At 71.3% G+C, this 54,958-nt stretch carries 52 protein-coding genes, 2 tRNA genes and 4 pseudogenes (1 of these 58 cut by a window edge); 31 read left to right on the forward strand and 27 right to left on the reverse strand.

Features of this window, described 5'->3' with window-relative positions:
• Positions 1-63 precede the first annotated feature (63 nt).
• Positions 64-687, forward strand: coding sequence for a hypothetical protein (locus tag IE107_RS21360; protein ID WP_308434247.1), 624 nt, complete (start codon positions 64-66; stop codon positions 685-687).
• Between the two features lie 42 nt (positions 688-729).
• Here the strand turns inward: IE107_RS21360 and IE107_RS21365 are convergent, their stop codons facing one another.
• A complete protein-coding gene (locus tag IE107_RS21365) occupies positions 730-1,560 on the reverse strand; it encodes a YhjD/YihY/BrkB family envelope integrity protein (protein WP_189545444.1) in 831 nt (276 codons plus the stop codon).
• A gap of 252 nt (positions 1,561-1,812) precedes the next feature.
• On the reverse strand, positions 1,813-3,312 hold the full coding sequence (locus IE107_RS21370) for an immunity 49 family protein (RefSeq protein WP_189545445.1): 1,500 nt from the start codon (positions 3,310-3,312) through the stop codon (positions 1,813-1,815).
• Between the two features lie 404 nt (positions 3,313-3,716).
• Between IE107_RS21370 and IE107_RS35180 the strand changes: the two are divergent.
• Positions 3,717-3,990, forward strand: a pseudogene (locus tag IE107_RS35180) (site-specific integrase); the annotation flags it as partial.
• Positions 3,991-4,057: 67 nt separating this feature from the next.
• Here IE107_RS35180 and IE107_RS21375 read toward each other — a convergent pair.
• Together IE107_RS21375 and IE107_RS21380 are read right to left on the reverse strand one after the other, a co-directional pair.
• Positions 4,058-4,133, reverse strand: a tRNA-Arg gene (locus IE107_RS21375).
• A 199-nt stretch (positions 4,134-4,332) separates the two neighbouring features.
• Positions 4,333-4,848: an SRPBCC family protein gene (locus tag IE107_RS21380; RefSeq protein ID WP_189545446.1), complete on the reverse strand. Its 516-nt coding sequence runs from the start codon at positions 4,846-4,848 to the stop codon at positions 4,333-4,335.
• Positions 4,849-5,525: 677 nt separating this feature from the next.
• On the opposite strand from IE107_RS21380, the gene IE107_RS21385 reads away from it, so the two are divergent.
• Positions 5,526-6,113 carry a TlpA family protein disulfide reductase gene (locus tag IE107_RS21385; RefSeq protein ID WP_189545447.1) on the forward strand — a complete coding sequence of 196 codons (588 nt, stop codon included), beginning with the start codon at positions 5,526-5,528 and terminating at the stop codon, positions 6,111-6,113.
• Between the two features lie 77 nt (positions 6,114-6,190).
• On the forward strand, positions 6,191-7,948 hold the full coding sequence (locus IE107_RS21390; protein ID WP_189545448.1) for a class I adenylate-forming enzyme family protein: 1,758 nt from the start codon (positions 6,191-6,193) through the stop codon (positions 7,946-7,948).
• 34 nt (positions 7,949-7,982) lie between these two features.
• Here IE107_RS21390 and IE107_RS21395 read toward each other — a convergent pair whose 3' ends face one another.
• The gene (locus IE107_RS21395) at positions 7,983-9,260 is read right to left on the reverse strand and encodes a M6 family metalloprotease domain-containing protein (RefSeq protein ID WP_189545449.1); all 1,278 of its coding nucleotides are present in this window, start codon (positions 9,258-9,260) and stop codon (positions 7,983-7,985) included.
• A 294-nt stretch (positions 9,261-9,554) separates the two neighbouring features.
• On the opposite strand from IE107_RS21395, the gene IE107_RS21400 reads away from it, so the two are divergent.
• Together IE107_RS21400 and IE107_RS21405 are read left to right on the forward strand one after the other, a co-directional pair.
• The gene (locus IE107_RS21400; RefSeq protein WP_189545450.1) at positions 9,555-10,217 is read left to right on the forward strand and encodes a TetR/AcrR family transcriptional regulator; all 663 of its coding nucleotides are present in this window, start codon (positions 9,555-9,557) and stop codon (positions 10,215-10,217) included.
• A gap of 167 nt (positions 10,218-10,384) precedes the next feature.
• On the forward strand, positions 10,385-11,917 hold the full coding sequence (locus IE107_RS21405; RefSeq protein ID WP_189545451.1) for an MFS transporter: 1,533 nt from the start codon (positions 10,385-10,387) through the stop codon (positions 11,915-11,917).
• Positions 11,918-12,020: 103 nt separating this feature from the next.
• Here IE107_RS21405 and IE107_RS21410 read toward each other — a convergent pair whose 3' ends face one another.
• Positions 12,021-12,533 carry a MarR family winged helix-turn-helix transcriptional regulator gene (locus tag IE107_RS21410; RefSeq protein WP_189545452.1) on the reverse strand — a complete coding sequence of 171 codons (513 nt, stop codon included), beginning with the start codon at positions 12,531-12,533 and terminating at the stop codon, positions 12,021-12,023.
• A gap of 138 nt (positions 12,534-12,671) precedes the next feature.
• Between IE107_RS21410 and IE107_RS21415 the strand changes: the two genes are divergently transcribed.
• Positions 12,672-13,451: a dioxygenase family protein gene (locus tag IE107_RS21415; RefSeq protein WP_189545453.1), complete on the forward strand. Its 780-nt coding sequence runs from the start codon at positions 12,672-12,674 to the stop codon at positions 13,449-13,451.
• A 30-nt stretch (positions 13,452-13,481) separates the two neighbouring features.
• Here the strand turns inward: IE107_RS21415 and IE107_RS21420 are convergent, their stop codons facing one another.
• Both IE107_RS21420 and IE107_RS21425 read right to left on the reverse strand, forming a co-directional pair.
• A complete protein-coding gene (locus IE107_RS21420) occupies positions 13,482-14,516 on the reverse strand; it encodes a questin oxidase family protein (RefSeq protein ID WP_189545454.1) in 1,035 nt (344 codons plus the stop codon).
• A 72-nt stretch (positions 14,517-14,588) separates the two neighbouring features.
• Positions 14,589-14,992 (reverse strand): annotated as a pseudogene (locus tag IE107_RS21425) (GNAT family N-acetyltransferase).
• A 136-nt stretch (positions 14,993-15,128) separates the two neighbouring features.
• On the opposite strand from IE107_RS21425, the gene IE107_RS21430 reads away from it, so the two are divergent.
• A complete protein-coding gene (locus IE107_RS21430; RefSeq protein WP_189545455.1) occupies positions 15,129-16,127 on the forward strand; it encodes a sigma-70 family RNA polymerase sigma factor in 999 nt (332 codons plus the stop codon).
• 145 nt (positions 16,128-16,272) lie between these two features.
• Here IE107_RS21430 and IE107_RS21435 read toward each other — a convergent pair whose 3' ends face one another.
• Positions 16,273-17,235 carry a helix-turn-helix transcriptional regulator gene (locus IE107_RS21435; protein ID WP_189545456.1) on the reverse strand — a complete coding sequence of 321 codons (963 nt, stop codon included), beginning with the start codon at positions 17,233-17,235 and terminating at the stop codon, positions 16,273-16,275.
• Positions 17,236-17,326: 91 nt separating this feature from the next.
• Here IE107_RS21435 and IE107_RS21440 point away from each other — a divergent pair, with 91 nt between their 5' ends.
• The gene (locus IE107_RS21440; protein ID WP_189545457.1) at positions 17,327-18,901 is read left to right on the forward strand and encodes an MFS transporter; all 1,575 of its coding nucleotides are present in this window, start codon (positions 17,327-17,329) and stop codon (positions 18,899-18,901) included.
• Between the two features lie 117 nt (positions 18,902-19,018).
• On the opposite strand, the gene IE107_RS21445 is transcribed toward IE107_RS21440, so the two are convergent.
• The 3 genes from IE107_RS21445 to IE107_RS21455 all read right to left on the reverse strand — a co-directional run bounded on the left by IE107_RS21445 (position 19,019) and on the right by IE107_RS21455 (position 22,279).
• Positions 19,019-19,789 (reverse strand): DUF6227 family protein, encoded by a 771-nt coding sequence (locus tag IE107_RS21445; RefSeq protein WP_189545458.1) that lies wholly within the window; start codon positions 19,787-19,789, stop codon positions 19,019-19,021.
• 134 nt (positions 19,790-19,923) lie between these two features.
• Positions 19,924-21,075 (reverse strand): P1 family peptidase, encoded by a 1,152-nt coding sequence (locus IE107_RS21450; protein ID WP_189545459.1) that lies wholly within the window; start codon positions 21,073-21,075, stop codon positions 19,924-19,926.
• Between the two features lie 46 nt (positions 21,076-21,121).
• Positions 21,122-22,279 carry a low temperature requirement protein A gene (locus IE107_RS21455; protein WP_189545460.1) on the reverse strand — a complete coding sequence of 386 codons (1,158 nt, stop codon included), beginning with the start codon at positions 22,277-22,279 and terminating at the stop codon, positions 21,122-21,124.
• Between the two features lie 174 nt (positions 22,280-22,453).
• Between IE107_RS21455 and IE107_RS21460 the strand changes: the two are divergent.
• The 5 genes and pseudogenes from IE107_RS21460 to IE107_RS21480 all read left to right on the forward strand — a co-directional run.
• Positions 22,454-22,627: pseudogene (locus IE107_RS21460) on the forward strand (molybdopterin-dependent oxidoreductase); the annotation flags it as partial.
• Positions 22,625-23,022: pseudogene (locus tag IE107_RS21465) on the forward strand (4Fe-4S dicluster domain-containing protein); the annotation flags it as partial. The pseudogenes IE107_RS21460 and IE107_RS21465, both read left to right, overlap by 3 nt.
• The gene (locus IE107_RS21470; protein ID WP_189545461.1) at positions 23,019-23,702 is read left to right on the forward strand and encodes a Rieske (2Fe-2S) protein; all 684 of its coding nucleotides are present in this window, start codon (positions 23,019-23,021) and stop codon (positions 23,700-23,702) included. The pseudogene IE107_RS21465 and the gene IE107_RS21470, both read left to right, overlap by 4 nt.
• Complete coding sequence (locus IE107_RS21475) at positions 23,699-24,091, forward strand: hypothetical protein (RefSeq protein ID WP_189545462.1); 393 nt, start codon at positions 23,699-23,701, stop codon at positions 24,089-24,091. Before IE107_RS21470 ends, IE107_RS21475 begins: the two co-directional genes overlap by 4 nt.
• 21 nt (positions 24,092-24,112) lie before the next feature.
• Positions 24,113-24,322: a hypothetical protein gene (locus tag IE107_RS21480; RefSeq protein WP_189545463.1), complete on the forward strand. Its 210-nt coding sequence runs from the start codon at positions 24,113-24,115 to the stop codon at positions 24,320-24,322.
• A 59-nt stretch (positions 24,323-24,381) separates the two neighbouring features.
• Here the strand turns inward: IE107_RS21480 and IE107_RS21485 are convergent, their stop codons facing one another.
• From IE107_RS21485 to IE107_RS21510, 6 genes are all read right to left on the reverse strand, one after another.
• Positions 24,382-24,891, reverse strand: a complete 510-nt coding sequence (locus IE107_RS21485) for a large conductance mechanosensitive channel protein MscL (protein ID WP_189545464.1) — start codon at positions 24,889-24,891, stop codon at positions 24,382-24,384.
• Positions 24,892-25,014: 123 nt separating this feature from the next.
• Positions 25,015-25,659: an RcpC/CpaB family pilus assembly protein gene (locus tag IE107_RS21490; protein WP_189545465.1), complete on the reverse strand. Its 645-nt coding sequence runs from the start codon at positions 25,657-25,659 to the stop codon at positions 25,015-25,017.
• Between the two features lie 241 nt (positions 25,660-25,900).
• Positions 25,901-26,734: an S-methyl-5'-thioadenosine phosphorylase gene (locus tag IE107_RS21495; protein WP_189545466.1), complete on the reverse strand. Its 834-nt coding sequence runs from the start codon at positions 26,732-26,734 to the stop codon at positions 25,901-25,903.
• Positions 26,735-26,823: 89 nt separating this feature from the next.
• Positions 26,824-27,174 (reverse strand): FmdB family zinc ribbon protein, encoded by a 351-nt coding sequence (locus IE107_RS21500; RefSeq protein WP_189545467.1) that lies wholly within the window; start codon positions 27,172-27,174, stop codon positions 26,824-26,826.
• Between the two features lie 66 nt (positions 27,175-27,240).
• The gene (locus IE107_RS21505) at positions 27,241-28,524 is read right to left on the reverse strand and encodes an MFS transporter (protein WP_189545468.1); all 1,284 of its coding nucleotides are present in this window, start codon (positions 28,522-28,524) and stop codon (positions 27,241-27,243) included.
• 335 nt (positions 28,525-28,859) lie between these two features.
• On the reverse strand, positions 28,860-30,413 hold the full coding sequence (locus tag IE107_RS21510; RefSeq protein WP_229867148.1) for a potassium/proton antiporter: 1,554 nt from the start codon (positions 30,411-30,413) through the stop codon (positions 28,860-28,862).
• 292 nt (positions 30,414-30,705) lie between these two features.
• Between IE107_RS21510 and IE107_RS21515 the strand changes: the two genes are divergently transcribed.
• Entirely contained in the window at positions 30,706-33,456 is a 2,751-nt protein-coding gene (locus IE107_RS21515) for a penicillin acylase family protein (protein ID WP_189545469.1), read from the forward strand.
• On the opposite strand, the gene IE107_RS21520 is transcribed toward IE107_RS21515, so the two are convergent.
• Positions 33,446-34,033: a 5-formyltetrahydrofolate cyclo-ligase gene (locus IE107_RS21520; protein ID WP_189545470.1), complete on the reverse strand. Its 588-nt coding sequence runs from the start codon at positions 34,031-34,033 to the stop codon at positions 33,446-33,448. The two genes, IE107_RS21515 and IE107_RS21520, sit on opposite strands and share 11 nt — an antisense overlap.
• 106 nt (positions 34,034-34,139) lie before the next feature.
• On the opposite strand from IE107_RS21520, the gene galU reads away from it, so the two are divergent.
• The 7 genes from galU to IE107_RS21555 all read left to right on the forward strand — a co-directional run bounded on the left by galU (position 34,140) and on the right by IE107_RS21555 (position 39,639).
• Positions 34,140-35,042: a UTP--glucose-1-phosphate uridylyltransferase GalU gene (gene galU / locus IE107_RS21525; RefSeq protein WP_189545471.1), complete on the forward strand. Its 903-nt coding sequence runs from the start codon at positions 34,140-34,142 to the stop codon at positions 35,040-35,042.
• 4 nt (positions 35,043-35,046) lie between these two features.
• Positions 35,047-36,357, forward strand: a complete 1,311-nt coding sequence (gene glp, locus IE107_RS21530; protein WP_189545472.1) for a molybdotransferase-like divisome protein Glp — start codon at positions 35,047-35,049, stop codon at positions 36,355-36,357.
• A 148-nt stretch (positions 36,358-36,505) separates the two neighbouring features.
• Positions 36,506-37,006 carry a cyclic pyranopterin monophosphate synthase MoaC gene (gene moaC / locus IE107_RS21535; RefSeq protein ID WP_189545473.1) on the forward strand — a complete coding sequence of 167 codons (501 nt, stop codon included), beginning with the start codon at positions 36,506-36,508 and terminating at the stop codon, positions 37,004-37,006.
• Positions 37,003-37,527, forward strand: coding sequence for a MogA/MoaB family molybdenum cofactor biosynthesis protein (locus IE107_RS21540; protein ID WP_189545474.1), 525 nt, complete (start codon positions 37,003-37,005; stop codon positions 37,525-37,527). Before moaC ends, IE107_RS21540 begins: the two co-directional genes overlap by 4 nt.
• A 17-nt stretch (positions 37,528-37,544) precedes the next feature.
• Entirely contained in the window at positions 37,545-38,156 is a 612-nt protein-coding gene (locus IE107_RS21545; protein WP_189545475.1) for a GNAT family N-acetyltransferase, read from the forward strand.
• A gap of 158 nt (positions 38,157-38,314) precedes the next feature.
• Positions 38,315-39,469 (forward strand): divisome protein SepX/GlpR, encoded by a 1,155-nt coding sequence (sepX, locus tag IE107_RS21550; protein ID WP_189545476.1) that lies wholly within the window; start codon positions 38,315-38,317, stop codon positions 39,467-39,469.
• A gap of 96 nt (positions 39,470-39,565) precedes the next feature.
• Positions 39,566-39,639: transfer RNA gene (locus IE107_RS21555), tRNA-Ala, on the forward strand.
• A gap of 144 nt (positions 39,640-39,783) precedes the next feature.
• Here IE107_RS21555 and IE107_RS21560 read toward each other — a convergent pair.
• Positions 39,784-40,770: an aldo/keto reductase gene (locus IE107_RS21560; protein WP_189545477.1), complete on the reverse strand. Its 987-nt coding sequence runs from the start codon at positions 40,768-40,770 to the stop codon at positions 39,784-39,786.
• A 260-nt stretch (positions 40,771-41,030) separates the two neighbouring features.
• On the opposite strand from IE107_RS21560, the gene IE107_RS21565 reads away from it, so the two are divergent.
• Positions 41,031-41,804 (forward strand): SAM-dependent methyltransferase, encoded by a 774-nt coding sequence (locus IE107_RS21565; protein ID WP_189545565.1) that lies wholly within the window; start codon positions 41,031-41,033, stop codon positions 41,802-41,804.
• Between the two features lie 86 nt (positions 41,805-41,890).
• The gene (locus IE107_RS21570) at positions 41,891-43,051 is read left to right on the forward strand and encodes a serine hydrolase domain-containing protein (RefSeq protein WP_189545478.1); all 1,161 of its coding nucleotides are present in this window, start codon (positions 41,891-41,893) and stop codon (positions 43,049-43,051) included.
• A gap of 54 nt (positions 43,052-43,105) precedes the next feature.
• Here IE107_RS21570 and IE107_RS21575 read toward each other — a convergent pair whose 3' ends face one another.
• The gene (locus tag IE107_RS21575; RefSeq protein WP_189545479.1) at positions 43,106-43,585 is read right to left on the reverse strand and encodes a GNAT family N-acetyltransferase; all 480 of its coding nucleotides are present in this window, start codon (positions 43,583-43,585) and stop codon (positions 43,106-43,108) included.
• A 50-nt stretch (positions 43,586-43,635) separates the two neighbouring features.
• Here IE107_RS21575 and IE107_RS21580 point away from each other — a divergent pair, with 50 nt between their 5' ends.
• Positions 43,636-44,451 carry an exodeoxyribonuclease III gene (locus tag IE107_RS21580; RefSeq protein ID WP_189545480.1) on the forward strand — a complete coding sequence of 272 codons (816 nt, stop codon included), beginning with the start codon at positions 43,636-43,638 and terminating at the stop codon, positions 44,449-44,451.
• 97 nt (positions 44,452-44,548) lie between these two features.
• On the opposite strand, the gene IE107_RS21585 is transcribed toward IE107_RS21580, so the two are convergent.
• The gene (locus IE107_RS21585; protein WP_189545566.1) at positions 44,549-45,199 is read right to left on the reverse strand and encodes a MerR family transcriptional regulator; all 651 of its coding nucleotides are present in this window, start codon (positions 45,197-45,199) and stop codon (positions 44,549-44,551) included.
• Positions 45,200-45,394: 195 nt separating this feature from the next.
• On the opposite strand from IE107_RS21585, the gene IE107_RS21590 reads away from it, so the two are divergent.
• From IE107_RS21590 to IE107_RS21605, 4 genes are all read left to right on the forward strand, one after another.
• Positions 45,395-46,918 carry a flavin-containing monooxygenase gene (locus IE107_RS21590; RefSeq protein WP_189545481.1) on the forward strand — a complete coding sequence of 508 codons (1,524 nt, stop codon included), beginning with the start codon at positions 45,395-45,397 and terminating at the stop codon, positions 46,916-46,918.
• Positions 46,915-47,865 (forward strand): alpha/beta fold hydrolase, encoded by a 951-nt coding sequence (locus IE107_RS21595; protein WP_189545482.1) that lies wholly within the window; start codon positions 46,915-46,917, stop codon positions 47,863-47,865. Before IE107_RS21590 ends, IE107_RS21595 begins: the two co-directional genes overlap by 4 nt.
• The gene (locus IE107_RS21600) at positions 47,862-48,752 is read left to right on the forward strand and encodes an SDR family oxidoreductase (RefSeq protein WP_189545483.1); all 891 of its coding nucleotides are present in this window, start codon (positions 47,862-47,864) and stop codon (positions 48,750-48,752) included. The genes IE107_RS21595 and IE107_RS21600 overlap by 4 nt, the downstream gene beginning before the upstream one ends.
• An 85-nt stretch (positions 48,753-48,837) precedes the next feature.
• Positions 48,838-49,080 carry a hypothetical protein gene (locus IE107_RS21605; RefSeq protein ID WP_189545484.1) on the forward strand — a complete coding sequence of 81 codons (243 nt, stop codon included), beginning with the start codon at positions 48,838-48,840 and terminating at the stop codon, positions 49,078-49,080.
• 108 nt (positions 49,081-49,188) lie between these two features.
• Here the strand turns inward: IE107_RS21605 and IE107_RS21610 are convergent, their stop codons facing one another.
• Positions 49,189-50,223 carry a serine/threonine dehydratase gene (locus IE107_RS21610; protein WP_189545485.1) on the reverse strand — a complete coding sequence of 345 codons (1,035 nt, stop codon included), beginning with the start codon at positions 50,221-50,223 and terminating at the stop codon, positions 49,189-49,191.
• A 256-nt stretch (positions 50,224-50,479) separates the two neighbouring features.
• Here IE107_RS21610 and IE107_RS21615 point away from each other — a divergent pair, with 256 nt between their 5' ends.
• Entirely contained in the window at positions 50,480-50,923 is a 444-nt protein-coding gene (locus IE107_RS21615; protein WP_189545486.1) for a peptidoglycan-binding domain-containing protein, read from the forward strand.
• 120 nt (positions 50,924-51,043) lie between these two features.
• Here IE107_RS21615 and IE107_RS21620 read toward each other — a convergent pair whose 3' ends face one another.
• Positions 51,044-51,838, reverse strand: coding sequence for a helix-turn-helix domain-containing protein (locus tag IE107_RS21620; protein WP_189545487.1), 795 nt, complete (start codon positions 51,836-51,838; stop codon positions 51,044-51,046).
• Positions 51,835-52,641 carry a helix-turn-helix domain-containing protein gene (locus tag IE107_RS21625; RefSeq protein ID WP_189545488.1) on the reverse strand — a complete coding sequence of 269 codons (807 nt, stop codon included), beginning with the start codon at positions 52,639-52,641 and terminating at the stop codon, positions 51,835-51,837. The genes IE107_RS21620 and IE107_RS21625 overlap by 4 nt, the downstream gene beginning before the upstream one ends.
• Before the next feature lie 186 nt (positions 52,642-52,827).
• Here IE107_RS21625 and IE107_RS21630 point away from each other — a divergent pair, with 186 nt between their 5' ends.
• The gene (locus IE107_RS21630) at positions 52,828-53,163 is read left to right on the forward strand and encodes a DUF4333 domain-containing protein (RefSeq protein WP_189545489.1); all 336 of its coding nucleotides are present in this window, start codon (positions 52,828-52,830) and stop codon (positions 53,161-53,163) included.
• 23 nt (positions 53,164-53,186) lie between these two features.
• Here the strand turns inward: IE107_RS21630 and IE107_RS21635 are convergent, their stop codons facing one another.
• Together IE107_RS21635 and IE107_RS21640 are read right to left on the reverse strand one after the other, a co-directional pair.
• The gene (locus IE107_RS21635) at positions 53,187-54,473 is read right to left on the reverse strand and encodes an NAD(P)/FAD-dependent oxidoreductase (protein ID WP_189545490.1); all 1,287 of its coding nucleotides are present in this window, start codon (positions 54,471-54,473) and stop codon (positions 53,187-53,189) included.
• Positions 54,474-54,587: 114 nt separating this feature from the next.
• A protein-coding gene (locus IE107_RS21640) for a mannosyltransferase family protein (RefSeq protein ID WP_189545491.1) crosses the window boundary here: on the reverse strand, positions 54,588-54,958 show its final stretch. 832 nt of this gene lie beyond the right edge of the window; 371 of the gene's 1,203 nt are visible here — the last part of the coding sequence; the start codon falls outside the window, past its right edge; its stop codon occupies positions 54,588-54,590.

Consider the following 54,958-nt stretch of genomic DNA (forward strand, 5'->3'; position numbering starts at 1 on the left):
GACGGCGTCCTGGTACGGGACGGTTCGGCGGGGGCCGAAGCGTTCCGGATCTAGCGTCGGGCCATGACGAACACCGAGCATGCTCCCGCCACCGCCACCGCCACCGCCACCGCCACCGCGCCGAACGCCCTTGCCGCACCCGGCACGTCCGCCCGCACGCCCGGCACTTCCGCTCGCACGCCCGGCACGTCCGCCCGTACTCCCGACACCGCCGACGAGGTCCCGGCGACCGACGACCGTGACCCCGCTCGGCTCCTGACGGCCATGGTCGACCACGTCCTGGCCCTCGCCGCGACCTGGACCGCCTGGGACGGCCACCCGGTCCCCGCCGGTGACCGGCTCTACACCCCGCACAAGGCGATCCGCCGCGTCGCCGACCACATGGTCGACCATCTCGCGGAGATGGAGGCGCGGCTCGTGGGCGAGGACACGCAGCCCGACCACTGGCACGCCTCGGCGACCACCACCGCGGCCGACCTCGCCCCGTTCACCGAGGCCGACCTGGACGAGGCGCGCAGCAGGCTCACCCGCCTGGGCAGGATCTGGGCGAACCGCCTGGACGCCCTCACGCCCGACGAGCTCGACCGCTCGGCCGGCACGGGCTGGACCTTCCGCCAACTCGCCTTCCACCTGGCCGAGTCGGCCTACTACGCGGATTCCGTGGGCGACCTGACGGCGAAGCCGTGACGGTCGAAGCGACGGGCACGGCAGAAAGCGCCGCTGAAGCCGTCACGGCCGACGATTCAGGAACCGGTCCAGTGGCGGTGCCTCCGCCAGCACGGCACCGATCGTCACCGCGAAGGTGACCGCGGCGCACACGACGATCAGCCAGGAGAGCAGTGTGAGCACCAGGCCGAGGGAACCGTACTCGTGCAGGGCGCGATCGAGCGCGGTCGGCATGTAGAGCGAGGCGGTCAGCGCGAGGGCGCTGGTGGCGGCCGCGGCCAGGACCGCTCCGGGCAGCAACGGCGGCCAGGAGACACGGCCGGCCAGCAGCAGGTGCTGTGTCCACAGCCACACACCCGTGCTCACGAGGAAGAGCAACGGGACGCCCAGCCACAGGCCGGCGCCGAAGCCATTGCGGATGGGGCCCTGCAACAGGACGACCAGCACCAGTACGGGCAGCCATACGATCCAGCGCCAGGCCGCGATCCTCGTGCCCGCCCTCGGGAGCCGCCACGCCCGCTCGCAGACGCGGGCCATGGCGCGGCTGAAGCTGGTGGCGGAGAGCAGCGTCACCACCAGACCGATGGTGCCGCTGGTCTCGTTCAGGCTGTTGTCGGGGGAGCTCTCCAGGACCTGGCTCAGTTCCTTGTTCGCCTGACCGGTCAGGCCGAACATGGCGCGCAGGGACTCCAGCAACTGGTTGCGGACGGCGAGTGGCGCGAAGGCGGCGAACGCGAACAACAGGGGTACGGATGCCAGGAATGCCTGGGCGGCGAGCCGGGTCGCCGCATCCAGGAGGTTCGCGGACAGCAACCGGGCCGTCAGCTCGCTCACAACGGGGAAGTGCTGCTCGACACGGCCGCGCAGCCGCTCCAGCCACGCCGGGAACACCATGCCGCCTCCGCCTCCGCCTCCGCCTCCGCCTCCGTCTTCTCCGCGTCCTTCTGCCGGTGGTTCGCCTGGTCCACCGAGCATGCGGTCCACCGAGCATGCTGTCCTCCGGGCCCCGTCGCCCCGGGGCGCGGCGGCCCGCGCACAGGTCGGGCCGCCGTTCCCTCGTACGGCGTACACCAGTCGGCATCCGGATGGCCGTCCAATCGACCCCGGCACCGTGGCCCCGGCGGGACGGGCGGCCCGGGGCCGGTGTCAGGCGCCGGGGATCTGCTCGATCCGTTCGCGGTTGAGCAGGTACCGGGGAAGGTGCGGCCGGTCCGGAGCGACGGGGAACCCGTAGTCGAAGGCGAGACTCGCCATCGCCAGTGCCCCCAGGGCCACTTGGGCGCGCGGTGCCGCCGACTCGCCCCAGTAGGCGCCGTGCTCCGTGAGGGCTTCGGCGAGCGCCTCGGCGAAGCTGTCGTGGTCCCGGGCGATGAGCCGGTGGAAGAGCGCGACCGGCTGGTAGTCGATCGCGTTCACGAACTCCATCGGCGCGCAGGTCACCTCGTCGGGCCCGGACGCCTTCATCGTGGCGACCAGCTTCTCCACGACCCCGTCCATGGAGTCGCGCCCGGAGAAGAAGGTCCGCAGGGTGTCGATCCAGCACAGCACATACGTGTCGGCGGAATCGTCCTGCCGCAGCGTCTCCAGCGGTACCTGGCACAGTCGCCGGATCCGGTCGTCCTCGCGGCACACGATCGCCAGGTAGAGGGCGTCGAGCCAGGCGCGGGCGTCTGCGGGCGGTGCGGCGGGAGTGGTCGGCAACTGCCGGACGAGGTCTTCGCCCAGCCGGCATTCCTGCGGCCGCGCACCGGTGAACAGGGCGGAGCCGAGCTGTACGGCGGTGGCCCAGGCATCCCACGTGTCGATCCCCGCCGCCCTGGGATCGGCGGCGCAGTGGGCGAGGGCGTGGGCGACGGCGGAGGCGAAGGCGTCGCCCACGCCGGCGGCCGGGTCCCGGGAAAGACCCGCTATCGACTCGGCCGTGGCGCGGGTGAGTTCGGCGAGGCCGGGAGCGGGCGCCGTGGCGGCGGCACGGGTGGCGAGCCGGCCGGCGCGGTCGAGACGGACCAGGCCCTTCATCAGGCCGAGCAGCTCCGGCGGCGGCTGGACGGAGAAGGACCGGGTGCCCTCGTCGATGAACGTGATCGACGTCAGGCTGCCGCGGTGCCACCAGTAGACCCGCGGGGACAGCGCGCCCGGCCCGTCCTCGTAGGCCCCCAGCGCGTAGGCCGCGAGGGCGTTGACGGCGTCGACCACCGTGCCGTCGGCGATCGGGTGGTACACCAGGTTGTGACGGCTCGGCATGACGACGAGGGCACCGGCGTGCGGCAGCGACTCACCGGTGACCTGCCGGACCGCGGCGGACAGGAACAGGGCCTGGCTGCCGACGAAGTGCGAGTCACCGTAGAGGGAATGCAGGATCGCCCCCTCGACGGGGACCTCCTCGTGCGTGACGGGTACGCGCATCAGATTCTCGTACGCCGCCCGCCCCAACTCCTCCAGGCCGACGCGCTCCACGTCAGGGTCGGTGAGGAGCCGCACATCGGTGGGACGGTCCAGGGCATAGGCGAACACGAGGCCGTCGGCTACGAGCCGCGCGTAGCGGAGGGAGCCGGCGATCTCGGCGGTGATCGCGTCGGCGGGCAGCAGCCGGGCGTACGTACCGCGCAGCAGTTCGTCGGTGTCGGGAGTGTGGTCCGGGTTCATCTCCCCGACTCTACGAAGGTCACGAAGGTGGTGTGCGGGCGGGCGGGCGGCCCGGCCTCCGAGCCGGTTCCTGCCGGTTCCGGGCCGGGTTCCGCTGGAGGACCCAAGGGGGGCCGCCACAGCCGGTCTTGGGCCCTTTGGCAGCCGCTCAGGTGGCCGCCGACGCGGCATCGCCCATGACGACGACCGGATGGCGCGCCGGGTCGAGGGACGGCCTGCCTCCTGTCTGCGCCCCGGCTGGCCGCGCCGCGCGCGGGCCTTGATGAAGCAGGGAAAGTCCTACCCCGCTGGAATGAGTTGCTTGTCGTCGTGGCTTCGTGCGTGGGGTCGTTGCTGTCCAGGGCATCCATGAGCCTGATCGTGTAGACCTCGGACATGCGCTCGCTGACTTCGTCGGGCGGAGCCGCCGCCGGGCCGCCCCGCTGCCCGCCCTGTGCTCGCGCCTCTTCGCCGACAGCGGATGCGGCAGGCGGTTGCTCGGGCCAAGTCGGCGGATCAGTGGCAGGAGTCCGGCTACGTCTTCACCACCCGCACCGGCCGCCAGGTCGAGCCGCGGAACGTCTACCGCTCCTTCACCCGCGTCGCCGAGTCCGTCGCACGCACGTCGTGCAGGACACCCAGCGTGAGGCGATCAGCCACATGGACCGGCTGCTCAGGCGCCGTCTGCCAGGCTCCTGAGACGCGACTGCCGTCAAATGGTGCCGTCAAAAGGCCCCGGACCATGATCGGTCCAGGGCCTTTTGGCTGGTGCCCCCGGCAGGATTCGAACCTGCGACACCCGCTTTAGGAGAGCGGTGCTCTATCCCCTGAGCTACGAAGGCGAAGGCGGGGCTTGACTGCCCTGAGCGTCTCGGGGTCGGTCGCTGGTTTGTGGTGGCGGGTGAGTCGGTGCAGCACATCGCAGTGCCCGCCCGGGGCGCTCGACCCACAGGGTACCGGATCGGGGCTCGGGCGGGGGCTGGGGGCGGGCGGTTGTGTGTGCCGGCCCCCAGCCGGATGCCTGGTGGCGCGGGGCCCCGGCTACAGCTCCGCCTCCGCCTCCGCCTTCACCCCGGCCAGTGTCGTCTCGATGCCCGTGCGGAGCAGGGCGAGGCGGCCGTCGACGATCTGTTCCTCCCGCTCCGGGTGCTGGTCGATGAAGTCGTGCAGTGGGCCGCGGGCGGAGCCGAGGTGCATGCCGTGTCGCAGGCGGGTGCCGGAGCCGTCCGCGAGTGGTTCCAGGGTGTACGTCCAGACGGCCAGGGGCTCGCCGTGGTGCCGGTCGTTGTCGTAGACGACCTCCCACTGGAAGGCACGCCGGTCCGACATCTGCGCGACACGGCTGACCGTGCGCCATTCTCCCAGGCCGTCGTTGCGGTTGCGGCCGGAGAAGCAGGCGCCGACCGCGGGCCCTTCGGCCCCGTCGAGCCACTCCACCTCCTGCAGTTCCGGGCTGTACCGGGCCGAGGTGGAGATGTCCGAGACCAGCTCCCACACCCGTTGCGGCGGGGCGGCGATCTCGGTCACGCACTCCACACGGGCATCGGCGATACGCATGGTTCTTCCTCCTGGGCATGAAAGTGGCTGTGGAATGGGCTGTTGTGGGAATCGGGGGTGGTTCGCGGGGGTCGGGCCGCGAGGTGCGGACCGGGCGGCGTGGCGCGGGAGGGGCGCCGCCCAGACTTCCAGGAGGTGGCCGAGTCCGCCACGACCGCAGTCGCGATCACGCCATCGGCGACGCGCCACCGGCCCGGGACCGCGGCGAAGGCCCCCGCCGCGGCCGTGACGCCCCCGAAGGAGCCGCCGCTGTCCGCTTGGAACGTTACCTCCGCCTCCAGGAAGCCGAGTTCGGTGCGGGTCGGCGGGTACCGCGCATTGAAGACCCACTTCGCGCGCGGGCAATGGCCGGGGCGGGAAGCGGCCCCGGGGTGCCCGGTACGCCGGGCTGCCCAGCGGCAGTGGCGGCGCGTGCTGTGACAAGGGGGCTGTTCGCCGGGGGAGTTGGGGGTGGGCGTACCGTTCTGACTGACCAGCAAGAACCGTTGTTCAGCATGCGCGGGGGTGTTTCCGTATGCCCGCATGCCGTGTCCGCACCGCACCGCGGATTCCGGGGCCTCCCGGAGTGCCGGGGGCCGCCGCACGGGTGGCCGGGGGAAGCGGCGGGGCGTGGGTTCGGGAGCCCCCGGCCCGGACGTCGGGCGGCGCCTGACCGACGCCGCCCCGAAGGACCCCCCATGAAACGCCCTCTTGTTCCCTTTCTGGCTGCCCTTGCCTGCGCCGTCGCTCTCATCGTCGGGATCTCGATCGGAGGCAGTCCGGGCACGCCCACGGGCTTCCACCGGGGCAAGGACGGCACGCTGACGATAGACAGTGCGCACCGTCCCGCCGCGCCGGACCTCACCGGGACGGATGTCGACGGGCGCCCGGTGCGGCTCGCCGACTACGCGGGGAAGACCGTCGTGGTCAACGCGTGGGCCTCCTGGTGCGAATCCTGCCGCGAGGAGACCCCGGTTCTGGTGCGTTACCACCAGAAGATGAAGGACCAGGGCGTCGTCGTCCTGGGGCTGAACCGGGACGGTACCGCCAATGCGGCGCGTGCCTTCGCCCGTGAGTTCCACATGCCCTACCCCAGCGTGCTCGACCCCGGGGGGAAGCACCTTCTTTCGCTGCCCAAGGGCGTGCTGAGCACCCAGAAGCTGCCGGTCACCCTTGTCGTGGACGAGCGGGGGCGGGTCGCCGCGTCGATGTCCGGGGCCGTCAAGGAAGGGCGTCTGGAGGGTCTTGTCGCCGCCGCGCGGGCCGGTTCTCCTGCCAAGCGCTGAGCGGGCCGGGATGTCTTGACGGGGGGCGGGTGCGGGCATAGCGTCGCGAATGTACCGATGGCTGAGCAAGCGCTCAGATGCTGGAGAGGTCGTTCGTGCCGCACACCGACCCCGCCCCCGCCGCCCCCGGCCCTGCCCCCGGCTCCGACCCGAGGGGCGCCGGCCGTGTCGAAGCCGCGTTGACCGGGCCGGGCGCCCCGTTCGCCGTGCTGCGAGTGGAGGACGGGGCACACGCCGGCTCGCTCGTGTACGCGGACGGGCCGCGGACGCTCCGGGAGTTCATGGAGACCACCTGGGCCTTCGGGGACCGGCCGTTCCTGGTTTCCCGGGAGCGCAGCTACTCGTACGCCGAGTTCTTCGCCGCCGCGTCGGCGCTGGCGTGCCGGATGACCGGGACGTACGGGCTGCGCCGGGGCGACCGGGCCGTCGTCGCGATGCGCAACCACCCCGAGTGGCAGATCGCCTTCTGGGCGGCGCAGCTGGCCGGCCTGGTCGCCGTGCCGCTCAACGCCTGGTGGACCGAGGACGAGTTCACGTACGCGCTGGACGACTGCGGGCCACGGGTGCTCCTGGTGGACGGCGAGCGGCTGCCCCGGGTCGCCGGGTGGGCGGCGAAGAACGGGGCGCGCGTGCTCGTCTTCCACGGGGACGAGACGCTCCCGGACGGTGCCGAGCGGTACGAGGACCTGCCCGCCCCCGATCCGCTCGTCGGGCCCCCCGAGGTCGAGATCCGGCCCGAGGACGACGCGACGATCATCTACACCTCCGGCACCACCGGCCGTCCCAGGGGCGTGGTCGCCACCCATCTCGCCCAGGCGGGGGCGGTGATCAACCCGCGCTTCCACGCGGCGGCCTCCGCGCTCGGCCGCGGGGTCGTCCCGGGGCAGGGGCCCGCCCCGGTGTCGCTGCTGACGTTCCCGTTCTTCCATGTCGCCGCGTTCACCGGCTTCTACGCGGCGATGGCGGCGGGCGGCACCCTCGTCCTGATGCGGAAGTGGGACGCAGAGGAGGCGCTGCGGCTGATCCGCGAGCACGGTGTCACCCACTACGCCGGTGTTCCGGCGACCGCGCTCCAGCTGCTCGCCGCGGCCGAGCAGGCGGGCGACGGCCTGGAGAGCCTGCAGATGCTGAACACCGGCGGGGCCGCCGCCCCGCCCGATCTGGTCACCCGGCTGACCGCCCGGTACGGCGACCGTATCGAACCCCGCAACGGATACGGGCTGACCGAGACCTGCGGGGGCGTCCTGGCGAACTTCGGCGCCGAGTACCGGCTCCACCCGGACAGCGTCGGCCGCCCGACCCCCGCCACCGAGGTGCGGATCGCCGGGCCCGCGGGCGAGCCGCTGCCCGAGGGTGAGGTCGGTGAGCTGTGGCTGCGCGGCCAGTCCCTGTTCCGCGGCTACTGGCGCGACGAGGCGGCGACCGGCCGGGCGTTCGCCGACGGCTGGTTCCGGACCGGTGATCTCGCCGTGGTGCGGGAGGGGCGGGTCTGCGTCGTCGACCGGATCAAGGACATGGTGATCCGCGGCGGGGAGAACGTGTACTGCATGGAGGTCGAGGCGGTGCTGCACGACCACCCGGACGTCGAGGACGCGGCGGTGCTGGGGGTGGCACACCCGGTTCTGGGCGAGGAGGTCGCCGCCGTCGTGCGGCTGCGGGCCGGTGCCGGTGTCACGGCCGAGGAGCTGAGGGCGCATGTCGGGCGCAGGCTGGCCGCGTTCAAGGTTCCGGCCCATGTGCTCGTACGGGAGGAGCCGCTGCCCCGGAATCCGGCCGGGAAGGTCCTCAAGCGCGAGCTGCGCGGGACCGTCGAGGCGGAGGTCCGCGGCGGGTGAGCGGTGCGGTCGGGCGGTCGCGGCGGGGCTGTGGTCAGGGGCGGGTTATGCGGATCCGGTAGTTGCCCTTCTTGTCCTTGTCGACCACGGATATGTGTATCCCGCTGGTCCGGTCGGTGAAGGTCTCGCCGGGCCGGAAGGTGGCGTCGGAGAGCGCGGCGTGCACATTGGGCAGCCGGGTGCAGCCGGTGCCGCGCTTGGTGCTGTCCGCGACCGACACCGGGCCCTGTCCGGTGTCGATGTTCGAGCTCACCTTGTAGATCAGTACGCCGGGCCTGCAGACCGCGTGGTCGTTGCCGGCCTTGGTGCGTACCTCCACCGCGTAACCGGACTCGCTGCTCAGCGGTACGAAAGCCAGCTTGGTGCCGCCGCGGGTGGCCAGCGGCCCGAGCACGTGGTCGCTGGTGCCGGACCGGGCGGCGCAGCTGATCTGGCTGTTGTCGAGCCAGCCGAGCTTCCATTTGTGCCAGCCCAGCAGGTCGTTGTCGGCCCCCCAGTCCTCGGACATGATGTCCCAGTGCCCGACCGAGCCGCCGCCCTCCATCGTGTAGAGGTCGGGGAGGCCGAAGACATGGCCGTTCTCGTGCGGCAGGACACGGTATCCGGTCTTTTTGTACGATCCCGAGCCGTCGTCCTGGCGGCTGTAGATGAAGGACGCGTTGGCGAGCGGGACGCCGTCCGCCCGCGGGGATTCGTCGTTGCCGGAGAAGGTCACGGACAGGACGGTGTCCAGGGCGGAGGGCCCGGCGTTCGGTGTGACCAGGATGTTGACCAGGTCGTACGAGGCGAAGTCCACCTTCGGGTCGGCGGCGGAGACGATGTCCTCGACGAGGCGGCGATAGCCCGGTTCGTACGGTGAGCCCCGGTCCACCCCGTACTCCGAGAACGGCAGTGGCATCCGCAGCCAGGACTTGAGCGGGGTCTCGGGGACGTACGTGAGCCGTCCGTACGACGCGGTCCGGAACCAGGCGGTGGTCTGCGGGAAGAATTCGGCGTACCGGTCCATCGCGGAACCGGCGCCGGGTGCGTCCGGGAAGTCGATCATCAGGTTCAGTGCGCGGACCTTGCCCGTGGAGCGGGCGTAGCTCTCCTGCGTCGGCATGCCCTCCGACATCTGTACGCCCGTGGTCGCGGTCAGCCGGCACGCGGCCACGCCTGCCGAACGGGCGGTGGCCACCGGGCCCGCCGAGGCGTTGCCGGCTGTCGGAAGCGTGTTGCTGGCCGTGGCCATTACGGCTATGACCAGGGCTGTTGCGGAGGCGAGCGCGATCGGGTGGCGGTGGTTGCGTATCCGGCGGCGGGGCTTTTGCATACAGGCGCCTCGGGGTCCGCGGCAGCCGGCCGGCCCTGACTGCGCTCTGCGGATCAGCCTGTTGCGGGTGGTGCGGCGCCGCTCGTTGGGTGCGCCGTTCGGTTGATCTTCCGCCCCGATCATGTGACTCAGGTCACATAATGGTGGGAAATAACCGGGGACAGTTTCCCCGTTTGAACTCGTGTCCCCGTGAAACGGGGAGGCGGTCCCCGGTTACGGGAAGAGGTCGCCCAGGGGTTGCCGTGCGGTCGCCGTGGAGAGCGGGGATCGCCGCAGGAGAAGAGGACAGCCGTCGTGGACACCGCCAGCCGCACCGCCACCGGAGCGACGCAGCCCCGGACGTCGCGTCCGCGGGCCGATGCGCTGCGCAACCGGGAGCGGATCGTGACGGCCGCGCGGGAGATGTTCGTCGAGTTCGGGCCCGATGTGCCGCTCGACGAGGTCGCCAGGCGCGCCGGTGTCGGCAACGCCACTCTCTATCGGAACTTCCCCGACCGCGCCGCGCTGGTGCACGAGGTCGTGCTCGCGGTCACCTCCCGGACCACCGGCCGCGCGGAAGAGGCGGCGGACGCGGAGGCCGACCCCTTCGCCGCGCTCAGCCGCTTCGTGCACGCGGCGGCCGACGAGCGGATCGGGGCGCTGTGCCCGATGCTCTCCGGCGGCTTCGACAAGGACCATCCCGAACTGCTCGCCGAGCGCCGGCGCCTCGAAGAGGCCGTCGAGGGGCTCGTGTCGCGCGCCATGTCAGCGGGGCGGCTGCGCACCGACATCGCCGTCGGTGACGTACTCGTCGCCCTCTCCCAGCTCACCCGGCCACTGCCCGGCACCGGCTGCCTGGACATCGACCGGTTCACCCACCGCCATCTACAGCTGTTCCTGGACGGACTTCAGGCCCCGGCCCGGTCCGAACTGCCGGGAACGGCAGCGACCTTGGAGGATCTGCGGCGCCGGCCATGACCCCCGCGCCGGGCTCCTGAACCAGGCGCCTGGTGACGCGTCGGCCGCGCCTTGACCATTCCTTCCCTTTTCGCCATCCCTTTCACCACCCGCCCATTCACCGGCATCCCGGTTCACGACTCTTCGCGTGCGTGCGCGTGCATGCGCGTTCTTAGGTGGATACCTCCATGTCAAAAACAGCCGATACCCGACTCCCGGACCCCAGTCGCTGGAAAGCGCTGGCGTTCATCGCCCTCGCGCAGCTGATGGTCGTGCTCGACGCCACGATCGTGAACATCGCGCTGCCGCACGCCCAGACGGCCCTGGGCATATCCGACGCCAACAAGCAGTGGGTCATCACGGCGTACGCCCTCGCCTTCGGCGGGCTGCTGCTCTTCGGCGGCCGGGTCGCCGACCTCTGGGGCCGCAAGCGGACCTTCGTCGTCGGCCTGATCGGCTTCGCGCTGGCCTCCGCGCTCGGTGGCGCGGCGCAGAACCAGGGCATGCTCTTCGGTTCCCGCGCGCTCCAGGGCGTCTTCGGGGCGCTGCTCGCCCCGGCGGCCCTGTCGCTGCTCGCCGTGATGTTCACCGATGCCAAGGAGCGCGCCAAGGCGTTCGGCATCTACGGCGCGATCGCCGGTGGCGGCGGCGCCGTCGGCCTGATCCTCGGTGGCTTCCTGACCCAGGCGCTGAACTGGCGCTGGACGTTCTTCGTCAACATCCCGTTCGCCGTCGTCGCGGCCGCGGGCGCGTACTTCGTGATCCGTGAGCCGTCCGGCAGCCGCAACCGCTCGCCGCTCGACATCCCGGGCGTCGTCCTGTCCGCGCTGGGTCTGGTCTCGCTGGTGTACGGATTCACCCGGGCCGAGTCCGCCGGCTGGTCGGACGGGCTGACCATCGGCATGTTCGTCGCGTCCGGTGTGCTGCTGCTGTCCTTCGTCCTGACCGAGTCCAGGGTCAAGTCGCCGCTGCTGCCGCTGCGCGTGGTGCTGGACCGCAACCGCGGTGGCGTCTACCTCTCGCTGGGGCTGGCCGTCATCGCGATGTTCGGGCTGTTCCTCTTCCTGACGTACTACCTCCAGGTGGTGAAGGGCTACTCGCCGATCAGGACCGGTTTCGCCTTCCTGCCGATGATCGCGGGCATGATCACGGGCTCGACGCAGATCGGTGCCCGGCTGATGACCCGGGTCCCGGCGCGCAAGCTGATGGGCCCCGGCTTCCTGGCCGCGGCCGTCGGCATGCTGCTGCTGACCCAGCTGGAGATCGGCTCCTCCTACGTCGGACTCATCCTGCCCGCGCAGCTGCTGCTGGGCCTCGGCATGGGTACGGCGTTCATGCCGGCGATGTCGCTGGCCACACACGGTGTCGAGCCCCGGGACTCGGGTGTCGCGTCCGCGATGGTCAACACCTCGCAGCAGGTGGGCGGCGCGATCGGTACGGCGCTGCTGAACACCATCGCCGCATCGGCGGCGACGGCGTACGCCTCCTCGCACGCCGCGCTCGGCGCCAGGAACCCGGAGCTGCTGAAGCTCCAGTCGATGGTGCACGGCTTCACCGGTGCCATCTGGTGGGCCGTCGGCATCCTGGCAGTGGCCTCCGCGATCGCGGTGACCCTCATCAACGCCGGGCGTCCCGCGGCGGGCCCGGTGACCGGATCCTCCGGTTCGGGTGACGCGGACGGCGTCGAGGACGAGTTCAAGGTCCCGGTCGTCGCCCACTGAACGCCGGTGCGTGACGCGAAGGCGAAGTGAACGCGGCTGTGCCCCGGTTCCGGTCGGGCCTTCGACCGGAACCGGGGCACAGCCGTGTCGGTACGCGCGCGCCTCAGCGCAGCCAGGGGAGATCCGCGTCCGTGCCCTCCGGCTGCAGTCCGGCGGCGACCACCTGCATGATCTCGCCCAGCGAGCGCACCTGCTCGGGCGTGAGCCGGTCGAACATGGCCTGGCGTACGGCGTCGACATGGCCCGGCGCGGACCGGCGCAGCATCTCGTAGCCGTCGTCGGTGAGGACCGCGTTCTGGCCCCGCTTGTCGGACGGGCAGTCCTCGCGGCGCACCCAGCCGCTCTTCTCCAGGCGTGCGACGGCGTGCGAGAGCCGCGAGCGGGTGATCTTGGCGTCCTTGGCCAGTTCCGTCATCCGCTTCCGGCGGCGGGGGGCCTGGGAGAGCTGGACGAGCAGACCGTAGTAGATGTGCGGCATGCCGGCATCGCGCTGCAACTGGCGGTCGAGGTGGTCCTCCATGAGCGTGGTGGCATGGAGATACGCGCGCCAGACGCTCTGCTCTTCGTCGGAGAGCCAGCGGGGCTCACCGGTGGGTGCCGTGGTCATGTACTCCACTGTACGACCTTTTCTTGAAAGTTGAACTAGATAGAGCTAAGGTCTCCGGAGAGGGAAGCTTGAAGATTAAAGAACCCTTCCTTCTCAAAAAGACGCCAGTAGAAGACTTACCCGGATCAGCAGTGGATGGGGAGTGCCATGACAGTCACCGCGGAGCGCATGCCCGCCCTCTACCTCTCCCATGGCGCCCCGCCGCTGGCCGACGACCCGGTCTGGCCCGGCGAACTGGCCGCCTGGTCCGACGCGCTGCCCCGCCCCCGCGCGATCCTGATGGTCTCCGCGCACTGGGAGGAGGCCCCGCTGGCCCTCGGGGCCACGGAGACGGTCCCGCTCGTCTATGACTTCTGGGGCTTCCCCGAGCACTACTACCAGGTGCAGTACGCCGCCCCGGGCGCCCCGGAGCTGGCGGAGAACGTACGCAAGCTGCTGCGCGGTGCCGGTACGCCGGTCCAGGACATCCCGGACCGCGGGCTCGACCACGGGGCGTACGTCCCGCTCGTGGAGATGTTCCCGGGCGCCGACATCCCCGTGCTCCAGATCTCCATGCCGACGCTGGACCCGCAGAAGCTCATGGACATCGGGCGCAAGCTCGCGCCGCTGCGCGACGAGGGCGTCCTGATCGTCGGCAGCGGCTTCTTCACCCACAACCTGGCCGCCCTGCGGCACGCGGGCGGCATCCCCGGCTGGTCGGCGGAGTTCGACGACTGGGGGAGCCGGGCGCTCCAGGCGCAGGACATCGACGCGCTCCTCGACTTCGAGCGCAAGTCCCCGGCCGGCCGGCTGGCCCACCCGCGCACCGAGCACTTCGCGCCGCTCTTCGTGACGCTCGGTGCCTCGGAGGGCGAGCTGGACAGGGGACGCAGCATCATCGACGGGTTCTGGATGGGGCTCGCGAAGCGGTCGGTGCAGTTCGGCTGAGCCCTGCCCCTGTCGATCCGCCGGTCCCGGTCACAGGACCGGCGGGTTCAGCTCGATCGAGCGGAGCGCGGCGGCGAGGGCCGTCTCGTCGCCGATGTCCAGCGCGGTGTCGGTGAACTTGATGGTGTGGTCGTCGCCGTGCGCCGCCGCCCGCGCGAACAGCTCGTCGGCGGACGCGTCCGCCGGTGCGTACGGGGCGGCCTCGGCCGGGCTGTACGCGGCGGTTACCGCGGCGCTCGCCGCCCACGCCGCCTCCAGGCTCGGCGCCCACAGGGTGCGGGGGAGCGCGGGCAGGGCTCGCAGCACGGCATTGGGCGCGGTGGCGGCGTGCACCAGCATGACCGGTTCGCCGTGCCCGTGCGTGGCGAACCGGTGGGTCGCGGCCCGCACCAGCTCGGTCAGCCGGACCCGTGCCTCGTCCGGGTCGCCGGTGAGCCGTTGCGGCCACACCGGGAACGCGGTGAGCTGCGCCAGCCGGTCCCGGATGCCGCCGTCCTGCGCGGGCACCGGCGGTACGGCGTCGAGCGCGGCCATCGCGGTGGGTGCGGGCGCGAGCGGGGTCAGCGCGGGCAGCGGCTGATGGCGGGCGGCCCAGTAGCCGAGGCCGTGGGCCAGCTCGGTGATCCGGGGTGCGGTCGCCTCGCCGACGAGCAGGGTGCGTACCGAGTGGCCGACCCGGATCACGGGGTGGGTGGCGCCCGCAGCGATGCCGGGGAGCAGCCGGGGCCACCACTCGGCGAGGACGTCCAGCCAGGGGCGCTCGGCGGTCTGCCGCTCGAAGTACACCGTCCAGTCGGCGATCCGGCGCGGGTCGCCGAGGGCCTCGCGCCAGTTCTCCGCCGTCACCCGCATCGAGGTGTCCGGCATCTCCTCCAGCTTGTGGCTGTAGTGGTCGAGCCAGCGGTGGACGGCCGGTGCCTGGCCGTGCCGGACCAGCGCCTCGACGGCCATCGGGCCGTGATTGCTCAGCCAGCCGTTGCGTTCGGGGCCCGAGGCGTGGAGGCGTTCCAGCGCCTCGTCGAGCGTGCCGGTGGTGTCGTCCGCGGTGTTCCTCGTGTCGTCCATACGGGAGCACGCTAGGTGCGCGGTACGCGCGGCGTAACGGACCGGGGACCCGGATCGCCACCGGCCCGGGGACTAGGGCTGTGGCCCCAGTCGCCTCTCGTACCGGGCCACGTCCCGGTACCTGCCGGACTTCCGGCGCACCTCGTCGTACGTACCGGCATGACGGAAACCGAAGCACTCGTGCAGCCGTCCGGAGGTGTCGTCGGGCTGGGTGACGCCCGCGTACGGGCCCGCCCCAGGAGCGAGGCGGGGCCGACAACCCGGACATCCTGAGCAACCCGAAGACGGTGCGGGCCGTCTTCAGGGTGGGAACGCAGCCACGGCAGCCGCCGTTCAGGGGTGAGAGGGTCCGTGTCGAATGTGAGCGCGGTCTCACGTACGTAATGGTGGTAGATGTCCGTGAGCGCCACCAAATCACCCTCGACGCCCGGCCTGACCTGCGCTTCTGTGGGACGCTCCGGCGTGCGTACTCCCATCGCGGCGGCACAGGGTACTGCATGATCGCGAAAATGAATGCCAGGCGTGGGAATTCTGTCCTGATTCCAGTCGTTGTTTCCATCGGATGCAGGGCACCCGGAAGGGTGTCGCGACCTACTCAGCAAGGGAGCACGCATGGCAACCCGTGCCGTCGCCCGTCGTTCGTCCACCACCGGTGGGACCAGCCGGGCAAGCAGTGTTCGCGCCTCGGGCGGAGAGATCGCCGATCGCGACCTGGTCGGCATGTACCTGGACGAGATCGCGCGTACGCCGCTGCTCGACGCCGCCAAGGAGGTCGAGCTGTCGCAGACCGTCGAGGCGGGCGTCTATGCCCGGCAGATACTCGACGGCGAGGTGGACAGCGAAGCCGGCGGAGCCACGCGCGAGGAGCTGGAGGCGCTGGTCGCCGAGGGCGAGCGCGCCAAGGACATGTTCATCCGTTCCAACCTCCGGCTCGTCGTTGCCGTCGCCCGCCGCTACCCGCGGGCCGGGCTGCCCCTGCTCGACCTGATCCAGGAGGGCAACGCAGGCCTGGTGCGCGCGGTCGAGAAGTTCGACTACGCCAAGGGCTTCAAGTTCTCCACGTACGCGACGTGGTGGATCCGTCAGGCCATCACCCGCTCCATAGCCGACCAGTCCCGTACGATCCGGCTCCCCGTCCACCTCGTGGAGGAGCTCGGCCGGATCCGCCGGGTGCAGCGCGAGTTCAACCGCGAGCACGGCCGCGAGCCGGAGCACATGGAGATCGCGGCCGAGCTGGACTCCACGCCGGAGCGCGTGGGCGACGTCCTGGACTGGGCCCGCGACCCGGTCAGCCTCAACATGTCCGTGGACGACGAGGGCGAGACCCAGTTCGGCGATCTGCTGGAGGACACCTCCGCGGTGTCGCCCGAGCAGTCGGTGATGACACTGCTGCGCAGCGAGGAGCTGGAGGACCTGATCGGCAAGCTCGACAACCGCACCGCCTCCATCATCCGTATGAGGTACGGCATCGAGGACGGCCGCGAGCGGACCCTCACCGAGGTCGGCAAGCAGCACGGGCTGACCCGGGAGCGGATCCGCCAGATCGAGAAGCACGCGCTGCTCGAACTGAAGCGAATGGCCCACGACACGGGTTTTGACGCTGCGGCGTGAGTCTTCGTCCAGTAACCTCCGAAATGGGTCGCTTCGCGTGACCCCCTGAGCTGAGTCCCGGCGCCCACCCCCCCCTGGCGCCGGGGCTCATTCTTTTCATGACCGGTGCGCTTCCTTCATGACCCCGCCCGCCCCCGAGACGGGGTCAGCGGGCTGCCGCGCGGGCCAGGCGTGCGCCCAGATCGCCCAGGTAGTCCACCAGCTGCGGTGGCTCATGTGCGGTGAACTCGCAGTCCACCAGCGCCAGTCGGAGCGCCACCCACTCCAGCGAGTCCGCGAGCACCGCCCGCAGCCGGCAGCTGTGCTCGCCGGTCGGCTCCAACGGGCCGATCGACGCGGGCAGCCGCGCGGACACGAAGTCCGCCGGGGCCGCGAAGCTCACGTCGACCGCCAGCTGCGGCTGCCGCCGGGCGATGGAACCGGCGAGGAACTCCGAGGCGTCACCCGTGGGCAGCTCGCGCGCCGCGAACCGGGCCCCGGTCGCGAACGGCTCGCTCACCCGGTCGACCCGGAACGTGCGCCAGGCCCCGCGCCCCAGGTCGTACGCGACGAGATACCAGCGCCACCCGGTGCTAACCAGCCGGTACGGCTCGGCCTCCCGCTTCGTCTCGGCGCCGTCGCCCGCGCGGTACGCGAACCGCAGCCGCTCCTGCCCGGTGACCGCCGAAGCGATCACGGTCAGCGTCCTCGGGTCGATGGTCGAGCCGTCGCCTCGGGTCAGCGGCATCGTCGCGTTCTGCAGGGTCGAGACCCGGTGCCGCAGCCGCGAGGGCAGCACCTGCTCCAGCTTCGCCAACGCCCGTACGGAAGCCTCGTCCACCCCCTCGATGGCATGCCCGGCCCCCGCCCGCAGGCCCACCGCGATGGCCACCGCCTCCTCGTCGTCGAGGAGCAGCGGCGGCATCGCGGTGCCCGCGACGAGCCGGTAGCCGCCGACGGATCCGCGCGAGGCCTCGACCGGATAGCCCAGCTCGCGGAGCCGGTCGATGTCGCGGCGGATGGTGCGCGGGCTGACATCGAGCCGCTCGGCGAGCTCGCTGCCCGGCCACTCCCGGGGAGTCTGGAGGAGCGACAGCAGATTCAGCAGTCGTGCCGGGGTGTCGGTCATGGCCTCGCCTTCTGCCGGGGTGTCGGTCGTCTCACCAGGGTGCGCATCCATTAGGTCATGGAACGGCCTAATGGCTGTCTAACTTCTCCCCATGACTTCTTCCTCATCTCTGCCGTCCACGGCATCCGCGCCCGCGGAGTCCTCGGACCCGTCGGACCGGCGACGCTGGATCGCGCTCGCCATCGTGATGACCGCGGCCTTCATGGACCTGGTCGACGTCACGATCGTCAATATCGCCATCCCCAGCATCCGCGAGGACACCGGCGCCTCGTTCAGCTCGATCCAGTGGATCACCGCCGGCTACTCGCTGGCCTTCGCAGCCGGACTGATCACCGGCGGCAGGCTGGGTGACATCTACGGCCGCAAGCGGCTGTTCCTCATCGGTATGGGCGGCTTCACCCTGGCCTCCGCGCTCTGCGGCTTCGCCGCCGGCCCGGAGATGCTGGTCGCCTCCCGGATCCTCCAGGGCGGCACCGCCGCGCTGATGGTTCCGCAGGTGCTGTCGATCGTGCACGCCACCTTCCCGGCGCACGAGCGGGGCAAGGTCTTCGGGCTCTTCGGAGCGATCGTCGGCCTCGGCGCCGTGCTGGGGCCGCTGCTGGGCGCGCTGCTCACCGAGTGGAACATCGCCGGTCTCGAATGGCGGCCGATCTTCCTGATCAACCTGCCCGTCGGCATCGCCGGCCTGGTCCTCGGCCGGAAGTTCATCGCCGAGTCCAAGGCCCCGAAGGCGCTCCGGCTCGACCTGGTCGGCGTCGCCCTGGTGACCCTGGGGATGCTGATGCTGATCTACCCGCTGACCCGTGGCCACGAGCTGGGCTGGCCGCTGTGGGGCCACCTGTCGATGGCGGGCAGCCTGCTGGTGTTCCTGGTCCTGGTGATGTTCGAGCGGGCGAAGGCGCGCAGGGACGGGTCACCCCTGGTCGAGCTGTCGCTGTTCCGGGTCAAGAGCTTCGCCGCGGGCATCGCGGTGCAGCTGACCTTCGGCATCGGGCTCGGCATCTTCTTCCTGGTCTGGACGCTCTACATGCAGATGGGCCTCGGCTGGAGCGCGCTGCGGGCCGGCACGACCGGTATCCCGTTCTCGATCGCCGTGTCGTGCGCCGCCGGGATCTCCGTACAGAAGCTGGTACCCCGCTTCGGCCGCAAGGTCCTCCAGACCGGCGCGCTGCTGATGATCGCCGGCCTGCTCCTCTACATCTGGGAGTCCGACCGGTACGGCATGGGCATCACGTCCTGGCAGATGGCGCTGCCACTGGTGGTCATGGGCCTCGGGATGGGCCTGATCGTGGCGCCGCTGACGGACATGGTCCTCTCCGAGGTGCCCAAGGAGCACTCCGGTTCGGCCTCCGGGCTGATCAACACCGTGCAGCAGATGGGCAATGCGCTCGGGCTCGGACTGGTCTCGGTCGTCTTCCTCGGCGCGATCGGTGACCGGCTGGCGCCGCAGGAGGTGGGACCGGCGTTCGCGGAGGCGTTCCGGCACTCGCTGTGGTGGGTGGCCGGGGTGCTCGCGGTGATCTTCCTGGTGATGTTCGCGCTGCCCGCGCGGCCGCGGCAGCACATGGAGGGCGGCGACGGGGCCGTGGACGCGGCGGGTGTCGCGGATGCGGTGGACACGGCGGGCGGTTCCGGGAGCGTCAAGGAGCCCGCTCTGACGCCGTGACCGGCCTCCGCCGGGACGAGGGACGAGGATGAGACGACGGTGCCCGCACCCCCGGGGGGTGCGGGCACCTGCGTGTCCGTGTCCGTGTGCGGGCCGGTTTCGGGGCCCGGAGCCCGGTCAGCAGATGCGCGTACGGCTCTCCATGGCTCCGCGCGCGGTGTCCTCGTCGCCGTACACCTCGCACATGTGACGGCCGTCCGGTGTGGCCGTGTGCTCGACCTCCCACAGGCTCGTCTCGCTGCCGTCGAGGAGCAGGAAGGCGTGCTCGTAGAGGGTGAATCCGGCGTCCCGCCCGTCCACCCGGCACTGCCGGCCGAAGACCTGGGTGATGTGGTGGGCGAAGGCGGCGCGCAGCAGCCGGGCGGTCTCCTCGCCGGGACTGTCGCTGTTCTCCGCGCGGCGCAGGACGCGGCGGGCGTGGTCGGCGGAGTTGTCCGGGGCGTACATCCGGGGGAGCGGGGCCGGGGGAGCCGTCATCAGGACCGTCAGTATCTCCAGGTCGGCCTGGGACCCGTCGTCCCCGAACACCGGGACCTCGCCGAAGCTTCCGGTCAGCCTGGCGGCCGCGACACGGGCATCGGCCTCGTCGTCGTACAGCTCGTGGTGCATGAGGTCGGGCTCCGTCCGCAGCCGCGGGTCCGCCGCGCTCCGCGGACCTCCGTGCACCAGCTCCCACAGGGTGAGAGGGGTGCCGTCGGACAGCAGATACGTGTGCCGGTAGGTCTCGCGGTGGAGTACGGAACTGTGGTGCGAGGAGTGCAGGGAACTGCTGTGGGCGAGCGCGGTACCGAGTCTCTCGACCGTGTCGTCGGGCAGGTCGAAAGAGTTGAGTGCCCGTCGCAGGAGTCGCTCGAGGTGCTGCTCGGTTGTCTCGTACGGATCGCTCAAGGTGCTGTCTCCAGGCCGTTGCCGCGTGTTACTTGATGCGTGCATAACGTAGTCCCTGGGTCTGACATCGTGACCGGGGTTCAGAAAAACGTATGGCGCACGCAGATGGTTCCTGTTGATTCGTCCGAACTTCCTTACCCGACAGCCGAGTCGGCGCCCGCACGGCTGTCGCCCGCCGGCCCCGGGGGGTCGTAGAGGTCGCTGTACGAGGGGTAACAGCCGCCGCCGGGGCGGCCGTCCACGCTCTGAGCTGCGCGGACGGCCTTCACGATGGCGCGCGCGAGCACGTCCGCGCCGGCCGCCAGCAGCTCGTTGAGCGCGATCGGATTCTGCGGATCCAGCGGCCGGGCGCCGGTGGCCAGCGCGAAAACGGTGTCCCCGTCGGTGAGCAGATGTACGGGGCGGACGGCGCGCGCCAGTCCGTCGTGCGCCGTCCCCGCGAGCTTGTGCGCCTGGGCCCGGGTGAGGTCGGCGTCGGTGGCGACGACGGCGAGCGTGGTGTTCAGCGGGGGCCGTGCGTCCGCCTCCCGCGCCTCGGCGAGGCGCCGCTCCGCCGCGCGGAGGACCTCGGGCGCCGGGTGCACCGGGGGTTCGGCGGCGCCGTACTCCCCGTACAACACCCCGGTACGCGGATCGACCACCGAGCCCGCCGCGTTGACCACGACGAGCGCGCCCACTGTGATCCCGGAGCCCAGCCGGACGCTCGCGGTGCCCACGCCGCCCTTGAGGCGGCCGGCGACCGCGCCCGTGCCGGCGCCCACGCCGCCCTCGGCCACCGGCGCCCCCGGACCCGCGGACGCCGCGTCCTCCACCGCCGCGCGGCCCGTCGAGGCGTCGGGGCGGGCCCGCCAGTCGCCGCCCCGCCCCAGGTCGAAGACGCAAGCGGCGGGAACCACCGGCACCACCTGCGCCGGATCGGGGCCGACCCGCACCCCGCGCCCCCGCTCCTCCAGCCAGGCCATCACCCCGGACGCCGCGTCCAGGCCGTAGGCGCTGCCGCCCGTGAGCACGACGGCGTCGATGCGCTGCACCAGATTGCGGGGATCGAGCGCGTCGGTCTCCCGGGTGCCGGGGCCGCCACCGCGTACGTCGACGGCCGCGACCGCACCGCCCTCGGGGGCGAGGACCACGGTGGTGCCGCTCAGTGCGCCCTCGCCCGGCACCTGCGCGTGGCCGACCCGCAGCCCCGCGACATCGGTCAGGGCGTCGAGCGGACCGGGGGCGTCCGGGCCGGCCGCGTCCGGCGGGGCGGAGGGGCCCGCCGGCCCTCGGGGTTCTTCCGTCATTGCGTGCTCCTCACTGCGCGAGCCGTCGCCGGCCGTCCACGTGCGCTCATTCGGCCTCGGCGGGCCGCCGGGACAGCAGCTCCCCCACGGCCACGGCCGCCGCGGCCACCAGACCGGCCGTGAACACCGCCCACCCGCCGGCGAACGTACAGGCCAGGATCGCCAGCGCGGCCACGGGGAGGGACAGCTGCTCCGCGAGGTCGCGCTTGAAGTGGCGGGCGTGCAGCGCCCACACCGTCAGCAGGAACAGCGCGGAGGGAATGGTCACCGCGGCGGCGGCCACGGTGTCCGAGACGTGGGCCTTGCCCACGGCCTCCTCCACCGCGACCTCGATGCCCGCGCCGATGGCGGCCGCGGAACCGAAGATCAGGAAGTGTCCGTATCCCCAGAGGAACGCTTCCCTGCTCCCGCGCAGGTAGTCATGGATCGGCACGGCGAAATAGATCCACCAGGCGGAGAAGACGATCAGCAGCCCGCCCGCGGCGATCGGCAGCAGGTCGCCGAGTGCGTCGTGCTCGTACACCGACTGCTGGACCGCGACCGTGGCCGCCGCGATGGTCTCGCCCAGCACGATGATCGTGAACAGCCCGTAGCGCTCACTGATGTGTTGCGGATGCCAGCTCGTCGAGCGGTCACGCTCGGCGATCGCCGGAACGGACAGCTCCGCGAGCACGAGCACGACGAAGACGGCGGTAAGGGCTCCGCGCGAGTCGGCGGGCAGCAGCAGCATGGCGATCCAGCCCAGCTGCACCACCGTGATCCCGATGGCGTACCGCAGCGCGACGCGCCGCTCCCCGCCCCGGGTGCAGTGCGCGGCGCGCAGCCACTGGCTGGTCAGCGCGAGCCGCATCACCACGTAGCCGATGACGACGACCGTCCAGTCGCCCGCGTCGAAGGCGCGCGGCACTCCGGCGGCGAGGACGAGCACCCCGGTGATCTGGACGAGCGTGACGACGCGGTACAGCGGGTCGTCGGTGTCGTAGGCCGAGGCGAACCAGCTGAAGTTGACCCAGGCCCACCAGATCGCGAAGAAGACGGCCGCGTAGCTGCCGATTCCGGTGAGGGCGTGGCCCTCGGCGACGGCATGGACCAGCCGCGCGCCCGCTTGGGCCACGGCGACCACGAAGCAGAGGTCGAAGAAGAGCTCCAGCGGAGTGGAGGCGCGATGTTTCTCGGTGCGGCTGCGAGCCGTCATTACGGGCATGGGAACCAGCACACCAGACGGGCTCGGCCATGCCGAACGGGGGACGCCCCGTATGGTCGACGCAGGTCACCCGGCCGAGCCGCAAAACAGGACCAACCATCATGTACGACCCTACGTTGGCAGGGTGACAGAGCCGCCAGAGCCCTCCGCCGCAGCCGCGCAGCCCGCCCCCCCCGGATGCGGCTGTGCCCCAAGGGAATCAACGCGTACCAGCAGGTCAACCACCCCGAACGGCTCACCGCCCCGCTGATGCGCCGCTCCCGTGACGAGGACTTCCGCGAGGTCTCCTGGGACGAGGCGCTCGACTTCACCGTCGCCGAGATCGAACGCATCCAGCAGAGCTACGGCGGGGTGGTGCAGCAGGCGGACACCACCCGATGCAGCGGGTGGTGTCCGCCTGCTGCATCGGGTGCGCCAACTGCGTCAACGCCTGCCCCTTCGGCGTCCCGAAGATCGACCTCCGGGCGAAGCTGCAGATGAAATGCAACCTCTGCTACGACCGCACCGCCTACGGTCTCGCCCCCATGTGCGCGACCGTCTGCCCGACCGGAGCGCTGTTCTACGGGACCGTCGAGGAGCTCCAGGCCGAGCGCCCCGGCGTCCAGGTCGCCGACACCTTCACCTTCGGGCGGAGCGAGGTACGCACCGGCGTGGCCATGGTCGTGCCGGCAGAGCGGATGCGGTGGCCGGTGCCCGGCGGCCTTCCTGTCGTCGAGATCAACGGGAAGGACGTCCGCCGATGAGCGTCACCGACCAGCCGTCCTCCGGCGATCCGCGCGAGGCCCTGAGCGACCGGATCGCCGCCGACTCCCTCACCACCCGGCGCGACTACCTCCGGATCGTGGCGACCGTCTCCGGCGGACTCGCCGTCGGCGGCCTCGGTGTGGCAGGTGGAATCCTGCCGCGCCACGGCGACCCCGACGACGCCAAGGCACCCTCGCCGAAGCGGATCGCCACTCAGCTCCTGCCCGGTGAGTCCCTCGCCTTCCGCTACCCCGACGAGGAGGACCGGGCGGTCGCCGTCCGGCTGGACGACGGCACCCTCGTCGGCTACTCGGCGATCTGCACCCATCTCGCCTGTGCCGTGCTCTGGCGCAAGGACCGCGGTACCGAGGGCGAGCTGTACTGCCCCTGCCATGAGGGCATCTTCGACGCCCGCACCGGTGAGGTCACCGCCGGGCCACCGCCCCGTGCGCTGCCCAAGGTGGTGCTGACCGAACAGGCCGACGGCAGCATCTGGGCGGTCGGCACGACCCGCTCGGGTGAGAGCGTCGAACACGGCCTGTGCCGTCAACTCGGGGAGAACCACCCGGACCTCGCCTCCCGTATCGGCTGTCCCGCCGTCAAGGGCGGCGGCGCGGAGGGCCCGTCGTTCGGGGCCGGGGCCGGGACCGGGGCCGACACCTCCGGCAGGCGGTCATGACCGACGCCCGGCAGTCCCGGAACCAGGAGCCGGAGTATCCGGCGTACCCGGAGTACCACCCGGGAAGTGTTCGCCCCGAACTCAACCGGCCCGTCCACGAGCGCTATCCGCAGATCCGTGCCACCAGCGGCTACGGCGACCCCAGGGTCCGCCGCACCGGCCCCGGTCCGGGGGCGGGCACCGACCAGGAGCCCGAGCGGTCCTCGAAGCTGACGGCCCGGCTTGCCCTCGCCATGACGGTGGTCGTCGGACAGCTCTGGGGCCTGACCGTCGTCATCGACGCATGGATGGAGGGACACACCGGCACGGCCTGGTGGGGTGCCGGCTTCCTCTGCCTCTCGTTCCTCGTCGTTCTCGGGCTGTGGCTGATCGACCCGAAGGATCGCTGACCACCGCCGTACCCTTGACGTATGAGCACCGCCCCCGCCCCCGGCCCGCGCGATTCGAAGCCCTCCCCGTCGGATCGGCCGAAGCCGAAGCCGACTCTGATCTTCGACGATCCGCTGGACCAGCAGTCCTCGGACGATACGGACCGGGGGTGGGGCGAGCGGGCCCCGGCCGGTGGCAGCGCCGCCGATCTGGCGCGCTTCCTCGACGAGAAGCCGCCCCACCACATCTGATCCCCCTGCTCCGTGGTGGTTTGGCGGTGGTGCCGCCGGTTCTTCTGCCGTGCGTCGTACTACTGGTCGTGACCTCGGCCGGGGTCCTGGCCCGGGGTATCGCCCGCCGGGCCGCCGCGCTGCGAGACGAGAGCGTCGCGGATCTCCTTCAGTACCTCCAGCTCGCTCACCTCCAGCGTCTCCTGCACCTCCTCCTTCGCGGCCTGCATCGCAGCCCGCTTGGCGAGGTACTTGGCCATGGGCAGGACCATCAGGAAGTAGACGACGGCGGCCGTGATCAGGAAGCTGAGGGTGGCGCTGAGCACCGAACCCCACAGGATCCGGATGCCCTCGATCGCCTCGCCCGTCTTCGGGTCCGTGACGCAGGGGCCCTTGAGGCAGGAGCTGTAACCCTCCGGGTCCTTGGTGCCGAACGCACCGACCAGCGGGTTGATGACTCCCTTGACGATCGAGTTCACGATCTGGGTGAACGCCGCGCCGATGACGACGGCGACCGCCAGATCGATGACATTGCCGCGCATCAGGAAGGCTTTGAACCCTTCCAGCAGACTGACCTTCTTCTCGCTCACGGACGAGCCTTCCTCCGCGTGTGCCATAGGCGGAGCAAACTCCTCGGCAACTTACGGCAGTACGCATGAAAACCACCCAATCCGAGGGTGTGGAAAGGTGACTTGACCGATCTTTCGTACGAATCAGCACAGGGTCACCGCCAACGGGGACGAGATGCCCGCACCGGCCAGGGCCGTGGCCGTGTCCCGGGGGACGGACAGCACGATCAGCGCACCGTCCTGGCCGGAACCCTCTGCCGGGGTCTGCGGCACCTCCGCCACCCGCGCACCCCTCGCCAGCACCCGGGCCCGAGCTCCGGCGCCGCCTCCGCCCTCCCCGGCGGCGATCACGTCGACATGATCGCCCGGCCGCAATAAGCGCACCGCCCCCGCATCCGCGATCCGGACCGGAGCGGACACCGGACGGGCCGTGCGCCGGTCCCGCGACGGTGCCGGGCCTGCCTCACCCCCTGCCCCCGCCCCGTACGCGGCGTCACCGCCCGCGCCCGCGCCGCCACTGCCCAGCCCCGTGGCAGCGAGCGCGGCAGCCGTCAGGGCCAGCCCGGCGGCCAGGGCACGACGCTGCCGCCACAACGCCCTCCGTAGCCGGCGCCCACCGCCCCCACGCACCCGCAAGGGTTCGAACGCGGGCACCCCACAGGGCGAAGGCGCCGGTGAGGCGGACGGCAACAGCGATGACGCGGGGGAGTGCGAGGGCGACGGCGAGGACGCGGACGACGAAATCGCAGACGACGCGGACGACGCGGACGACACGGACGACGGGAACATGGTCGACACCACCTGACATGAGGAGTTCCGGGCGAACACCCCTCACGATCCACCGTCCGCGAGATTCCCGCCGAAGCCTGTGGACGGCCCCAATGTTGTGGACAACTCCGTCACTCACACACGCCGCAGCCGTCACCCACCCGCATCGTCGGGCAGCCGTGACCCACACACGCCGCAGCCGTTCCCCTCCGCGTCGCTACGCAGCCGTTCCCCTCCGCGTGGCTAAGCTGCCGCTCCCTCGCTAAGGCAGCTCGATCCCTGTTTCGAGACCGTCCAGCGCGTGCGAGCACGGGCAGTCCCGGTCCTCCTCCGCCGGCAGTGCGGCCACCACGTCGAAGAGCACCGAGCGCAGCCGGTCCACATTGGCCGCGAACACCTTCAGCACCTCCCCGTGCGAGACGCCCTCGCCGGCCTCCGCGCCCGCGTCCAGGTCCGTCACCAGGGTCGTCGTCGTGTAGCAGAGGCCCAGTTCACGGGCGAGGACGGCCTCCGGGTGACCGGTCATCCCGACCACCGACCACCCCATCGCCGCATGCCAGCGCGACTCCGCCCGGGTCGAGAAGCGCGGCCCCTCGACGACCACCAGTGTCCCGCCGTCCACCGGGTCCCAGTTCTTCGCCCGCGCCGCCGCCAGCGCGGCCCTGCGCCCCGTGGGGCAGTACGGATCGGCGAAGCCCAGGTGCAGGACGTTCGGCTCCGCCCCGTCGGCCCGCACCTCCCCGTCGTAGTACGTCTGCGTCCGGGTCTTGGTGCGGTCCACCAGCTGGTCGGGCACGAGCAGGGTGCCCGGCCCGTACTCCGGGCGCAGGCCGCCCACCGCGCACGGGCCGAGCACCTGACGTACGCCGACGGAACGCAGCGCCCACATGTTGGCCCGGTAGTTGATGAGGTGCGGCGGCAGGTGGTGGCCGCGTCCGTGGCGGGGGAGGAAGGCGACCCGGCGACCGCCGACCTCGCCGAGGAAGAGGGAGTCGCTCGGCCGTCCGTACGGGGTGTCCACACGCACCTCCGTGACGTCCTCCAGGAAGGAGTACAAGCCCGAGCCGCCGATGACACCGATCTCTGCGTTCGCCATGCGATCACAGTAGCGGCGCGCGAAAACGCCGGGAGCCCCGTCGAACGGATCGACGGGGCTCCCGGTGGAAGTGCTGTGCCGTGTGCGGCTCAGGCGGCCGAAGTGCTGCTCTTCGAGGCCGAGGAGGGGGCCGAGGACGACTTCGAGTCGGATCCCGTCGAAGCCGAAGCCGAAGCCGAAGCCGAGGACGACGAGGAGTCGGACGACGAAGCGGAACCGGACGCCTTCGCCGAGGATGAAGCCGGCGTGCTGCTCGACGAGGAGCCGCGGCTGTCGTTCCGGTAGAAACCGGAACCCTTGAAGACGATGCCGACCGCCGAGAACACCTTCTTCAGGCGTCCGTCGCAGCTCGGGCACACGGTGAGGGCGTCATCGGTGAACTTCTGCACCGCCTCGAGGCCCTCGCCACATTCGGTGCACTGGTACTGATAGGTCGGCACTTGCTCCTCCTGGCACTCTGACTCGATGAGTGCTAACGACGCTCCATACTGACGTATTCCGCTGCATCAGTCCACCGTGACCGGCTTCCGGTGACCGACACCACGCGCAACGGTCCGTCCCGACGCGGTGGGTGCGAGCCTCGAACGGAGCCCCACCAGGGTGATCAGGGCCAGTACGGTCCCCACCAGCGGCACCAGGAATCCGGTGCCGGCTCCGTGGGCGTCCGCGAGCCGTCCGGCGACCGTCACCGCCGCCGCCTGGCCGAGCGCGACCGAGCCCGTCAGCCAGGTGAACGCCTCGGTCCGCGCGGACCCCGGCACCAGGGCCTCGACCAGTGTGTAGCCGCTGATCAGGGCCGGAGCGATGGAGAGGCCGACCAGGAGTCCGAGCCCGGCCAGCTGGGGCACCGAGTGCACCGCCCACAGCCCGGACGCGGTCAGGGTCAGTGCCGCGTACCCGACGATCAGCCGCCGTCGCGGCCCGCTCTTCCAGGCGATGGCACCGCAGGCGATCCCGGCGAGCATGTTGCCGGCCGCGAAGACGCCGTACAGCAGGCCATTGGCTCCCGGGTGGCCGATCTCCTCGGCGAAGGCGGTCAGCGAGACCTGCATGCCGCCGAAGACCGCCCCGATCCCGAGGAAGGCCACCGCGAGCACCCGTACGCCCGGTACGGACAGGGCGGAGGCGTGCCGCCGGGAGGTGCCGGAGGCGGCGTTGCGCACCACGGGCTGGGTGCGGTGCTGCGCGGCGAAGAGGAGCCCGCCGGCCAGGGTCAGTGCGGCCTCCGTGATCAGACCGGCCGCCGGGTGGACCCCCGTGCACAGTGCGGTGGCGAGCACCGGGCCGATGACGAAGGTGAACTCGTCCGTCACCGATTCGAAGGCGGCCGCGGTGGCCAGCAGCGGCGAGGCCTCGCGGTCCGGTGCCGCGCCGAGCGCGGCCGCCCAGCGGGCCCGCACCATCGGCCCGATCTGCGGGACGGACGCACCCGTCGGCACGGCCGCCACGAACAGCGCCCACAGAGGCGCGTCCGCCAGCGCGAGCGCCGTCAGCACCGATACGGAGGCGGCGTGCACCAGGACCCCGGGCAGCAGCACGGCACGCTGGCCGAAGCGGTCGGCGAGCTTGCCGGTCTGCGGTGCGAACAGGGCCATGGAGACACCGGTCACGGCGGCGACGGCGCCCGCGCTGCCGTACGAACCGGTGGTGTGCTGGACCAGGAGCACGATGCCGATGGTCAGCATCGCGAAGGGTTGCCGTGCGGCGAAGCCCGGCAGGAGAAATGTCCACGCACCCGGGGTGCGCAGCAACTGCCCGTAACCCGGGCGGTCGGTGACCGTGGACGCCACGGTCCTTGCCTTTCTGCCGCCTGGTGGCCGGGCTCCCGCGGGCGGCCCGCACCGGTGGTGCGGGCCCGTTCGTGCGGGGCTGCCGAGAGCTGTCCTCTTCGCGCGGGACTGCGGTAGATGCCGGGCGCTCAGCAGAGGCGGAGGACGCCACGACCGCCATACGGTCGCGCCAGCTCTGCGTCAGGCAGAGTTGGTCGTTCTGATTGGTCGATCGGGTCGACCGACCCCGTGATCGGGGGCGATCGATGCCTTCATGCTACAGGCAGGGATCCTCGCGCACCTGTGATTGTGTGCGAGGACTCCCCGTGGGACCTGCGGCCACAAGGGCTGCGCCCTCAGTGGCGCGTCTTCGGTCCGCCGGTCTTCCCCAGCCGCTTCACGGCCTTCAGCGCATGTGTCACGTCGTGCACCACATCGTGCCCCGTACGGGGCCCCGCGGGGCCCTCGCCGCCGCTTCTGCCACCGGACGCCAGCCAGCCCGCGAGCTTGCCGTTCTCGCCGACCGCGCGCAGCCGTTCCTCCGCCGCGTCGCGCACCGGATCGGTGGCGACCACCAGCAGCTCGTCGCCGCGCCGGAGCACGGTCGAGGGGGCCGGTACGAAGCTCTTGCCGTCCCGTACGACGAGGGTGACGGCGGCTCCGGCGGGCAGCCGCAGCTCCCCGACCTCCACGCCGTGCATCTTCGAGCGGCCCGGGATCGCCACCGACAGCAGATGGCCGCGCAGCCGCTCCAGCGGTGCCGACTCGATGCCCAGGTCGGCGGCCTCGGCCGGATCTTCGGCGATCTTCAGGGCCTTCGCCACCCAGGGCAGTGTCGGCCCCTGGATGAGGGTGTAGACGATCACCAGGACGAAGACGATGTTGAAGACGCGGGTGGAGCCCTCGACCCCGGCGACCATCGGGATGGTCGCCAGGATGATGGGCACGGCGCCGCGCAGACCCGCCCAGGACATCAGGGCCTTCTCCTGCCACGGCAGCCGGAACGGCGCCAGCGAGATGAAGACCTCCAGCGGACGCGCCACCACGGTCAGCACCAGGCCCACCACGACCGCGGGCCAGAAGTCGTCGAGCAGGTCGTGCGGGGTGACCAGGAGCCCGAGCAGCACGAACATGCCGATCTGGGCCAGCCAGCCGAGCCCGTCGGCGAAGCCGCGGGTGGCGGGCCAGTGCGGCAGCTTGGCGTTGCCGAGGATCATCGCGGCCAGGTACACGGCGAGGAATCCGCTGCCGTGGACCAGGGCGCCCGCCGCGTACGCGGACACCGCGATGGCCATCACGGCGATCGGGTAGAGGCCGGAGGCGGGCAGCGCCACACGGCGCAGTCCGTACGAGCCGAGCCAGCCGACGGCGATGCCCATGGCCGCACCGATGGCGAGCTCCAGGGCTATCTCACCGATCAGTACGTACCAGCTCTCCACCGATCCCGTGGTCGAGAAGGCGACCACGAGGATCACCACGGGGGCGTCGTTGAAGCCGGACTCGGCCTCCAGCACGCCGGTGATCCGGGCGGGCAGCGGCACCTTGCGCAGTACGGAGAAGACCGCGGCGGCGTCCGTCGACGAGACGACCGCACCGATGATCAGAGCCTGCCGCCAGTCCAGGCCGACCAGGTAGTGCGCCCCGGCCGCCGTGACGCCCACGCTCACCGCGACACCGACCAGCGAGAGCATCACCGCGGCGGGCAGCGCCGGTCTGATCTCTTTCCACTTCGTGCCCAGGCCGCCCTCGGCGAGGATCACGACCAGTGCGGCATAGCCGATGACCTGGGTCAGTTCGGCGTTGTTGAACTTGATGTCGAAGATGCCGTCCTGCCCCATGGCGATCCCGATGCCGAGATACAGGAGCAGGCTGGGGAGCCCGCTGCGGGACGAGACGCGTACCGCCACCACCGCGACGAGCAGTACGAGCGAGCAGACGAGCAGGAGTTCGTTGAGCGTGTGGACAGACAGTGGCCGTTCCTTCCCCGCGTACGCCTGCCGTGTCGATCGATCTACGGCATCGGCCGATGGCGGCCGGTACTTCGTTACCTTACCTAATCTTTAACGCTTTCTTGACGCGCTCGAGCATTCGTACGATCGCTACGCAATCCGAATCATCCCGATGCCGCGTCAGAGCCGCCCCGGCGCTGCGCCTATGGTTGCTCCTGCACTCCCAGGACCACCTGCCCCTCGAAGGACAGCGATGCCCGCCAACACAACCGCCTCTTCCGCCTCCTCCGGTGCCGCCGGTGCGAAGACCGGCAGGAAGAAGGGGCGACGTGCCCGCCTGATCGTGATCGTTCTGGTGCTGGCGCTTGTCGCGGGTATCGGTTACGGGACGTTCTGGTCCGTATCCACCGTGCGGGCCTCGTACCCGCAGACGACCGGGTCGACGAAGCTCGACGGCCTCGACGGCAGCGTCGACGTCAAACGCGACAGTTACGGAATCCCGCAGCTGTACGCGGACTCCGACACCGATCTCTTCCGCGCCCAGGGCTTCGTCCAGGCGCAGGACCGCTTCTGGGAGATGGACGTCCGCCGCCACATGACGGCCGGCCGCCTCTCCGAGATGTTCGGCTCCGGACAGGTCGAGACGGACTCCTTCCTGCGCACGCTGGGCTGGCACAAGGTCGCGCAGGAGGAGTACGACAACGTCCTGTCCGAGGACACCAAGAAGAACCTCCAGGCGTACGCGGACGGCGTCAACGCCTACCTCAAGGGGCGCGACGGCAAGGACATCTCCGTCGAGTACGCGGCCCTCGGCTTCACCAACGACTACAAGCCCGCCGAGTGGACCCCGGTCGACTCGGTCGCCTGGCTCAAGGCCATGGCCTGGGACCTGCGCGGCAACATGCAGGACGAGATCGACCGCTCGCTGATGACCAGCAGGCTCGACGCGAAGCAGATCGAGGACCTCTACCCGGAGTACCCGTACGACAAGCACCGGCCGATCGTCGACCAGGGCGCGGTCTCCTCGGTCACCGGGAAGTTCGACCCGGACGCGACCCCGTCCGACACACTCGGCTCGAACACCGCGCAGGGCGCCACCGAGGGCCTGAACACCCAGCTCGCCTCGCTCGCCGACACCCTCGACCAGATCCCGGCGCTGCTCGGCCCGAACGGCAACGGCATCGGGTCCAACTCCTGGGTGGTCTCCGGCGACTACACGACGACCGGCAAGCCGCTGCTGGCCAACGACCCGCACCTGGCGCCGCAGCTGCCCTCGCTCTGGTACCAGATGGGTCTGCACTGCCGCGAGATCACGGCGAAGTGCCAGTACGACACCGCGGGCTACACCTTCTCCGGCATGCCCGGCGTGATAATCGGTCACAACCAGGACATCGCCTGGGGCTTCACCAACCTCGGCGCGGACGTCACCGACCTCTTCCTGGAGAAGGTCTCTGAGACCGGCTACCTGTACGACGGCAAGGTCAAGCCCTTCATCAGCCGCGAGGAGACCATCAAGGTCGCGGGCGGCAAGGACCGGACGATCACCGTCCGCGAGACCAACAACGGCCCGCTGGTCTCCGACCGCAGCAGCGAGCTGGAGAAGGTCGGCCAGAAGGCCCCCGTCACCAACGCGGCGCCGGACCGGGCCGACGGTTACGCGGTCGCCCTGAAGTGGACCGCGCTGGAGCCCGGCAAGTCCATGGACGCCGTCTTCGAGCTCAACCGGGCCAAGGACTTCACCACCTTCCGGGCGGCGGCCGCGCACTTCGAGGTTCCCTCGCAGAACCTCATCTACGCCGACACCAAGGGCCATATCGGCTACCAGGCGCCCGGGAAGATCCCGGTGCGCCTCAAGGGCGACGGCATGATGCCCAGCCCCGGCTGGTCCTCGGCGTACGGCTGGGAGAAGGAGCCGGTCCCGTTCGACGAGCTGCCCTACGAGTACGACCCGAAGCGCGGCTACATCGTCACCGCCAACCAGGCCGTGATCGACGAGAAGAAGTACCCGCACCTGCTGACCAAGGACTGGGGCTACGGCACCCGGAGCCAGCGGATCGACGACCTCATCCAGTCGAAGATCAAGGGCGGCGGGAAGATCTCGACCGAAGACATGCAGAAGATGCAGATGGACAACACCAGCGAGATCGCCGCGCTGCTGGTGCCCGAGCTGATGAAGATCAATGTCTCGGACAAGAGCGTCCGCGAGGCGCAGAAGCTCCTGGAGGGCTGGGACTACACCCAGGAGCCCGACTCGGCCGCGGCCGCGTACTTCAACGCGGTCTGGCGCAACATCCTCAAGCTCGCCTTCGGCAACAAGCTGCCCAAGGAGCTGCGGGTCAAGGGCGAGTGCCTCAACGTGCCCCGGGCCGACAGCTCGGGCCCGGTCGACGAGCAGGACCGGCTGGTGCGCGAGTGCGGCCGGCGCGACGCGGACTCCGCCCAGCCCGACGGCGGTGACCGCTGGTACCAGGTGGTCGCCGAGCTGATGGACGACCAGGACAGCGACTGGTGGAAGGCGCCCAGGAGCGGCCGGGACGAGCCGACCGAGAACCGCGACCAGCTCTTCGCCCGCGCCATGGAGGATGCCCGCTGGGAGCTGACCGCCAAGCTCGGCAAGGACATCACCACCTGGAGCTGGGGCCGGCTGCACCAGCTGACCCTGAAGAACCAGACCCTCGGCACCGAGGGCCCCGGTCTGCTCCAGCGCGCCCTCAACCGCGGCCCGTGGAACCTCGGCGGCGGCGAGGCCGCGGTGAACGCCTCCGGCTGGAACGCGGCGGGCGGCTACGAGGTCGTCTGGGTCCCGTCGATGCGGATGGTGGTCAATGTGGGGGACTGGGACAAGTCCCGCTGGATCAACCTCACCGGCGCCTCCGGGCACGCATTCAGCGCGCACTACACCGATCAGACCGACAAGTGGGTCAACGGTGAACTGCTCGACTGGTCCTTCGGCACGAACGCCGTCGCCAAGTCGACCACCGACACCCTGACCCTCAAGCCCTAGGGCCTGTCCGGCGGACCGCCGCCGGTGTCACCACCACGTCCACGGGGTGGTCGTGCGGTTCCTCCGGGACCTGTGCGACCACCTCGTCGTCGTAGAGCAGGACGATCAGCGCGGGATGCGCCCCGGCCGCGGCGAGCCTGGCCAGCACCCGGTCGTAGCTGCCGCCGCCGCGGCCGAGGCGCATCCCGCGCCCGTCCACCGCGAGGCCCGGCAGCAGCACCGTGTCGGCCTCCAGGACCGCGTCGGGGCCGAGCCGCGCGCCGTCCGGCTCCAGCAGTCCGCGGCCGGCCCGGACGAGACGGCCGGCACCCTCGTACGGCGCCCAGTCCAGATCGTTGTCCGCGAGGAGCACCGGCAGCAGCACCCGCACACCCCGGGCGCGCAACGCCTCCAGCAGCACCCGGGTGCCCGGCTCGCTGCCCACCGAGACATAGGCGGCGACGGTACGGGCCCCGGACAGTTCCGGGAGATCCAGTGCGCCCCGGGACAGAACCACCGCGGCGTTCTCCACGTCTTCCCTGGACAGAAGACGCCGTGCGGCCAGCAGTTCACGTCGGAGAAGTGCCTTTCGGGACATCTCTGCGTTCAACGGGCACCCCTGGCTCTCTCGCATGTGCATATAGGCGTACAAAGTTAACCGGAGCCTCATCTTCCTCACATACGCACCCGATATGGTTCTGCGCATGACTCAGTCGCACCCCAGGATCAGCAAGGCTGTCATCCCGGCCGCGGGGCTCGGTACCCGCTTCCTGCCGGCCACCAAAGCCACTCCCAAGGAGATGCTGCCTGTGGTCGACAAGCCCGCGATCCAGTACGTCGTCGAAGAAGCGGTGACCGCGGGCCTCTCCGACGTACTGATGATCACCGGCCGCAACAAGCGCCCGCTGGAGGACCACTTCGACCGCAATTACGAGCTGGAGTCCGCGCTCACCCGGAAGGGAGACGCCGAACGGCTCAAAAAGGTCCAGGAGTCGAGCGACCTGGCCACCATGCACTACGTCCGGCAGGGGGACCCGCGCGGCCTCGGTCACGCCGTGCTGTGCGCCGCGCCGCACATCGGCGACCAGCCGTTCGCGGTCCTCCTCGGCGACGACCTGATCGACCCGCGCGATCCGCTGCTGGCCCGCATGGTCGAGATCCAGGAGCGCGAGGGCGGCAGCGTCATCGCGCTGATGGAGGTCGCGCCGGAGCAGATCCACCAGTACGGCTGCGCGGCCGTCAAGCCCACCGTCGAGGACGACGTGGTGCGCATCAGCGGCCTCGTCGAGAAGCCCGAGGCCGCCGAGGCGCCCAGCAACCTCGCCATCATCGGCCGCTACGTCCTGGACCCGGCCGTCTTCGAGATCCTGCGCAGGACCGAGCCGGGCCGCGGCGGTGAGATCCAGCTCACCGACGCGCTCCAGCGCCTCGCCGAGGACGAGAAGATCGGCGGTCCCGTGCACGGTGTCGTCTTCAAGGGCCGCCGCTATGACACCGGTGACCGGAGCGACTACCTCCGTGCCATTGTCAGACTCGCGTGCGAACGTGAAGATCTGGGCCCGGACTTCAAGACCTGGCTCCGCAGTTACGTCACCGAGGAGATGTAGCACTTTGAGCAGCACGATGTGGTCGGTGGACGAGCACCTGGCAGACATTCTCGAAGCGGTGCACCCGCTCGAACCCATCGAGCTGCAACTGCACGACGCCCAGGGCTGCGTCCTCGTCGAGGACGTCATGGTGCAGGTCGCCCTGCCGCCCTTCGACAACAGCTCGATGGACGGGTACGCGGTCCGGGTCGCCGATGTCGAGGGCGCCGACGAGGAGTTCCCCGCGGTGCTCACGGTCGTCGGAGACATCGCGGCGGGCAGTGACGGCCTGCCCGGCGGCCGGGCCATCGGCCCCGGCGAGGCCGCCCGGATCATGACCGGCGCCCCGCTGCCGGCCGGTGCCGAGGCGGTGGTCCCGGTCGAGTGGACCGACGGGGGTACGGGCGGCGGCCCCGCCGACACCATGCGCTCCCTCAGCGACGCCCCGGAGGCGGCGGGCGGCGAGGTCCGGGTGCACCGCCCCGTCGAGGCCCGCGCCCACATCAGGGCCCGCGGGAGCGACGTCAAGCCGGGCGAGCTGGCGCTGAGCGCCGGATCGGTGGTCGGCCCGCCGCAGATCGGCCTGCTCGCCGCGATCGGCCGCTCGACGGTGAAGGTGCGGCCCCGGCCGCGCGTCGTCGTCGTCTCCACCGGGAGCGAACTGGTCCAGCCCGGCGAGGAACTGACGGGCGGCCGGATCTACGACTCGAACAGCTTCGCGCTCACGGCCGCGGCCAGGGACGCCGGAGCGATCGCCTACCGCGTCGGCGCCGTCACCGACGACGCGGACACGCTCCGCGCCACGATCGAGGACCAGCTGATCCGCGCCGACATCGTCGTCACCACCGGAGGCGTCAGCGTCGGCGCGTACGACGTCGTCAAGGAAGCCCTGTCCTCGGTGGGCGACGAGGACGAGCCGGGCAGCGGCATCGACTTCCGCAGGCTCGCCATGCAGCCCGGCAAGCCGCAGGGCTTCGGCTCGATCGGCCCCGACCACACACCGCTGCTGGCACTGCCGGGCAACCCCGTCTCGTCGTACGTCTCCTTCGAGCTGTTCGTACGGCCCGTGATCCGCGCTCTGATGGGGCTGCCGGACGTGCACCGCCCCACCGTCCGGGCCGTGCTGGCGACCGACGAGGCGCTCGCCTCGCCGTCCGGCAGACGCCAGTTCCTGCGCGGTACGTATGACGCGGAGGCCGGCACGGTCACCCCCGTCGGCGGTGCCGGATCGCATCTGATCGGCGCACTCGCGCGGGCGGACGCGCTGATCGTGCTGCCCGAGGACGTCACCTCCGCCGAGCCCGGCACGGACACCGAGGTGATCCTGCTCCGCTGATTCCCGGGCGGTGGCGGTACGGTGTCTGGCGCTGTGCCTTCCCGGGGACACCCCCGGGCCCCCGGCCCGCACCCCGGTGCGGGCCCAGGGCCTGTCCGGCGGACAGGCCCTGGCGGGCAACCGGCGCCCTACCGCGAGGCGGAGTTAGTTGAGTACGCAGAACAGGCTGACGCACATCGACGAGGCGGGCGCGGCCCGCATGGTCGACGTCTCGGAGAAGGACGTCACCGCGCGGGTGGCCCGCGCCAGCGGCCGGGTCCTCGTCTCGCCGCGCGTCGTCGAGCTGCTCCGCGGCGAAGGGGTCCCCAAGGGCGACGCCCTCGCGACCGCCCGGATCGCCGGAATCATGGGCGCCAAGCGCACCCCCGACCTGATCCCGCTCTGCCACCCGCTGGCCGTCTCCGGCGTCCAGGTCGACCTGAGCGTCGCCGACGACGCGGTGGAGATCGCGGCCACCGTGAAGACGACGGACCGTACCGGCGTCGAGATGGAGGCCCTGACAGCCGTCTCCGTCGCCGCGCTCACCGTGATCGACATGGTGAAGGCGGTCGACAAGGCGGCGGTCATCACGGACGTACGGGTCGAGTCGAAGTCGGGCGGCAAGTCCGGCGACTACCGGCGCACGGCACCGGACGGGGCGGACGCGTGACGGCGCCCGGCGCGTCACCGGACCCGTCCCCCTACCGCGCCCTCGTCGTCACCGCCTCCAACCGCGCCTCGGCCGGCGTCTACGCCGACAAGGGCGGCCCCCTGATCTCCGAGGCGCTCGACCGGCTCGGCTTCGCCGTCGACGGGCCGCAGGTCGTGCCCGACGGCGACCCGGTCGAACAGGCCCTGCGCGCGGGCGTCACCGCCGGGTACGACGTCATCGTCACGACCGGCGGTACGGGCATCTCGCCCACCGACCGCACCCCCGAGGCCACCCGCCGCGTCCTGGACCACGAGATCCCCGGCATCCCGGAGGCGATCCGCGCCGAGGGCCGCGGCCAGATCCCCACCGCCGCGCTCTCCCGGGGCCTCGCGGGTGTCGCGGGCCGCACGCTCATCGTGAACCTGCCGGGCTCCACCGGCGGGGTGCGCGACGGACTCGCCGTCCTCGCCCGTCTCCTGGTGCACGCCGTCGACCAGCTGCGCGGCGGCGATCACCCCCGACCGGGGAGCCCGAGCTGAACGTCTCGACCTGGCCGGTGGTCCTCAGCGACGGCGGGATCGTGCTCCGGCCGATCAAACTGCGCGACCAGCGCATGTGGCGCGAGGTCAACCGGCGCAACCGCGACTGGCTGCGCCCCTGGGAGGCGACCGTGCCGCCGCCCGCCCCGGGCGGGCCGGTGGCCCGGCGTCCCACGTACCGTCAGATGATCCGGCATCTGCGCGCCGAGGCCAACGCGGGCCGGATGCTGCCCTTCGCCATCGAGTACGAGGGCCGGCTGGTCGGTCAGCTGACGGTCGCCGGGATCACCTGGGGCTCGATGTGCTCGGGCCATGTCGGCTACTGGGTCGACCAGGACGTGGCCGGCCGGGGCGTGATGCCGACCGCGGTCGCCCTCGCCGTCGACCACTGCTTCCGCACGGTCGGACTGCACCGCATCGAGGTGTGCATTCGGCCGGAGAACGGGCCCAGCAGAAGGGTCGTGGAGAAACTGGGATTCCGCGAGGAAGGTCTGCGCCCGCGCTATCTCCACATCGACGGTGCCTGGCGGGACCATCTCATCTATGCGCTCACCGCGGAGGAAGTACCCGACGGACTGCTCCGGCGCTGGCACCGGGCACGACCCGGAACGCCACGGGAAATAAAATAAGTGTTCGATATTGATCGGTAGTTGGCTGATACCGAACGTACAAATGCCCATGATTGATCCGAACAATCACAAAAAAAGTCCGTGATATCAGCCGGATCGTGCGACACACCGGGCCAATTGGCGGATGCCTCCCCGCAAACCCCTCTACGGTGTGAGATGTGAGCAGCAGCGGCCTCATCTACGCAGTCATCGTCGGGGCCTGGGCCGCCTACTTGGTGCCGATGTGGCTCCGCAGGCAGGACGAGCTCAACGAAGCCCGTCCGACAGAACGCTTCAGCACCGCCATCCGGCTGCTGTCCGGACGGGCGGCGATGGAGCGCCGGTACGCCAAGGACCTGCGGGAGCGCATCGGCGAAGAGGCGGAGCCCGGCGCGGACCCGGATGCCGACACGGACCGAATGGATTCCGTGGACGTCCGGGCCTTCGCCGCGCCCGACGCGCACACCGAAGCCAGGGTGTACGACCCGGCCCAGGCGCTGGAGCGCGCGTCCGAGGAGCGCCCCGAACCGGCACAGGCGGAGTCGAAGGCAAAGGCAAAGGCGTCGGCTTCCGCGCGACGCGCACGCCAGCGCCCCGGCGGAACGGACGCCGAGCGTGTCCGGCGTGCCCAGCGCCTCCAGGTTCTCGCGCGCCGTCGGCGCACCACCGTCGTCCTCTTCCTTGCCTTCACCCTCGGCGCGGTCGTCGCGGCAGTCGGCGGCCTGCACTTCCTCTGGGCACCCGCGGTTCCGGCCGTGCTGCTGAGCACGTACATCGTGCATCTGCGGGCCCAGGAGCGGCGCCGGTTCGCCTTCACCATGGACCGGCGCCGGGCCGAGGTGGCGGCGCAGCACCTGCGCGAGAGCCGCACCCGCAGGCACCAGCCGGCCGCGGCGGCCCCGGCCGAGCCCGACGAGGAACCCGAAGCGCGCCGCCCCGAGCCGGAGCCCGCGCCCGTGGTCTCCCCGCAGGAGGCCGGCCGCCGCGCCCTGGTCGAGCAGACGGACCACGCGGAATGGGTCGACCAGCAGCGCGAGCGCGGCCGGGTCCAGGGCGACACCTGGGAGCCGGTCCCGGTCCCGCTGCCCACCTACGTCACCGCCCCGGTCGCCCCGCGCGCCACGGGCGGCGTCGAGGTCGGCAACCCGGAGACCTGGAGCGCGGCCCGCTCCAGCGCCGCCGAGCCCACGGGCACCTCGCACCCCGTGGTGCCCCCGGTCGACCCGGCGCCGCGCCAGCGCACCAACCAGTCCCGCCGCACCCGCGACCGGGGCCGGACCCCCCTCTTCGACCAGTACGAGGACGGGGAGCGCCCGAGAGCCGCCAATGAGTGAGCCCGCTCCGGGCCGCTGCGCCGCCGCCTCGGCTGACCAGCACGGACCGGATTTCCGAGCACCCCGTTCGAGGTGCTAGAGTTTCACTCGTTGCAAGGGCCTGTGGCGCAGTCTGGTAGCGCACCTCGTTCGCATCGAGGGGGTCTGGGGTTCAAATCCCCACAGGTCCACCGCACACACGAGATCCCGCCCGATCGAAAGATCGGGCGGGATCTCGTCATTCAAGTCTCTACTCGGATGAAAGTTGTCCAAGCCGGCCTGCCGACCGCCGGGAAATCGGGGTCGGTACCGGAACCGGCGGGCCGGGACGCGGATCAGTGCACGGCGTCCAGGCGGGCCCGCTGATCGTCCGTCAGTTCCAGGTCCACCGCCGCCAGGTTCTCCTTCAGCTGTGCCATCGACGACGCCCCGGCCAGCGGGATCACGGGCAGTCGGCTGCCGATCTGCCAGGCCAGGACAACCTGGTTGATGCCGGCACCGGTCTCGGCGGCGACCTCGCGCAGCACGGCGAGACGGGCGGGTGTGCCGGGGTGGTCGTAGTCCTGGGGGAGCGGCTTGTCCGGGCGGGTGTAGGCGCCCGCGAGCAGGGGTGAGTACGCGACCAGGGTCAGGCCGGGCTCGGCGCGCAGGTAGCTGAGCATCTCGGGTCCGGCGTGGCCGAGGCTGCCGTCCTCGAAGAGCGGGCTGGGGATGTCGAACCGGGGGCGCAGGTGGCTGTGCTGGTACTGCAGCACCTCGTAGCCGGGCAGTCCGGCCGCAGCCGCGAGCGCTCGGGCGCGCTCCACCCGCCAGACGGCGTGGTTGCTGGCCCCCAGCAGCCCGACCGTCCCCTCCGCCGTCAGCTCCCCGAACGCCTCGACGGTCTCGCCGAGCGGTACGGTCCGGTCCTCGATGTGCGCGTAGAGCAGGTCGAGCCTGTCCACGCCGAGCCGTTCCCGGCTGCGCTCGGCGGCCTCGCGGACGGCCTTCGCCGACAGGCCCTCCGCGTTGTCGACGTACCCGGTGCCGGGCGCGAGGGGTTCGGCGCCCACCTTGGTGGCGATGACGATCTCGTCTCCGACACCGCGACTGCGCCGCCACTTCCCGAGCAGCCGCTCGCTCTGGCCGCCGAGGCCGCCATCGACCCAGTAGGCGTAGTTGTCGGAGGTGTCGATGAAGGTGCCGCCCGCCTCGACGAAGTGGTCCAGGACGGCGAACGAGGTCTTCTCGTCGGTCACCGACCCGAAAAGCATCGCGCCGAGCGCGAGGATGCTCACCTCGCGGCGGGTGGCCGGATCCGTTCCGATGGTGCGGTACTTCATGACTGTCCCCTCCGGTTCCGGCCGCCGTGGTCCGGTGGCCGTGGAAGGGAGTGTGCTTGTTGAAGTGCACTTCAAGGCAAGGCGGTTCGGACCGCTGTCGAGCGGGTCCCTGCCGGCGGCGCACCTGTTCGCGGGGAGGCCGGGTGCCGGGCGGGCGGCGCCTGCCCCGAGGCGGGCGTCGCCTACGCTGACCGTGTTCACCCGCATGAGTCCTTCCGGATTCTCTGCACGGAGAGGAGCGCCCGGTGACGGTCGACGAGATGCCCGAACCGCGGATCGACACCAGCAGGCCCCACCCCGCACGTGTCTACGACTGGCTGCTGGGCGGCAAGGACAACTACCCGGTCGACCAGCAGGTGGCGGAGAAGCTGCCCGAGGAGGCGCGCGGCAACGCGGCGCGGAACCGGGCCTTCATGCACCGGGCCTCCGCCTGGCTGGCCCGCCGCGGGGTCGATCAGTTCCTCGACATCGGCACCGGCATCCCCACCGAGCCCAATCTGCACCAGGTCGTCCAGGCGATCACCCCGTCCGCCCGGGTCGTCTACGCGGACAACGACCCGATCGTGCTGCGGCACGCGCAGGCGCTGCTGGTCAGCAGGCCCGAAGGGATCACCGACTACCTCCACGCCGATGTACGCCGGCCCGGGGCGATCCTCGAACACGCCCGTGGACTGCTCGACTTCGACCGGCCCATCGCACTCTCCCTCATCGCGCTCATGCACTTCCTGCCGGACGACGAGGACCCTTACGGCCTCACCCGCACCCTGGTCGACGCGCTGCCCGCGGGCAGCTTCCTGGTGCTCTCGCACGGCACGGCCGACCAGCACCCGGAGCTCAAGGACGAGACCGAGGCCACCTACAAGAAGGGGGCGATTCCGCTGCGGATGCGAACCCGGAGCGAGGTGGAGCCGTTCTTCGAGGGGCTGGAGCTCGTCGAGCCCGGACTGGTCTTCGCCACGCAGTGGTACCGCGAGGAACCCGCACCGGTTCAGGAGCGCAGCGGCTTCTACGTGGGCGTCGGCCGGGTGCGCTGAGCCGTCGGGGGGCGCGTCCGGGGCCGATGCGTCCGGGGACGGTGCGGCAGTCCACCTTCCGCGCGCACGAGCGAGAAGGTGGACCGATGAGCAATCTGCACGATCTCCTGGAGAAGCGCGTCGGTGGCGGACCGGCGCCCGGGGCCGTGGGCCTGGTGGCCCGGGGGGACCGGGTCGAGGTGGTGGCCGTCGGGTCGGCCGATGCGGACGGTCGGGTCCCGATGGGCAGGGACTCGATCTTCCGCATCGCCTCGATGACCAAGCCGGTCACCGCCGCGGCGACCATGATGCTGATCGAGGACGGCCGGCTCGCGCTGGGCGAACCGGTGCGGCAGTGGCTGCCGGAGCTGGCGGCACCGAAGGTGGTCCGCACGCCGGCCTCCCCGGTCGACGATGTGGTGCCCGCCGAGAAGGTCATCACCGTGGACGACCTGCTCACCTCCCGGGCCGGGTACGGCTTCCCGCCGAATTTCTCGCTGCCCGCGGTCGAGCTGCTGTTCGGCGAGTTGAAGCAGGGGGACCTGCAGCCCCGGGACATCCAGGCGCCGGACGCGTGGATGGCCACGCTGTCCCGTATCCCGCTGCTCCACCAGCCGGGCGAGGAGTGGCTGTACAACACCTGCTCGGACATCCTCGGGGTGCTGATCGCCCGGGTCGCGGCCCGGCCGCTGCCCGAGTTCCTGGCGGAGCGGCTGTTCGAGCCGCTGGGCATGGCCGACACCGCCTTCGCCGTGCCGGCCCGGAAGGCCGACCGGTTCACCAGCTACTACCGGGCCGCCCCGGCGGGCGGCCTCCAGCTGCTCGACGCCCCGGACGGGCAGTGGAGCAGCATGCCCGCCTTCCCGTCCGGCGCCGGCGGGCTGGTATCGACCGTCGACGACTGGTTCGCCTTCGCCCGGATGCTGCTCGCGGAGGGTCATCCGGAAGGGACTCCCGGCGGGCGTCGGCTGCTGTCCGCCGAGTCGGTGCGGCTGATGACCACCGATCATCTGACACCGGCGCAGCGCCAACGTGGCAGGCTGTTCCTGGAGGGACAGGGCTGGGGCTACGGCGGTTCGGTCGACGTCGAGGCCATCGAGCCTTGGAACGTACCGGGACGCTACGGCTGGCTGGGCGGTACGGGAACGGCGGGACATCTCACTCCCGCCACCGGCGCCGTCTCCATTCTGCTGACCCAGCTGGCCATGGACGGACCGACGCCGCCCCCGCTGATGCGGGAGTTCTGGCGGTACGCGGCCGGCGCCTGACGGCCCGGTGGCAGGCCGGTAGGGCCTGTCCGGCGGATCAGGGCCGGACAGGCTCTACCGCAGCGGCTTCGCGAAGCAGCGGCTGCTCTCGTACGTGCGGTAGTGGCCGAACTTCTCGCACGGGGTGTAGCCGCTGGAGGTGTACAGCGCGATCGCCTCGGGCTGCTGGTCCCCGGTCTCCAGCACCATGCGGATGCGGCCCGCCGCCCGCGCGTCGGCCTCCAGGGCGGCCAGGATGCGGCGGGCCAGTCCGTTGCCGCGACTCCCGGGTATCACGAACATCCGCTTCAGTTCGGCGTCGCCGTCCGAGTAGCCCTCGTCGTTGCGGTCCTGGGTGCGCCAGCCGCCGGTGGCGACGGGGCGGTCCTGCGCGTCGTAGGCGAGCAGGTACAGACCGTGCGGGGGTTCGAACATCGAGGGGTCGAGCGGTGTGACATCGCCCTCGTCCCCGTACCGCTCGGCGTATTCGAGCTGCACCTGGTCGTTGAGTTCGACGGCGTGGGGGTGGTCGAAGGGCCGAGGGTGGATATACATGCATGGCATAGTACATGTATACGGACGCCGGATGTCGGTATCGTGCCGGAATGCTCACTGTCACCACCGTCAACGTAAACGGGCTCCGGGCCGCCGCCAAGAAGGGTTTCGTCGAGTGGCTGGCCCGGACCGAAGCCGATGTGATCTGCCTCCAGGAGGTGCGGGCCGAGCCGCAGCAGCTGCCCGAGGAGGTGCGCGATCCGGAGGGCTGGCACACGGTGCACGCACCGGCCGCCGCCAAGGGGCGGGCCGGGGTCTCCCTCTACTCGCGGCGTGCGCCCGAGCGCGTGCAGATCGGGTTCGGCGGCTTCGGGGACGCCGGGAGCGAGGAGTTCGACGCGAGCGGGCGCTACGTCGAGATCGACCTGCCGGGTGTCACGGTCGCGAGCCTGTACCTGCCCTCCGGCGAGGTCGGGACCGAGAAGCAGGACGAGAAGGAGCGGTTCATGGCCGCGTTCCTCCCGTATCTGAAGGGCCTGAAGAAGCGGGCGGCGGCTGACGGGCGCGAGGTGGTGGTCTGCGGTGACTGGAACATCGCCCACCAGGAGGCCGACCTGAAGAACTGGAAGGCCAACAGGAAGAACTCCGGCTTTCTCCCCGAGGAGCGGGAGTGGCTGACCCGGGTCTTCGACGAGGCCGAGTACGTCGATGTCGTACGGGCGCTGCACCTCGACGAGGAGGGGCCGTACTCGTGGTGGTCCTACCGCGGGCGGGCCTTCGACAACGACACCGGCTGGCGGATCGACTACCAGGTGGCGACGCCGGGCCTGGCCGGGCGTGCGGTGAAGGGCTGGGTCGAGCGGGCGGCGGCGCACGCCGAGCGGTGGAGCGACCACGCGCCGGTGACGGTGGTCTTCGAACAGTAGAGCGTGCGAACGGGGGGAGTGCGGGGCGGCCGGAGCCGGGCAGGATCCCGGCGTGCGATCAAGGGTTCCGGCCGGGCGGCCGCCGTGTGACCGCCCGTCAGGGGGCCGGGTTCTGCGGCGGCCCGTCGGTGTTCTCGCGGCGCAGGCGGCGGTCCAGGGCCATGGAGAGTTCGGCGGCGACCACCGCGCGGGCCAGTGGCCGGAGTCGGGACGGTTCGGTCTCCTCGCTGTGCTCCTCCATGACACCTGCGAAGAGTTCGGCGAGCGCGTCGGCGTGCTCGCGGACGCGGCGGCCGGTCTCCAGCACGGTGGCGAGCGGCACGCCTTCCCGTACCAGCTGGGACGAGACCTCCAGCAGGCGGCGGCTGATGTGGACGATCTCGTCGCCGTCGGTGGCGAGATAGCCCAGGTCGAGGGCGGCCGCCAGATTCTCCGTGCCGGTCTCGCCCTCGAAGTAGTCCGCGAGCTGCTCGGGGGTGAGGCGGACCGGGGTCTCCTCGGTCGGTTCGCCCAGTCCCAGCACCTCGGCGACGTCGCGGCCGCTCTCGATGGTGCGGGCGAGGTCGGCGATGCCGGTGAGGGTGTGCCCGCGCTCCAACAGGCCGGTGATGGTGCGCAGCCGGGCCAGATGGTGATCGTCGTACCAGGCGATGCGTCCCTCGCGGCGGGGCGGCGGGATCAGTCCGCGCTCCCGGTAGAAACGCACGGTCCGCACGGGGATGCCGGCTTGCTCGGCCAGCTCCTCCATGCGGTATTCGCGGTGCTCGCGTCCTTCGGCCACCCCCGCACCCTACCGGCCTCCCCCGTGGGGCAGGCCGACTGTTGTACCGCCGGTAACTTTCCCTCTTCGTACCCCTACCCATCAGTACGGAGCTGTTCTAGTCTCCCAACAATGCCAGTGATTGCTGGCGGAGTCGTGTGACGTATCGCGGGAGGCGGCAGCATGGCCCAGCACGAGCACGTACGAGTGGCGGTGATCGGATCCGGATTCGGGGGCCTCGGCGCCGCCGTCCGGCTGCGCCGCGAAGGCATCACGGACTTCGTCGTCCTGGAGCGGGCCGATTCCGTCGGAGGCACCTGGCGCGACAACAGCTACCCCGGCTGCGCCTGCGACGTACCGTCCCACCTCTACTCGTTCTCCTTCGCGCCCAACCCCGAGTGGCCGCGCACCTTCTCCGGGCAGGAGCACATCCGCGCCTACCTGGAGCACGTCGCGGACACCTTCGGACTGCGCCCGCACCTCAGGCCGGGCCACGAGGTGACGCTCATGCGCTGGGACCGCGAGGAGCTGCGCTGGGACATCGAGACGGCCAACGGTGCCTGCTTCACCGCCGACTTCGTCGTCTCCGCGACCGGTCCGCTCTCCGACCCGAAGACCCCGGACATCCCCGGTCTCGCCGGCTTCCCCGGCAAGGTCTTCCACTCGGCCCGCTGGGACCACGACGCCGACCTGACCGGCAAGCGCGTCGCCGTGATCGGCACCGGCGCCTCCGCCATCCAGATCGTGCCCGCGATCCAGCCGAAGGTCGCCGGCCTGGCGCTCTTCCAGCGCACCCCGCCCTGGGTCATGCCGCGCATGGACCGCAGGATCAGCCGTGCCGAGCGCTGGCTGCACCGCGCCCTGCCCGTCACCGGCACCGCGCGCCGCGGACTGCTCTGGGGCATACGGGAGTTGCAGGTCAGCGCCTTCACCAAGCATCCGAACGAGCTGGGCGTGGTCGAGAAGATAGCCAGGGCCAACATGGCGAAGGCCATCAAGGACCCCGTGCTGCGGGCCAAGCTGACCCCCTCGTACCGCATCGGCTGCAAGCGCATCCTGCTCTCCAGCACCTACTATCCGGCGCTCGCGCAGCGCAATGTGGACGTGATCACCTCCGGTCTGGCCGAGGTGCGCGGCTCCACGCTCGTCGCCTCCGACGGTACGGAGACCGAGGCCGACGCGATCATCTTCGGCACCGGCTTCCATGTCACCGACATGCCGATCGCCGAGCGCGTGGTGGGCGCGGAGGGCATCACGCTCGCCGAGTCCTGGAAGGACGGCATGCAGGCGCTGCGCGGCGCCAGCGCCGCCGGCTTCCCCAACTTCATGACGGTCATCGGCCCCAACACCGGGCTCGGGAACTCCTCGATGGTCCTGGTGATCGAGGCCCAGCTGAACTACATGGCCGACTACCTGCGCCAGCTGAACGTGCTGGGCGGACGGGTCGCGCTCGACGCGCGGGCCTCGGCGGTCGGCGCCTGGGACCGCCGCATCCAGGAGCGGATGAAGCGCACCGTGTGGAACACCGGCGGCTGCAACAGCTGGTACCTGGACGCCCATGGGCGCAACACCACCGTCTGGCCGGGCACCACCACCGAGCTCCGCAGGGTCACGCGGTCGGTCGACCTCTCGGAGTACGAAGTCGTACGGATCCCGGAGCGGGCCGCCGCCCCGGCGAAGGCCGTCGCCGAGGAGGTCGTGGGATGAGCCGGCTGCTGCGGCGCGACGACGGCCTGCCGGTCCCCGACCGCGAGCTGGTCGCGCGCTCCGCCGACGGTGCCCGGATCCATGTCGAGGTGCACGGGCGGGACGGCGCCCCGGTGGTGGTCCTCTCGCACGGCTGGACGTGCAGCACCCGGTTCTGGGCCGCGCAGGTCCGGGACCTCGCGGCGGACCACCGGGTCGTCGTCTACGACCAGCGGGGCCACGGCCGTTCGCCCGCCGTCGGCCGCGAGGGGTACAGCACCGAGGCCCTCGCCGACGACCTGGAAGCGGTGCTGGCCGCCACCCTCGGACCGGGGGAGAGGGCCGTGCTCGCCGGGCACTCCATGGGCGGCATGACGATCATGGCGGCCGCGCGGCGGTCCGGACTGCGCGAGCGCGCGGCGGCCGTACTGCTGTGCAGCACCGGCAGTTCGCGGCTGGCCGCCGAGTCCCGGGTGGTGCCGGTGCGGGCCGGTGCCCTGCGGACCGCGGTGACCCGCGCGATCCTCCGTGCGAAGGCCCCGCTCGGACCGGTCACACCGGTTTCCCGGCGGATACTCAAGTACGCGACGATGGGAGCGGGCTCCGCCCCCGACCGGGTGGACGCCTGCGCCCGGATCGTGCACGCCTGCCCGCGCGGCGCCAGGGCACCCTGGGGGCATGTCCTCGCGGAGCTCGATCTCGACGCCCGCGTACGGGAGTTGCATGTGCCCACGGCGGTGATCGCGGGTACGGCGGACCGGATGACGCCGCCCGTGCACGCCCGTGCCCTCGCGGCGGCGCTGCCCGACTGCCTGGGGCTCACCGAGCTGACGGGCGTGGGCCACATGACGCCGGTGGAGGCACCGGAGGCGGTCACGGCGAAGATCCGGGAGCTCGTCACCGGCCACCTCGTGGCGGGCAGGGACGCAGGTACGGACGGCACGGCCGAGAAGGAGGAGGTCGCATGAGCGACAGGAGTCTCGAAGGACAGGTCGTCGTCGTCACGGGCGCGGCACGTGGCGTGGGCGAACTGCTGGCCCGCAAGCTCTCGGCGCGCGGCGCGACGCTCGCGCTGGTCGGGCTGGAGCCGGACGAACTGAAGAAGGTCTCCGAGCGGCTGCACTCGGAGAGCGACCACTGGTTCGCGGACGTCACCGACCACGAGGCGATGGCACGGGTCGCCCAGGAGGTCAAGGCGCGGTTCGGGAAGATCGACGTCGTCGTGGCCAACGCCGGGGTCGCCTCCGGCGGGCCGTTCGTCGACTCGGATCCCGAGGCGTGGCGGCGGGTCATCGAGGTCAATCTGATCGGCGGCGCGGTCACCGGGCGGGCCTTCCTGCCGGTGCTCATGGAGAGCCGCGGCTACTTCCTCCAGATCGCCTCGCTCGCGGCGATGACACCGGCGCCGATGATGACCGCGTACTGCGCGTCCAAGTCGGGCGTGGAGGCGTTCGCGCACAGCCTGCGGGCCGAGGTCGCCCACCGGGGCGTGAAGGTCGGGGTCGGCTATCTGTCCTGGACCGACACGGACATGGTGCGGGGCGCCGATCAGGACGACGTGATGCGGGAGTTGCGCCGACGGCTGCCCTGGCCGGCGAACCGCACCTACCCGCTGGGTCCCGCCGTCGACCGGATCGTGGCCGGTATCGAACGCCGGTCCCCGCACGTGTACGCGCAGTGGTGGCTGCGCGGCATGCAGCCCGTGCGCGGCTGCCTGCCCTCGCTGATCGGGGTCGTCGGACAGCGGGAGGTCCGCCGGTTCGGCTCGCGGCTGGACGGCGTGAGCAGGGGTCTCGTCGGCGCCGGGGGCGCCGCCGACCAGGCGGTGAGGGCGGCGACTACGCAGCGTAAGTGATCGACATGCGGTGGGTGCCAGGTCCTGCGACGCTGATCGAGGTCCTCACGGACCGTCCCTCAAGCACCCACTAGGAGTGAACGGAATGGGTATCGCAGACCAGTTCAAGGACAAGGCGCAGCAGCTCGCAGACCAGGGCAAGAAGAAGGCCGGCGAAGGCCGCACCGAGGGCCGGGAGCGCACGCGCCCCGAAGGCCAGGAGCGGATGCGCACCGAGGGCCGCGAGCGGATGCAGAACGTGTCCGAGCGGGCCTCGAAGACGTCGCAACAGGGCCGCGACAAGGCCCGGGGCGCCGCGGACGAGCTCCGCGAGCGTCGCGAGCGCTGACCGGCCGACGCGACACCGCGCGTTGTCTGTGAGGGGCGCGCCCGGATCTCCGGGCGCGCCCCTTCCGCGCGGTGCGGGCCGGGGCGTTCGACGGTCCCGGCCCCACTCTCAGTCCTCGGCAGCCGGGTGCGCCAGGTCGCCGGGGTCGGTGTTCGCCCCGCACAGCACCACGGCGACCCGCTCGCCCTCGCGCGGCCGGTAGCCGCCCGGCGCCGTCGGCCCGTCCGGAAGGTCCGGTGCGGTGAGCGCGGCCAGTGCGGTGGACGCGGCGTGCTCGACGGCTACGTGGTGGTGGTCCCACAACGCCCGGCGGGCGCGGGCGATTTCGCCGTCCGGCACCAGGACGGAGCGGACGTCGTTCTCGCGGGCGGCGCGCAGGGCCAGGGCGGTGGCCCGCCGGGCGCCGAGGGCGTCGACGGCGACCGAGTCGACGGGGACGTCGACCGGCCGGCCGGCCTCCAGGGCGGCGTTCAGCGCCCGGCAGTTCTCCGGCTCGACGGCGACCGTGCGGATCCTGTGGTGCCGGGCGGCTGTGGCGACCCCGGCGAACAGACCGCCGCCGCCGACCGAGACCACCACGGTGTCCAGGCCGGGGATCCGCGCGTGGATCTCCTCCAGCAGGGTGCCGGCCCCGGCGGCGATCAGCGGATGGTCGTAGGCGTGCGCGGCGAGCGCGCCGGACGAGAGGGCGAACTCCTCGCACGCTTCGAGGGCTTCGGCGTACTCCGCGCCGGCCAGCCGCACGTCCGCCCCGTAGCCGCGCAGCTTGGCGATCTTCACCGCCGGGGCGACGCTCGGCAGGAACACCGTGGCCCGTACGCCCTGTTGCCGGGCGGCCCAGGCGCAGGCCAGCCCGGCGTTGCCGCCGGAGGCGATGGTGACCCCCGCGTCCGGCAGGGTGCCTGCCTCGCGGTGGGCCTGGATGAAGTTCTGCGCGCCGCGCGCCTTGAAGGAGCCGGTGTACTGCATGAACTCCAGGGCGTACCAGAGCTCGTACGGCTCCTCGGACGCCGTGCGGGTCGTCTCCGGCGCCACGGGTGCGACGGTGACCGGGCGGATGTGCCCGGTGGTCCGGTCGGTGGCGGCCTTGATGTCGTCGTACGTGAGGTCGTTGCCGAACAGATCCGTGTCCCGGTCGCCCATGTCTTCTCACTCCCGTGGTCGCTGGACCGACCAGCTTATGCAGCCGGGTCCGGCGCTGCCCGACGCCGCTCGCGTCCCACCGTCCCACCGTCCCTCCGCGCCGTCACCGCGAACGGCATCTCCGCAGGTGGGCGCGTGGGACGTCCCATCAACGCGTCACTTCCCCGACGGCCCTGGCAGCCGCTCCCGGCCGCCCCGCAATCTGGTCGCAGAGCCGGCCGACGTGGCCGGGTCCACCCAAGGGGAGGAAAACACCATGCGAACCATGACGAGGGCATTCATCGGCGCCACCACTGCCATCGCGATCGCCGGCGGAGGCGTGGCGGCGGCGGGCACCGCCTTCGCGGCGACCGGGCAGACCACGCAGGCGGTGGCGGGTTCCACGGCCGTCACCCCGCAGGCGGTCGTCAACCTCGGCCTCAACGCCACGCAGGCCAAGAAGCTCCAGCGCGACCTGAAGAACAACTGGGGCTACAAGGGCGCCATCGACGGGCAGCTCGGCACCGACAGCTGGAAGGCGATGCAGCGCTTCCTCAAGGCCACCTGGGGCTACACCGGCGCGATCGACGGCATCGTCGGCAGCGGCACGGTGAAGGCGATCCAGCGCTGGCTGAAGGCCAACTGGGGCTACACGGGCGCGATCGACGGCGTCGCCGGGCCGGGGACCCAGGCCGCGCTGAAGCGGTACTGCAACTCCTGAGTCCGTCGGGAGCGGCTGACGCACCGAGCCGGAGCGCCGGGCCCCGCGGCCCGTCGCTCCGGCGATTCGTTTTCCGTTTTCCGTTTTCCGGTTCCGTCTTCCATCTTCCGGTTTCCGGGTTCAGTCCGTGAAGCACTCGGAGCGTCTGCCCGGAGCCTTGAGACAGATCCTTGCGCCCGCACCGCTGGTGCCCGCGGTCATCGGGGTCGCCAGGTACTGCCCGGCGTCCCGGCTTCCCTCGGCCGTGACCTGCTGGGTGCGTCCGGTCGGCAGTGACAGTACGACCCGGTCGCCCGGCAGCAGCCCGGTGGTCCGTACCCACACGGTGCGGCAGAGCCTGGCGTGGCGCAGCTCCAGGCGCTGTCCGCCGGAAGCGGTGTGGGTGGCGAGGGTGGTGATCATCCCCGCCCCGCCGCACCCCATGGCCACGGGGCTCTTGCCCTCGCAGGTGTCGCCGCTGCATCCCGGGTTGCGTACCAGCGGCTCCGCGGCGGCGAGGGCCTGCCCGTCCGGCCTTTGGCCGATGAGCGCGGGTACGGCGAGCCCGGCCGCCACCACCCCGGCGACGACCGCGGCGACCACCCACCGCCGTACCCTCACGCGGGCAGCGGTGGCGGACGGGCCGGGGGCAGGGCGGTCCGGTTCCTCCGGTGCGGGTACGGGCCGGGCCCGGCCGCTCCATTCGGCGTCGGCCAGCTCCCAGAGGGCCAATAGCCGCCCGGCCGGTGTCCCGGTCAGTGCGCACAGCTCCTCGACCGCCCGGCGCGGTGCGGGCTTCTTCCCGTTGAGGTACCGCTCCCAGGACGATTTGCTGTACGGGGTACGGGCCGCCAGCGCGGCCAGGCTCAGCCCGGAGCGTTCCCTGATCCCCCGGAGTTCCTCCGCCAGCTGCCCGCCCACGGTGGAGGCCGTCATGCGCGCAGCTCCCTCCAGGTGTCCGGGCCGATGATGCCGTCGACGACCAGATGGTGCGCCTGCTGGAACTTCTTGGCGGCGGTCTTGGTCCGCTCGTCGTACAGCCCGTCGAAGGCCTTCGGGCTGAAGCCCTTCTCGCGCAGCAGGCACTGGGCCTCCACCACGTCGAAACCGGTGCTGTTGATGTCGAGCAGCATCTCGCGGGTGTCGCTGTGACCGGCCCGCAGTTCGCCGTCCTTGCGCCGCACCGTGCACTCGTACGTCCGGCCGCGCAGATATCCGGCTTCGGCCGCCGCGGCGCCGGTCCTCTCCGTCGGGGCGTCGTCGTCCCACGCCCCCGCGGTCAGCAGCCCGGCCCCGAAGGACACGGCGACGGCCAGCGCCACCGCGCCGAGCGTCCATTTCAGCGGCACCGTGCGCGCTGCCGCCGGGCGCGGCGCACGGTCCTGGCCGCCGCCCTGTTCCTGATCCTGTTCCTGTTTCTGGTCCCGGCCCTGTTCCCGGTCCTGCGACGGCTGGTCGGGCCGTCCGGATTCCTTGGTGCGGGCCCGTTCGGCGACCTCGTACAGCACGATGAGCCGCGTCGGCTCCGTACCGCAGACCTCGGCCAGTTCCTCGACCGCCTGGCGCGGTACGGGCTTCTTGCCGTTCAGATACCGTTCCCACGAGGAGCGGCTGTAGCCGGTCCGGCTCGCGAGCGCGGCCAGGCTCAGGCCGCTGTGGTCCTTCAGTCTTCGTAACTGGACGAGCAGTTGGCGTTCGCTGCTCGGCAGCTCCGTGGGCAGCTCTTTCCATCGCGGCATGCGAATTCCCCCGGTTCTTCCGGCCGTTGTCATAAATAGTGGGGTATCGAGGCCCCGCACGCGAGGAGTTGGCCTCCCCGGGACTGTCGCCGCGTCGCTGCCAAGTGGTCAGGTTTCCGGGGGAGTTGGTGCCGGTCCACGCAAGGGCACTTGCCCCCGCCGCCGTGCGGCCGGTAGGAACCAGGCGTGACCGATCAAGGGAAGTTCGCGCGCGCTGTCATAACGCTCTCGTCCGTCGTCGTCGCCGGGTGTGCTCTCACCGTGACGATCAAGGTGATGAACACCGATACCGAAGCGATGTACCCGCCGCGACTGCTGGACCAGGAAGCGGTGGAACGGCAGGCTGCCGAGACCGTGCGGGGAGCGGGGAAGATGTCCAGGGACGGGGTGAGCTGTCCGGCGGCCATGGAGGCCAAGAAGGGCAACAAGTTCGACTGCGACGTGCAGGAAGGTTTCAACACCAAGACCGTCACGGTCGAGGTCCTCGACGACCAGGGCAGGCTCAGCATGAACGAGTCCTGAGCCTGTCGGATGTGCCCGTCTTTTCACGACCCTGTGTGTGACAGGTGCGCGGCCGGCGCAGTCGCCCCGCGGTGCTTGATGTTGACGACCGACGACTTGGCCACTGCGAGAGGGTTCAGGAAGCGCAGCGGGCCGATCAGGCGGGCTGCGAAGAGGTACATGTGCCGCGCCAGCGAGGCGTCACGCGCCGCCGCCGAGAACATCAGCCGTTCCATGGGGTTGAAGGGGCGGGACTTGGCGTAGTCGGCGGCCAGTTGTTGGTGGCCGCTCAGCCGGCGTCGGTGTGTGCGTGCGTACGCCGCGAGCGCCCTGTCGAGGTCGCCCTGCCGCCCGGTCGCGGCCGGAGCGACCGCCTCTGCCAGCCACTGCGCGGTCTGCAGGGCCCATCCGCATCCCACTCCCCACAGGGGGTCGCTGGTCAGGGCTGCGTCGCCGATGAGCGCGACGCCCGGCGCGGTCGGCCTGCGGCTGTGGAGCGGGTAGTCGACCGTGCCGGTGATCTTCGATATGCGTTCGGCGGAGTCGATGGGCGGGGCCTCGGGCAGGGCGCGGACGAAGTCGAGGAAGCTGCCCTCCAGGTCTTCCCGGAAGGCCGGCAGCCGTTTCTTGTCCGGGAGCACCGCGAGGACCGTCACTCCGTCGTCGTTCGGGAACGCGTACGCCATGTCGGGTTCCAGGAACCAGGTCTGGCCGATCCCGCCGGGGAGCGGAAGGTTGCGGAAGTGCGCGAGATAGCCGAACCGTGCGTTCTCGTGCACCCGGGCCGGCACCCCGGCGAGCTTCGCGACGGCCGAGTCCTTGCCGTCGGCGCCGACCACCAGGCGGGCCCGGATCTCGCGCTCGCCCTGCGGTGTCGACGCGCGCACCCCCACGGTTCGCCCGGCTTCCCGGACCAGCCCGGTCACCCGGTGACCGAGGAGCACCTCGACGCCGGGCGTCTCCACCGCACGGGACCTGAGCAACGGGTCGAGGACGCTGCGCCGGATGTTGTACCCGTGCGGCAGCTCGGGGCCCCCTGGCGCGGCCTTCGGCTCGATCCATCCCCAACGGGTGTACCAGCGGGCCGCGTTGCTCATGGCCCCGGCCTTTTCGAGGGCGGGAACGAGGCCGAGTTCGTCCAGCACCGGGTAGGCGTTGGCCGTGATGGAGTGGGTGCAGAGCACCTTGTACGCCTCGGGGTCCGAGCGGCGTTCCAGCAGCGCGACGCGCACGCCGCGCCGGGCGAGCAGGATCGCCGCGGCACTGCCGGCGAGGCCGGATCCGCTGATGACGACGTCGTAGTCGTATCCGGCGCTCTCGGGATTGGTCATGTGCTGATCGTCCCCTTCGGAGTGTGCCGTTCATGGGAGCGGTGCAGTGCCCCTGCTGTCAGGCACATGGCGAAGTGTAGGGAGCCGACGAGCCGGAGATCCGGTGATCGGGCGTTACGGAGGACCGGAACCGAGCAACGTAAAGGCTCCGTACACCCCCGACGCGAGCGCCGCCACCCCCACGGCCACCGCCGGAAGCGTCCGTCGCCGGGCCCCCGCCAAGGCCACCGCGGCCGGCAGCAGCAACGGGAACGCGGGCATCATCAGCCGGGGCCTGGAGCCGAAGTAGCCGGACCCGATCAACGAGATCACGACCACCACGACGCAGTAGGTGATCACGGGCAGCGGCTGGCGCGGCCGTTGCCGTACGCACAGCCACAGCACCCAGAAGAGGAAGGCGAAGGCCGCGCACAGTCCGAGCCCCGCGAAGACGTTGCGGCCGAACTGTTCCACCACGAACGCGGCCAGCGCCGCCCCTCCGTCGA

The organism is Streptomyces gelaticus, assembly GCF_014649535.1.
GTDB lineage: Bacteria > Actinomycetota > Actinomycetes > Streptomycetales > Streptomycetaceae > Streptomyces > Streptomyces gelaticus.

Excerpts from the sequence above, each read along its gene's own strand:
- IE107_RS21380 (WP_189545446.1), bottom strand. The coding sequence starts at position 4,848 with ATGCGTATCGCCGATGCCCGTGTGGAGTGCGTGACCGAGATCGCCGCC.
- IE107_RS21595 (WP_189545482.1), top strand. The coding sequence starts at position 46,915 with ATGAGCCGGCTGCTGCGGCGCGACGACGGCCTGCCGGTCCCCGACCGC.
- IE107_RS21610 (WP_189545485.1), bottom strand. The coding sequence starts at position 50,223 with ATGGGCGACCGGGACACGGATCTGTTCGGCAACGACCTCACGTACGAC.
- IE107_RS21620 (WP_189545487.1), bottom strand. The coding sequence starts at position 51,838 with ATGACGGCCTCCACCGTGGGCGGGCAGCTGGCGGAGGAACTCCGGGGG.
- IE107_RS21590 (WP_189545481.1), top strand. The coding sequence starts at position 45,395 with ATGGCCCAGCACGAGCACGTACGAGTGGCGGTGATCGGATCCGGATTC.
- IE107_RS21440 (WP_189545457.1), top strand. The coding sequence starts at position 17,327 with ATGACTTCTTCCTCATCTCTGCCGTCCACGGCATCCGCGCCCGCGGAG.
- IE107_RS21575 (WP_189545479.1), bottom strand. The coding sequence starts at position 43,585 with ATGTATATCCACCCTCGGCCCTTCGACCACCCCCACGCCGTCGAACTC.
- IE107_RS21390 (WP_189545448.1), top strand. The coding sequence starts at position 6,191 with ATGCTGGAGAGGTCGTTCGTGCCGCACACCGACCCCGCCCCCGCCGCC.
- IE107_RS21455 (WP_189545460.1), bottom strand. The coding sequence starts at position 22,279 with ATGCCCGTAATGACGGCTCGCAGCCGCACCGAGAAACATCGCGCCTCC.
- IE107_RS21615 (WP_189545486.1), top strand. The coding sequence starts at position 50,480 with ATGCGAACCATGACGAGGGCATTCATCGGCGCCACCACTGCCATCGCG.
- IE107_RS21635 (WP_189545490.1), bottom strand. The coding sequence starts at position 54,473 with ATGACCAATCCCGAGAGCGCCGGATACGACTACGACGTCGTCATCAGC.
- IE107_RS21395 (WP_189545449.1), bottom strand. The coding sequence starts at position 9,260 with ATGCAAAAGCCCCGCCGCCGGATACGCAACCACCGCCACCCGATCGCG.
- IE107_RS21625 (WP_189545488.1), bottom strand. The coding sequence starts at position 52,641 with ATGCCGCGATGGAAAGAGCTGCCCACGGAGCTGCCGAGCAGCGAACGC.
- IE107_RS21385 (WP_189545447.1), top strand. The coding sequence starts at position 5,526 with ATGAAACGCCCTCTTGTTCCCTTTCTGGCTGCCCTTGCCTGCGCCGTC.
- IE107_RS21495 (WP_189545466.1), bottom strand. The coding sequence starts at position 26,734 with ATGGCGAACGCAGAGATCGGTGTCATCGGCGGCTCGGGCTTGTACTCC.
- IE107_RS21475 (WP_189545462.1), top strand. The coding sequence starts at position 23,699 with ATGACCGACGCCCGGCAGTCCCGGAACCAGGAGCCGGAGTATCCGGCG.
- IE107_RS21570 (WP_189545478.1), top strand. The coding sequence starts at position 41,891 with ATGAGCAATCTGCACGATCTCCTGGAGAAGCGCGTCGGTGGCGGACCG.
- IE107_RS21405 (WP_189545451.1), top strand. The coding sequence starts at position 10,385 with ATGTCAAAAACAGCCGATACCCGACTCCCGGACCCCAGTCGCTGGAAA.
- IE107_RS21600 (WP_189545483.1), top strand. The coding sequence starts at position 47,862 with ATGAGCGACAGGAGTCTCGAAGGACAGGTCGTCGTCGTCACGGGCGCG.
- IE107_RS21565 (WP_189545565.1), top strand. The coding sequence starts at position 41,031 with ATGCCCGAACCGCGGATCGACACCAGCAGGCCCCACCCCGCACGTGTC.
- IE107_RS21430 (WP_189545455.1), top strand. The coding sequence starts at position 15,129 with ATGGCAACCCGTGCCGTCGCCCGTCGTTCGTCCACCACCGGTGGGACC.
- IE107_RS21480 (WP_189545463.1), top strand. The coding sequence starts at position 24,113 with ATGAGCACCGCCCCCGCCCCCGGCCCGCGCGATTCGAAGCCCTCCCCG.
- IE107_RS21490 (WP_189545465.1), bottom strand. The coding sequence starts at position 25,659 with ATGTTCCCGTCGTCCGTGTCGTCCGCGTCGTCCGCGTCGTCTGCGATT.
- IE107_RS21420 (WP_189545454.1), bottom strand. The coding sequence starts at position 14,516 with ATGGACGACACGAGGAACACCGCGGACGACACCACCGGCACGCTCGAC.
- galU (WP_189545471.1), top strand. The coding sequence starts at position 34,140 with ATGACTCAGTCGCACCCCAGGATCAGCAAGGCTGTCATCCCGGCCGCG.
- IE107_RS21515 (WP_189545469.1), top strand. The coding sequence starts at position 30,706 with ATGCCCGCCAACACAACCGCCTCTTCCGCCTCCTCCGGTGCCGCCGGT.
- IE107_RS21365 (WP_189545444.1), bottom strand. The coding sequence starts at position 1,560 with ATGGTGTTCCCGGCGTGGCTGGAGCGGCTGCGCGGCCGTGTCGAGCAG.
- IE107_RS21605 (WP_189545484.1), top strand. The coding sequence starts at position 48,838 with ATGGGTATCGCAGACCAGTTCAAGGACAAGGCGCAGCAGCTCGCAGAC.
- IE107_RS21415 (WP_189545453.1), top strand. The coding sequence starts at position 12,672 with ATGACAGTCACCGCGGAGCGCATGCCCGCCCTCTACCTCTCCCATGGC.
- IE107_RS21580 (WP_189545480.1), top strand. The coding sequence starts at position 43,636 with ATGCTCACTGTCACCACCGTCAACGTAAACGGGCTCCGGGCCGCCGCC.
- IE107_RS21520 (WP_189545470.1), bottom strand. The coding sequence starts at position 34,033 with ATGTCCCGAAAGGCACTTCTCCGACGTGAACTGCTGGCCGCACGGCGT.
- IE107_RS21435 (WP_189545456.1), bottom strand. The coding sequence starts at position 17,235 with ATGACCGACACCCCGGCACGACTGCTGAATCTGCTGTCGCTCCTCCAG.
- IE107_RS21560 (WP_189545477.1), bottom strand. The coding sequence starts at position 40,770 with ATGAAGTACCGCACCATCGGAACGGATCCGGCCACCCGCCGCGAGGTG.
- IE107_RS21360 (WP_308434247.1), top strand. The coding sequence starts at position 64 with ATGACGAACACCGAGCATGCTCCCGCCACCGCCACCGCCACCGCCACC.
- IE107_RS21585 (WP_189545566.1), bottom strand. The coding sequence starts at position 45,199 with ATGGAGGAGCTGGCCGAGCAAGCCGGCATCCCCGTGCGGACCGTGCGT.
- IE107_RS21370 (WP_189545445.1), bottom strand. The coding sequence starts at position 3,312 with ATGAACCCGGACCACACTCCCGACACCGACGAACTGCTGCGCGGTACG.
- IE107_RS21450 (WP_189545459.1), bottom strand. The coding sequence starts at position 21,075 with ATGACGGAAGAACCCCGAGGGCCGGCGGGCCCCTCCGCCCCGCCGGAC.
- IE107_RS21470 (WP_189545461.1), top strand. The coding sequence starts at position 23,019 with ATGAGCGTCACCGACCAGCCGTCCTCCGGCGATCCGCGCGAGGCCCTG.